General features: G+C 71.5%; 62 protein-coding genes (2 of these 62 running past the window's edge). 28 read left to right on the forward strand and 34 right to left on the reverse strand.

Features of this window, described 5'->3' with window-relative positions; translation table 11 throughout:
- Together QI633_RS13630 and QI633_RS13635 are read right to left on the reverse strand one after the other, a co-directional pair.
- Nucleotides 1-712, reverse strand: the 5' portion of a protein-coding gene (locus QI633_RS13630) for an LLM class flavin-dependent oxidoreductase (protein WP_282429306.1). The gene continues 443 nt to the left of window position 1, outside the view; 712 of the gene's 1,155 nt are visible here — the first part of the coding sequence; it begins with the start codon at nt 710-712; its stop codon lies beyond the left edge, outside the window.
- 88 nt (nt 713-800) lie between these two features.
- Nucleotides 801-1,514, reverse strand: a complete 714-nt coding sequence (locus QI633_RS13635) for a PP2C family protein-serine/threonine phosphatase (protein WP_282426086.1) — start codon at nt 1,512-1,514, stop codon at nt 801-803.
- 56 nt (nt 1,515-1,570) lie between these two features.
- Here QI633_RS13635 and QI633_RS13640 point away from each other — a divergent pair, with 56 nt between their 5' ends.
- Nucleotides 1,571-2,536 carry an alpha/beta hydrolase gene (locus tag QI633_RS13640; RefSeq protein ID WP_282426087.1) on the forward strand — a complete coding sequence of 322 codons (966 nt, stop codon included), beginning with the start codon at nt 1,571-1,573 and terminating at the stop codon, nt 2,534-2,536.
- On the opposite strand, the gene QI633_RS13645 is transcribed toward QI633_RS13640, so the two are convergent.
- On the reverse strand, nt 2,521-2,946 hold the full coding sequence (locus tag QI633_RS13645) for a DUF4190 domain-containing protein (RefSeq protein WP_141798693.1): 426 nt from the start codon (nt 2,944-2,946) through the stop codon (nt 2,521-2,523). The genes QI633_RS13640 and QI633_RS13645 overlap by 16 nt on opposite strands.
- A gap of 48 nt (nt 2,947-2,994) precedes the next feature.
- Here QI633_RS13645 and QI633_RS13650 point away from each other — a divergent pair, with 48 nt between their 5' ends.
- The gene (locus tag QI633_RS13650; RefSeq protein WP_141798692.1) at nt 2,995-3,387 is read left to right on the forward strand and encodes a hypothetical protein; all 393 of its coding nucleotides are present in this window, start codon (nt 2,995-2,997) and stop codon (nt 3,385-3,387) included.
- 48 nt (nt 3,388-3,435) lie between these two features.
- On the opposite strand, the gene QI633_RS13655 is transcribed toward QI633_RS13650, so the two are convergent.
- The 4 genes from QI633_RS13655 to QI633_RS13670 are packed head-to-tail and all read right to left on the reverse strand — an operon-like array spanning nt 3,436 to nt 6,576.
- Nucleotides 3,436-4,224, reverse strand: coding sequence for a sulfite exporter TauE/SafE family protein (locus QI633_RS13655; protein WP_282426088.1), 789 nt, complete (start codon nt 4,222-4,224; stop codon nt 3,436-3,438).
- On the reverse strand, nt 4,221-5,279 hold the full coding sequence (locus QI633_RS13660) for an SPFH domain-containing protein (RefSeq protein ID WP_141798690.1): 1,059 nt from the start codon (nt 5,277-5,279) through the stop codon (nt 4,221-4,223). Before QI633_RS13660 ends, QI633_RS13655 begins: the two co-directional genes overlap by 4 nt.
- Nucleotides 5,276-5,749, reverse strand: coding sequence for an NfeD family protein (locus QI633_RS13665; protein WP_282426089.1), 474 nt, complete (start codon nt 5,747-5,749; stop codon nt 5,276-5,278). Before QI633_RS13665 ends, QI633_RS13660 begins: the two co-directional genes overlap by 4 nt.
- Before the next feature lie 29 nt (nt 5,750-5,778).
- On the reverse strand, nt 5,779-6,576 hold the full coding sequence (locus tag QI633_RS13670; RefSeq protein ID WP_141798688.1) for an ABC transporter ATP-binding protein: 798 nt from the start codon (nt 6,574-6,576) through the stop codon (nt 5,779-5,781).
- A gap of 41 nt (nt 6,577-6,617) precedes the next feature.
- Between QI633_RS13670 and QI633_RS13675 the strand changes: the two genes are divergently transcribed.
- Together QI633_RS13675 and serB are read left to right on the forward strand one after the other, a co-directional pair.
- Nucleotides 6,618-7,334: a hypothetical protein gene (locus QI633_RS13675; RefSeq protein WP_282426090.1), complete on the forward strand. Its 717-nt coding sequence runs from the start codon at nt 6,618-6,620 to the stop codon at nt 7,332-7,334.
- A 34-nt stretch (nt 7,335-7,368) separates the two neighbouring features.
- Nucleotides 7,369-8,589, forward strand: a complete 1,221-nt coding sequence (serB, locus tag QI633_RS13680; RefSeq protein ID WP_282426091.1) for a phosphoserine phosphatase SerB — start codon at nt 7,369-7,371, stop codon at nt 8,587-8,589.
- A gap of 340 nt (nt 8,590-8,929) precedes the next feature.
- On the opposite strand, the gene QI633_RS13685 is transcribed toward serB, so the two are convergent.
- Nucleotides 8,930-9,439: a histidine phosphatase family protein gene (locus QI633_RS13685; RefSeq protein ID WP_282426092.1), complete on the reverse strand. Its 510-nt coding sequence runs from the start codon at nt 9,437-9,439 to the stop codon at nt 8,930-8,932.
- A gap of 18 nt (nt 9,440-9,457) precedes the next feature.
- Here QI633_RS13685 and QI633_RS13690 point away from each other — a divergent pair, with 18 nt between their 5' ends.
- Nucleotides 9,458-10,132, forward strand: coding sequence for a TIGR02206 family membrane protein (locus QI633_RS13690; RefSeq protein ID WP_282426093.1), 675 nt, complete (start codon nt 9,458-9,460; stop codon nt 10,130-10,132).
- Between the two features lie 4 nt (nt 10,133-10,136).
- On the opposite strand, the gene fabI is transcribed toward QI633_RS13690, so the two are convergent.
- From fabI to QI633_RS13705, 3 genes are all read right to left on the reverse strand, one after another.
- Nucleotides 10,137-10,919, reverse strand: a complete 783-nt coding sequence (gene fabI / locus QI633_RS13695) for an enoyl-ACP reductase FabI (RefSeq protein WP_141798684.1) — start codon at nt 10,917-10,919, stop codon at nt 10,137-10,139.
- A 2-nt stretch (nt 10,920-10,921) separates the two neighbouring features.
- Entirely contained in the window at nt 10,922-11,632 is a 711-nt protein-coding gene (gene fabG, locus QI633_RS13700) for a 3-oxoacyl-ACP reductase FabG (protein WP_141798683.1), read from the reverse strand.
- A 110-nt stretch (nt 11,633-11,742) separates the two neighbouring features.
- Nucleotides 11,743-11,958, reverse strand: coding sequence for a dodecin (locus QI633_RS13705; RefSeq protein WP_141798682.1), 216 nt, complete (start codon nt 11,956-11,958; stop codon nt 11,743-11,745).
- Between the two features lie 42 nt (nt 11,959-12,000).
- Between QI633_RS13705 and QI633_RS13710 the strand changes: the two genes are divergently transcribed.
- Complete coding sequence (locus tag QI633_RS13710) at nt 12,001-12,294, forward strand: DUF3099 domain-containing protein (RefSeq protein WP_141798681.1); 294 nt, start codon at nt 12,001-12,003, stop codon at nt 12,292-12,294.
- Nucleotides 12,284-12,472 carry an acetone carboxylase gene (locus QI633_RS13715; protein ID WP_282426094.1) on the forward strand — a complete coding sequence of 63 codons (189 nt, stop codon included), beginning with the start codon at nt 12,284-12,286 and terminating at the stop codon, nt 12,470-12,472. The genes QI633_RS13710 and QI633_RS13715 overlap by 11 nt, the downstream gene beginning before the upstream one ends.
- Before the next feature lie 545 nt (nt 12,473-13,017).
- Here the strand turns inward: QI633_RS13715 and QI633_RS13720 are convergent.
- Entirely contained in the window at nt 13,018-13,200 is a 183-nt protein-coding gene (locus QI633_RS13720) for a hypothetical protein (RefSeq protein ID WP_282426095.1), read from the reverse strand.
- 2 nt (nt 13,201-13,202) lie between these two features.
- Here QI633_RS13720 and QI633_RS13725 point away from each other — a divergent pair, with 2 nt between their 5' ends.
- The gene (locus tag QI633_RS13725) at nt 13,203-13,553 is read left to right on the forward strand and encodes a DUF559 domain-containing protein (protein WP_282426096.1); all 351 of its coding nucleotides are present in this window, start codon (nt 13,203-13,205) and stop codon (nt 13,551-13,553) included.
- A 62-nt stretch (nt 13,554-13,615) separates the two neighbouring features.
- Here the strand turns inward: QI633_RS13725 and moaA are convergent, their stop codons facing one another.
- The gene (gene moaA, locus QI633_RS13730; protein ID WP_282426097.1) at nt 13,616-14,608 is read right to left on the reverse strand and encodes a GTP 3',8-cyclase MoaA; all 993 of its coding nucleotides are present in this window, start codon (nt 14,606-14,608) and stop codon (nt 13,616-13,618) included.
- A 77-nt stretch (nt 14,609-14,685) separates the two neighbouring features.
- Between moaA and QI633_RS13735 the strand changes: the two genes are divergently transcribed.
- Complete coding sequence (locus QI633_RS13735; protein WP_282426098.1) at nt 14,686-15,606, forward strand: SURF1 family protein; 921 nt, start codon at nt 14,686-14,688, stop codon at nt 15,604-15,606.
- On the opposite strand, the gene QI633_RS13740 is transcribed toward QI633_RS13735, so the two are convergent.
- Genes QI633_RS13740 through glpK form a run of 3 tightly spaced genes read right to left on the reverse strand, consistent with a single transcriptional unit; the run spans nt 15,492 to nt 19,530 of the window.
- Nucleotides 15,492-16,253, reverse strand: a complete 762-nt coding sequence (locus tag QI633_RS13740) for an SDR family oxidoreductase (RefSeq protein WP_282426099.1) — start codon at nt 16,251-16,253, stop codon at nt 15,492-15,494. The two genes, QI633_RS13735 and QI633_RS13740, sit on opposite strands and share 115 nt — an antisense overlap.
- Complete coding sequence (locus tag QI633_RS13745) at nt 16,253-18,010, reverse strand: glycerol-3-phosphate dehydrogenase/oxidase (protein WP_282426100.1); 1,758 nt, start codon at nt 18,008-18,010, stop codon at nt 16,253-16,255. The genes QI633_RS13740 and QI633_RS13745 overlap by 1 nt, the downstream gene beginning before the upstream one ends.
- Entirely contained in the window at nt 18,007-19,530 is a 1,524-nt protein-coding gene (glpK, locus tag QI633_RS13750) for a glycerol kinase GlpK (protein WP_282426101.1), read from the reverse strand. The genes QI633_RS13745 and glpK overlap by 4 nt, the downstream gene beginning before the upstream one ends.
- An 86-nt stretch (nt 19,531-19,616) precedes the next feature.
- Between glpK and QI633_RS13755 the strand changes: the two genes are divergently transcribed.
- The 4 genes from QI633_RS13755 to QI633_RS13770 all read left to right on the forward strand — a co-directional run bounded on the left by QI633_RS13755 (nt 19,617) and on the right by QI633_RS13770 (nt 24,789).
- Complete coding sequence (locus tag QI633_RS13755) at nt 19,617-20,330, forward strand: SDR family oxidoreductase (RefSeq protein ID WP_282426102.1); 714 nt, start codon at nt 19,617-19,619, stop codon at nt 20,328-20,330.
- A gap of 3 nt (nt 20,331-20,333) precedes the next feature.
- Nucleotides 20,334-21,419, forward strand: coding sequence for an S-adenosylmethionine:tRNA ribosyltransferase-isomerase (locus QI633_RS13760; protein WP_141798673.1), 1,086 nt, complete (start codon nt 20,334-20,336; stop codon nt 21,417-21,419).
- 71 nt (nt 21,420-21,490) lie between these two features.
- A complete protein-coding gene (locus QI633_RS13765) occupies nt 21,491-22,243 on the forward strand; it encodes an ABC transporter ATP-binding protein (protein WP_141798672.1) in 753 nt (250 codons plus the stop codon).
- A complete protein-coding gene (locus QI633_RS13770; protein WP_282426103.1) occupies nt 22,231-24,789 on the forward strand; it encodes an FtsX-like permease family protein in 2,559 nt (852 codons plus the stop codon). Before QI633_RS13765 ends, QI633_RS13770 begins: the two co-directional genes overlap by 13 nt.
- Nucleotides 24,790-24,926: 137 nt before the next feature.
- Here the strand turns inward: QI633_RS13770 and QI633_RS13775 are convergent, their stop codons facing one another.
- Nucleotides 24,927-25,511, reverse strand: a complete 585-nt coding sequence (locus QI633_RS13775) for a DUF6036 family nucleotidyltransferase (RefSeq protein ID WP_282426104.1) — start codon at nt 25,509-25,511, stop codon at nt 24,927-24,929.
- A gap of 251 nt (nt 25,512-25,762) precedes the next feature.
- On the opposite strand from QI633_RS13775, the gene QI633_RS13780 reads away from it, so the two are divergent.
- Nucleotides 25,763-26,980, forward strand: coding sequence for an IS110 family transposase (locus tag QI633_RS13780; RefSeq protein ID WP_282426105.1), 1,218 nt, complete (start codon nt 25,763-25,765; stop codon nt 26,978-26,980).
- A gap of 17 nt (nt 26,981-26,997) precedes the next feature.
- Here the strand turns inward: QI633_RS13780 and QI633_RS13785 are convergent, their stop codons facing one another.
- Nucleotides 26,998-27,585, reverse strand: coding sequence for a helix-turn-helix transcriptional regulator (locus tag QI633_RS13785; protein ID WP_282426106.1), 588 nt, complete (start codon nt 27,583-27,585; stop codon nt 26,998-27,000).
- A gap of 46 nt (nt 27,586-27,631) precedes the next feature.
- Nucleotides 27,632-29,230, reverse strand: coding sequence for an ABC-F family ATP-binding cassette domain-containing protein (locus tag QI633_RS13790; RefSeq protein WP_282426107.1), 1,599 nt, complete (start codon nt 29,228-29,230; stop codon nt 27,632-27,634).
- Between the two features lie 68 nt (nt 29,231-29,298).
- Between QI633_RS13790 and QI633_RS13795 the strand changes: the two genes are divergently transcribed.
- Nucleotides 29,299-30,264 carry a neutral zinc metallopeptidase gene (locus QI633_RS13795; protein ID WP_282426108.1) on the forward strand — a complete coding sequence of 322 codons (966 nt, stop codon included), beginning with the start codon at nt 29,299-29,301 and terminating at the stop codon, nt 30,262-30,264.
- Nucleotides 30,265-30,275: 11 nt separating this feature from the next.
- Here the strand turns inward: QI633_RS13795 and QI633_RS13800 are convergent, their stop codons facing one another.
- The 3 genes from QI633_RS13800 to QI633_RS13810 are packed head-to-tail and all read right to left on the reverse strand — an operon-like array spanning nt 30,276 to nt 33,644.
- The gene (locus QI633_RS13800; protein ID WP_282426109.1) at nt 30,276-31,181 is read right to left on the reverse strand and encodes a phosphotransferase; all 906 of its coding nucleotides are present in this window, start codon (nt 31,179-31,181) and stop codon (nt 30,276-30,278) included.
- 10 nt (nt 31,182-31,191) lie between these two features.
- Nucleotides 31,192-32,742, reverse strand: coding sequence for an ABC transporter permease (locus QI633_RS13805; protein ID WP_282426110.1), 1,551 nt, complete (start codon nt 32,740-32,742; stop codon nt 31,192-31,194).
- Nucleotides 32,739-33,644 carry an ABC transporter ATP-binding protein gene (locus QI633_RS13810; protein ID WP_282426111.1) on the reverse strand — a complete coding sequence of 302 codons (906 nt, stop codon included), beginning with the start codon at nt 33,642-33,644 and terminating at the stop codon, nt 32,739-32,741. The genes QI633_RS13805 and QI633_RS13810 overlap by 4 nt, the downstream gene beginning before the upstream one ends.
- Before the next feature lie 54 nt (nt 33,645-33,698).
- Here QI633_RS13810 and QI633_RS13815 point away from each other — a divergent pair, with 54 nt between their 5' ends.
- The gene (locus QI633_RS13815) at nt 33,699-34,172 is read left to right on the forward strand and encodes a MarR family transcriptional regulator (protein WP_282426112.1); all 474 of its coding nucleotides are present in this window, start codon (nt 33,699-33,701) and stop codon (nt 34,170-34,172) included.
- Nucleotides 34,173-34,368: 196 nt separating this feature from the next.
- Nucleotides 34,369-34,824, forward strand: coding sequence for a GNAT family N-acetyltransferase (locus tag QI633_RS13820; protein ID WP_282426113.1), 456 nt, complete (start codon nt 34,369-34,371; stop codon nt 34,822-34,824).
- Here QI633_RS13820 and QI633_RS13825 read toward each other — a convergent pair.
- Nucleotides 34,808-35,446, reverse strand: a complete 639-nt coding sequence (locus QI633_RS13825) for an acVLRF1 family peptidyl-tRNA hydrolase (protein WP_282426114.1) — start codon at nt 35,444-35,446, stop codon at nt 34,808-34,810. The two genes, QI633_RS13820 and QI633_RS13825, sit on opposite strands and share 17 nt — an antisense overlap.
- A gap of 61 nt (nt 35,447-35,507) precedes the next feature.
- On the opposite strand from QI633_RS13825, the gene QI633_RS13830 reads away from it, so the two are divergent.
- Both QI633_RS13830 and QI633_RS13835 read left to right on the forward strand, forming a co-directional pair.
- Nucleotides 35,508-36,020, forward strand: coding sequence for an SRPBCC family protein (locus tag QI633_RS13830; RefSeq protein WP_222117818.1), 513 nt, complete (start codon nt 35,508-35,510; stop codon nt 36,018-36,020).
- 51 nt (nt 36,021-36,071) lie between these two features.
- Complete coding sequence (locus tag QI633_RS13835) at nt 36,072-36,575, forward strand: hypothetical protein (protein WP_282426115.1); 504 nt, start codon at nt 36,072-36,074, stop codon at nt 36,573-36,575.
- Nucleotides 36,576-36,579: 4 nt separating this feature from the next.
- Here QI633_RS13835 and QI633_RS13840 read toward each other — a convergent pair whose 3' ends face one another.
- The 10 genes from QI633_RS13840 to QI633_RS13885 all read right to left on the reverse strand — a co-directional run bounded on the left by QI633_RS13840 (nt 36,580) and on the right by QI633_RS13885 (nt 43,997).
- Entirely contained in the window at nt 36,580-36,960 is a 381-nt protein-coding gene (locus QI633_RS13840; protein ID WP_282426116.1) for a metal-sulfur cluster assembly factor, read from the reverse strand.
- Nucleotides 36,957-37,424 carry a Fe-S cluster assembly sulfur transfer protein SufU gene (gene sufU / locus QI633_RS13845; protein ID WP_141798659.1) on the reverse strand — a complete coding sequence of 156 codons (468 nt, stop codon included), beginning with the start codon at nt 37,422-37,424 and terminating at the stop codon, nt 36,957-36,959. Before sufU ends, QI633_RS13840 begins: the two co-directional genes overlap by 4 nt.
- A gap of 2 nt (nt 37,425-37,426) precedes the next feature.
- On the reverse strand, nt 37,427-38,698 hold the full coding sequence (locus tag QI633_RS13850; RefSeq protein WP_282426117.1) for a cysteine desulfurase: 1,272 nt from the start codon (nt 38,696-38,698) through the stop codon (nt 37,427-37,429).
- A gap of 2 nt (nt 38,699-38,700) precedes the next feature.
- Nucleotides 38,701-39,468, reverse strand: coding sequence for a Fe-S cluster assembly ATPase SufC (sufC, locus tag QI633_RS13855; protein ID WP_282426118.1), 768 nt, complete (start codon nt 39,466-39,468; stop codon nt 38,701-38,703).
- Nucleotides 39,465-39,800: a non-heme iron oxygenase ferredoxin subunit gene (locus QI633_RS13860; RefSeq protein ID WP_141798656.1), complete on the reverse strand. Its 336-nt coding sequence runs from the start codon at nt 39,798-39,800 to the stop codon at nt 39,465-39,467. The genes sufC and QI633_RS13860 overlap by 4 nt, the downstream gene beginning before the upstream one ends.
- The gene (gene sufD, locus QI633_RS13865) at nt 39,797-40,966 is read right to left on the reverse strand and encodes a Fe-S cluster assembly protein SufD (protein ID WP_141798655.1); all 1,170 of its coding nucleotides are present in this window, start codon (nt 40,964-40,966) and stop codon (nt 39,797-39,799) included. The genes QI633_RS13860 and sufD overlap by 4 nt, the downstream gene beginning before the upstream one ends.
- On the reverse strand, nt 40,966-42,384 hold the full coding sequence (gene sufB / locus QI633_RS13870) for a Fe-S cluster assembly protein SufB (protein WP_141798654.1): 1,419 nt from the start codon (nt 42,382-42,384) through the stop codon (nt 40,966-40,968). Before sufB ends, sufD begins: the two co-directional genes overlap by 1 nt.
- A complete protein-coding gene (locus QI633_RS13875; protein ID WP_141798653.1) occupies nt 42,381-43,040 on the reverse strand; it encodes a metalloregulator ArsR/SmtB family transcription factor in 660 nt (219 codons plus the stop codon). The genes sufB and QI633_RS13875 overlap by 4 nt, the downstream gene beginning before the upstream one ends.
- Nucleotides 43,041-43,219: 179 nt before the next feature.
- A complete protein-coding gene (locus tag QI633_RS13880; RefSeq protein ID WP_141798652.1) occupies nt 43,220-43,639 on the reverse strand; it encodes a hypothetical protein in 420 nt (139 codons plus the stop codon).
- Nucleotides 43,632-43,997: a hypothetical protein gene (locus tag QI633_RS13885; RefSeq protein WP_282426119.1), complete on the reverse strand. Its 366-nt coding sequence runs from the start codon at nt 43,995-43,997 to the stop codon at nt 43,632-43,634. The genes QI633_RS13880 and QI633_RS13885 overlap by 8 nt, the downstream gene beginning before the upstream one ends.
- A 34-nt stretch (nt 43,998-44,031) precedes the next feature.
- Here QI633_RS13885 and QI633_RS13890 point away from each other — a divergent pair, with 34 nt between their 5' ends.
- The 6 genes from QI633_RS13890 (at nt 44,032) to QI633_RS13915 (ending at nt 49,727) form a co-directional block, all read left to right on the forward strand.
- On the forward strand, nt 44,032-44,496 hold the full coding sequence (locus QI633_RS13890) for an Lrp/AsnC family transcriptional regulator (RefSeq protein WP_282426120.1): 465 nt from the start codon (nt 44,032-44,034) through the stop codon (nt 44,494-44,496).
- Between the two features lie 117 nt (nt 44,497-44,613).
- A complete protein-coding gene (locus QI633_RS13895) occupies nt 44,614-45,432 on the forward strand; it encodes a carbon-nitrogen hydrolase family protein (RefSeq protein ID WP_282426121.1) in 819 nt (272 codons plus the stop codon).
- Nucleotides 45,429-47,120, forward strand: coding sequence for an NAD(P)/FAD-dependent oxidoreductase (locus QI633_RS13900; RefSeq protein ID WP_282426122.1), 1,692 nt, complete (start codon nt 45,429-45,431; stop codon nt 47,118-47,120). The genes QI633_RS13895 and QI633_RS13900 overlap by 4 nt, the downstream gene beginning before the upstream one ends.
- A gap of 23 nt (nt 47,121-47,143) precedes the next feature.
- On the forward strand, nt 47,144-48,082 hold the full coding sequence (locus tag QI633_RS13905; RefSeq protein WP_282426123.1) for an ABC transporter ATP-binding protein: 939 nt from the start codon (nt 47,144-47,146) through the stop codon (nt 48,080-48,082).
- Entirely contained in the window at nt 48,079-48,846 is a 768-nt protein-coding gene (locus tag QI633_RS13910; protein WP_282426124.1) for an ABC transporter permease, read from the forward strand. Before QI633_RS13905 ends, QI633_RS13910 begins: the two co-directional genes overlap by 4 nt.
- Before the next feature lie 2 nt (nt 48,847-48,848).
- A complete protein-coding gene (locus QI633_RS13915) occupies nt 48,849-49,727 on the forward strand; it encodes a COX15/CtaA family protein (RefSeq protein WP_282426125.1) in 879 nt (292 codons plus the stop codon).
- A gap of 14 nt (nt 49,728-49,741) precedes the next feature.
- On the opposite strand, the gene QI633_RS13920 is transcribed toward QI633_RS13915, so the two are convergent.
- Nucleotides 49,742-50,656 (reverse strand): heme o synthase, encoded by a 915-nt coding sequence (locus QI633_RS13920; protein WP_282429307.1) that lies wholly within the window; start codon nt 50,654-50,656, stop codon nt 49,742-49,744.
- A gap of 159 nt (nt 50,657-50,815) precedes the next feature.
- Between QI633_RS13920 and tkt the strand changes: the two genes are divergently transcribed.
- The 3 genes in view from tkt to pgi are tightly spaced (at most 43 nt apart) and all read left to right on the forward strand, a layout consistent with a single transcriptional unit that may run on beyond the window.
- On the forward strand, nt 50,816-52,927 hold the full coding sequence (gene tkt, locus QI633_RS13925) for a transketolase (protein ID WP_282426126.1): 2,112 nt from the start codon (nt 50,816-50,818) through the stop codon (nt 52,925-52,927).
- A 43-nt stretch (nt 52,928-52,970) separates the two neighbouring features.
- Complete coding sequence (gene tal / locus QI633_RS13930; RefSeq protein ID WP_282426127.1) at nt 52,971-54,089, forward strand: transaldolase; 1,119 nt, start codon at nt 52,971-52,973, stop codon at nt 54,087-54,089.
- Nucleotides 54,090-54,094: 5 nt separating this feature from the next.
- Nucleotides 54,095-54,548 carry the start of a glucose-6-phosphate isomerase gene (gene pgi / locus QI633_RS13935; protein WP_282426128.1) on the forward strand. The gene runs 1,193 nt beyond the window's last position, so only the first 454 of its 1,647 coding nucleotides appear in the window; its start codon is at nt 54,095-54,097; its stop codon lies beyond the right edge, outside the window.

Below are 54,548 nucleotides of genomic sequence, written 5' to 3' on the forward strand. Positions count from 1 at the left end.
GCCCGCCGAGGCCGACGATCGCCTGCTCGGCCGTGCCGTGGCCGTAGTGCGCGAAGCGCTCGCGGTACAGCGCGACCATCTGCTCGGTGTGCGACTTCGGCCAGAAGATGTGGTTGTGGAAGAAGCCGTCACCGTAGTACGCCGCCTGCTCGGCGATCTCGGGGCTGCGGATCGAGCCGTGCCACACGAACGGCGCGACGCCGTCGAGCGGGCGCGGGGTCGAGGTGTAGCCCTGCAGCGGGGTCCGGAAGCGGCCCTCCCAGTCGACGTCGGACTCGGTCCACAGCCGGCGCAGCAGCGCGTAGTTCTCGATCGCCAGGTTGATGCCCTGCCGGATGTCCTTCCCGAACCAGGGGTAGACCGGGCCGGTGTTGCCGCGGCCCATCATCAGGTCGACGCGGCCGTCGGTGAGGTGCTGGATCTTGGCGTAGTCCTCGGCGATCAGCACCGGGTCGGTGGTCGTGATCAGCGTCGTGGCGGTCGACAGGATGATGTTCTCGGTCTGCGCGCCGATGTAGGCGAGCGTCGCGGTCGGGTTGGACGCGATGAACGGCGGGTTGTGGTGCTCTCCGGTCGCGAAGACGTCGAGGCCGATCTCCTCGGCCTTCTTCGCGATGGCGACGGTGGCCTTGATCCGCTCGTACTCCGACGGCGTCTGCCCGGTGGTCGGGTCCGTGGTGACGTCGCCGACGGTGAAGATGCCGATCTGCATGCCCATGGTTTCGCGCTCCTGGTGGATGGTGGTCAGTCACCCGGCTCAACAGATGACATGTCAACTATATTCCATCCGGGCCCCGGCGTCAGCGCCGGGCCAGCACCAGCACCGCCCGGTCGTCGTCGCCGCGCTCGACCAGGTCCACGATCCGCTGTGCCGCGCCCTCCCAGCCGCCGAGGTACGACGTGCGGGCGGTCTCCTGCAGCCAGGCGATCCCTTCGTCGATATCCGCCGAGCGCGACTCGACCACGCCGTCGGTGTAGAACATCAGCGCGTCCCCTGTCCCGAGGACGCCGACGCTCTCGACGATCTCCGGCAGCTCGCTGACACCGAGCGCGGTCCCGCGGGCGTTGTCGATGCGCCACTGCTGCTCGTTCGCCGACCAGACGAGGGCGGGCGGGTGCCCCGCGCTGCGGATCAGGTAGTGCCCGGTGGCCAGGTCGAGGTCGAGCTGGACCGCGGTCGCGATCGCCTCGTCCGAGGGCTGGCGCAGCAGGTAGGCGTTCGCGTCCAGCAGCAGCTCCTCGCCCGGTACCACCGGGATCAGGCTCTCCAGCGCCCCGGCGAACTGCAGGGCTGCCGGCACCGCCGCCTCGCCACCGCCGCACACGTCGACCAGGACCGTCCGCAGCCGCCCGGCAGCGACCTGCAGGTCGGCCACGATGAAGTCGCCGCCGTACGCGTGGCCGTGGGCGGCCAGCATCGCCGACTGGTGCCGCCAGCCGTCCGGGAGCGCGGGCATCCGGCCGCGGGCGAGCAACCGCTCGCGCAACCGGGCCCAGCTGACGCCCTCCTCCATTCGGCACAGCGTAGGAGACGGACCCCCGCCGTCGACCTCTTCCCTAGACTTTCGCCGTGACCGACACGAGGGACGTCGACATCCTGGGTGAGCCGTGGACGGCGGAGACCATCGCGCTCGAGGACGACTTCGAGGGCGAGGTCGTCGCGACCCTGGTCAGCCGCCCGGCCGCGGAGCCTGACGGTCCGGCCACCCTGCACGTGCACGGGTTCTCCGACTACTTCTTCCACACCGAGTACGGCGAGTGGTGGCTCGAGCACGGGCACGCGATGTACGCGCTCGACCTGCGCAAGTACGGGAGATCCCTGCGACCGCACCAGTCGGCGACCTACGTCGCGGACCTGACCGACTACTTCGCCGAGCTGGACGCCGCCTGGGAGCGGATCACCGTGCGCGACGGGCACCGGCAGGTCGTGCTGTCGGGCCACTCCACCGGCGGGCTGGTCGTGGCGTTGTGGGCCGACGAGCGCCGGCCGCCCGAGCTGGCCGGCCTGCTGCTCAACTCGCCGTGGCTCGACCTGCAGGGCAAGGCCTGGCTGCGCTCCCCCGTCGCGAACCGGATGATCGAGGAGGCCGGCCGGCGGCGCCCGATGCGGGAGCTGCCGCGCGACGTCAGCGGCTACTACGGCCGCAGCCTGCACCGCGACCACGAGGGCGAGTGGGACTTCGACCTCACCTGGAAGCCGGTCGAGTCCTTCCCGGTGCGCTTCGGCTGGCTGCGCGCCGTGCGGCAGGGCCACGCCCGCCTCCAGGCCGGGCTCGACGTACCCGCGCCGGTGCTGGTGCTCTCCTCCGACCGCACCGGTCAGCCGGCCGGGATGGACGAGGACGTCTTCTCCACCGACATCGTGCTCGACGTCGAGCAGATCCGGCGCTGGTCGGTCGCCGTCGGCCGGCACGTCACCTACGCCGCCGTGCCCGGCGCGGTGCACGACGTGGTGCTCTCGCGCAGCGGGCCGCGGGCGCGGGCGTACGACGAGATCGAGCGCTGGCTGCGCGCCTACGTTCAGCTGCAGCGGTAGACGCCGTCGGAGTGGGTGTAGCAGTCGTCGACACTGCTCTCGGCCCACACCCCGAGCACGATCACCGCGGCGACGCCGAGCAGGAAGAGCGCGAAGCCGATCCAGCCGATGATGATGCCGGCCGTCGCCAGGCCCCCGCCCTGGTCGTTGCGCTGCCGGATCTGGCCCTTGGCGATGTGGCCGAGGATCGCGCCGACGATGCCGGTCGCCCCGAGGCAGGCGGTGAGCGAGATGATGCTGACGACGAGCGAGGCGATGGCCAGGCCGTTGGTGGTCGGGGTCGGCGGGTAGCCGTAGGGCGCCACCGGCTGGCCGTACGGCTGCGCCGGCTGCCCGTAGGGCTGGCCGTACTGACCCGAGGGCTGGCCGTAGGGCTGGTACGGGTCGTTCTCGGGCGGCGGAGTCGTCATGGCGGAAGGATCCCACGCGCCCACGAGCCGGGCCACTAGGGTCTCCCCATGGCCGCATTCCAGCTCGACCCCGTGACCGGACTCTCCCTGGGTCGCATCGCCATCGGCGTCGGCGCACTCGCCGCGCCCTCGACCACCGCCCGCGTGCTCGGCCTCGACCCGGCCGCGAACCCGCAGCTCGACTACATGGGCCGGATGTTCGGTGCCCGCGAGATCGCTCTCGGCGCGGTGACGCTGGTGTCCCGGGGTGCGCTGCGCCGCAACCTCACCGCCGTCGGCATCGCCGTCGACGGAGCCGACCTCGCCAACGGCGTGATCGAGCTCGGTCAGAAGAACGTCTCCAAGCTGGCCAGCGGGATGCTGATCGGCGCGGCGGCCGGTGCGGTCGGCTCGGGCGTGCTCGCCCTGGTCCGCGGCCGCGGCCGGGCCAAGGCCGCCTGACCGGGCTCACCCGGACCGGCTCACCAGCCCAGGCTCACCAGCCCAGGCTCACCACAGCAGGTTGGCCACGGCCACCAGGCCGACGACCACGATCACGGCACGCAGCACGATCGGCGGCAGCCTGCGGCCGATCGCGGAGCCGAGCACGCCGCCGCAGACCGCGCCGACGCCGACGAGCAGCACGAGCAGCCAGTCGACCTTCGCCTCGCTGCCGAACAGGCCGAGCTCGGCCACGCCGACGAACACCAGCCCCGCGACACCGTTGACGACGGCGACGAGCACGTTCTTGACACCGTTGAGGCGTTGCAGCGACTCGGAGATGCCGATCCCGAGCACCCCCATCAGCAGCACGCCCTGCGCCGCGCCGAAGTAGCCGCCGTACACGCCGGTGCCGAACACGGCCAGCGGCACCCACCAGGACCGCTCGACGGCGCCCGCCTCGCGGTGCTCGGCACGGGCGGCGACCGCCTTCGACAGCCGCGGTTGCACGACGACGAGGACGATGCCGAGCAGGATCAGCACCGGTACGGCGGCCTTGAACGCCCCCGGCGGCAGCACCAGCAGCAGCACGGCGCCGAGCACGCCGCCCGCGGTCGAGAACGCCAGCAGGCGCAGGATCCGGTCGCGCTGCCCGACCAGCTCGCGGCGGTAGCCCACGGCGCCCGCGATCGAGCCGGGCACCAGGCCCAGGCTGTTGGACATGTTGGCGGTGACCGGCGGGACGCCGAGGGCGAGCAGGGTCGGGAAGGTGATCAGCGTGCCCGAGCCGACCACGGCGTTGATCGTGCCGGCGCCGACCCCGGCGAGCAGGACCGCCGCGACCTCGAGGAGGGTCACTCCGCGGAGGGGTCCTTCTGGCCCGGGTGGGCCGCGCTCTCGGCCTCGGCGATCGCCTCCTGGACGGCGGCGCTGGTGCCGGTGTCGGGCAGCTCGAGCTCGGTCGGGCCCATGTCGACCCGCTTCGCCGGGCCCGGCGTGGACTTCGGGATGCCGGCGATCTCGTGGATCGAGGAGCCGAGACCCTCGAGGGCCTTGGTGATCTCCGAGGGGATCACCCACACCTTGTTGGCGTCGCCCTCGGCGATCTTCGGCATCATCTGGAGGTACTGGTAGGCCAGCAGCGACTGGTCCGGGCGCCCGTCGTGGATCGCCTGGAAGACGGTCTGGATGGCCTGGCCCTCACCCTGGGCGCGCAGGATCTGCGCCTCGCGCTCGGCCTGGGCCCGCAGGATCTGGGACTCCCGCTCGCCCTCGGCGTTGAGGATCGCGGACTGCTTGTTGCCCTCGGCCGTGAGGATGGCGGACTGACGAGCACCCTCGGCGGTCAGGACGAGGGCGCGCTTGTCGCGCTCGGCGCGCATCTGCTTCTCCATCGCGTCCTTGATCGACGGTGGCGGCTCGATGCCCTTGATCTCCACGCGCTTGACCTTGATGCCCCACCGCCCGGTCGTCTCGTCGAGCACGGCGGACAGCCCGCTGTTGATGGACTCGCGGCTGGTGAGGGTCTGCTCGAGATCCATGCCGCCGACGACGTTGCGCAGCGTGGTCATGGTGAGCTGCTCGATGGCCTGGATGTAGTTGGAGATCTCGTACGTCGCCGCGATCGGGTCGGTCACCTGGAAGTAGATGACGGTGTCGATGTCGACGGTGAGGTTGTCCTCGGTGATCGCCGACTGCGGCGGGAAGCTCACGACCTGCTCGCGCAGGTCGATGACGTAGTGCACCTTGTCGACGAACGGCAGCACGAAGTTGAGGCCGGCCGGCAGGGTCTCCTTGTACTTGCCGAAGCGCTCCACGATGCCGGTGTAGGCCTGCGGGATCACCCGGATCGACTTCGCGACCACGGTGATCACCAGCAGGAGCAGCAGGGCGAGCAGGACCAAGACGATCATCGGGGCTCCTCGATCTGGGGGTCGGACACGGGACGGACGTGGGCGGTGGCGCCGACGATGGAGACGACCTCCACCGCCTCACCGACGGCGAGGCTGCCCCCCGGGGGCTCGGCGACGGCGAGCCAGGACTCGCCGCCGATCTTCACCCTGCCGGGCCGGTGCTCGGCGACCGGCTCCGTGACGATCCCCCGGCTGCCGACCAGGCTGGCCGGCCCGAGCACGAGGTCCGGGCCGCCGTGCAGCCGGCGTACCAGCTGCGGCCGGACCCCGGCGAGCAGGGCCACGGCGGCGGCCGAGGCGACCAGGACGGTGACGACGACGTTGTCGGTGACCAGTGCGGTCACTGATCCGGCGACGGCTCCACCGGCGAGCATCAGCAGGAACAGGTCCAGGCTGAGCAGCTCGGCCAGGGCCAGTGCGATCCCGACGCCCAGCCAGGTCTCCCACAGGTGGTCCCGCAGCCAGTCCATGCCACGACTCTAGTTGAGAGCCCTCTACGTCACCCGCGGTGGTGCTGCTTGCGGCGGGCCGCGTAGCGCCCGTCGTGGTTCTCGAGCACCAGGGGCATGCCGAAGGTGGCCGAGAGCGCCTCGGCCGTCATCGTCTCCTCGATCGGGCCCTCCGCGACCACCTGGCCGCCGCGGAGCATGAGGACGTGGGTGAACCCCGGCGGGATCTCCTCGACGTGGTGCGAGACCAGCACCGTCGCGGGCGAGAGCGGGTCGTAGGCGAGGACCGAGAGGGTGGACACGAGGTCCTCGCGGCCGCCGAGGTCGAGGCCGGCCGCCGGCTCGTCGAGCAGCAGCAGCTCGGGGTCGGTCATCAGGGCCCGGGCGATCTGGACCCGTTTGCGCTCCCCCTCGCTGAGGGTGCCGTAGGTGCGGTCGGCGAGCCCGGCGACGCCGACCTCGCGCAGCAGCGCGTCGGCGCGGTCGTGGTCGACGGCGTCGTACGCCTCGTTCCAGCGGCCCAGCACGGCGTACGACGCGGTGAGCACCAGGTCGCGCACGGTCTCGTTGCGCGGGATCTGCTCGGCGACGGCGGCGCTCGAGACGCCGATCCGGGGGCGCAGCTCGAAGATGTCGACGGTGCCGAGCAGCTCGCCCAGCAGGCCCACGGCGCCCGCGGTCGGGTGCAGCTGGGCCGCGGCGATCTGCATCAGGGTGGTCTTCCCCGCGCCGTTCGCGCCGAGCACGACCCACCGCTCGCCCTCACGGACCACCCAGCTGACGCGGTCGAGCAGGGTCGCCCGGCCACGACGCACGGACACCTCGGCGAGCTCCAGCACGGCGGACATGCGAGCCACCTTAACGAGTCCGCGGGCAGTAGGGTCGCCGGGTGAGCGCACTCCCCGTCTCGGCCCGGCTGGCGTGGTGGGGAACCGCCTGGCTGCGCGGACGGGTCGGCCCCGACGAGGTCCTCGACGCGGTCCACGGCTACGACGTGACCCACGTCGTGAGCACCCCCGACGGACCGTCCTCGCTGCTGCTCGAGCTCGCCGCCGCCCGCAACGCCGGGGCCGACGGGGTCGCTGCAGCGTTCCCGGCACCGGGCGATCCGGCCGGGCTGCGTGGGCCGCGGGAGCTCACGACAGCGGCCGTCGAGGCCGGCGAGGTGGTGCTCCTGCCCGGCACGGGCCTGGTCCCGCGCCAGGTCGGGCGCGCCGTCGAGTGGACCGTGCTGCCCGCCGAGCGCCGGCCGCCGCCCGACCTCGGCGACGCCGACCGGCAGCTGCGCGCGGTCCTCCTCACGGCGGCCAACCTGCTCGCCGATCTCGACGTCGCCCGGTGGCAGCCGCTGGTCGCCGACGAGCTGCACGACCTGCGCACCGCCGTACCCCTGCCGGCTCCGGCAGGCACTCCGCCCCGCTGCGTAGATCTCGCCGGCCGGGCGCTGCACCTCGAGGCGGTCGTGGAGCTCGCGCTGCGCGACGACGGTGGGGCGCTGTCGGCGGGCGAGGCGGGCATCCGCCGAACCGCGCTCGAGCCGCTGGAGCGCGCCGCCCGGCACGCGCTGACGGCGGCCTGCTCGCCCGACGGCTGGCCACCGGCGTGAGCCGGGGCCGCGCAGCGGTAGCCTGCACCCCGCGATGAGCCCTCACGATGCAGCGGACGACACCCTCCTGATCACCGTCACCGGAGCCGACCGGCCCGGCGTCACCTCCACGGTCCTGGAGAGCCTCGCCGCCTCCGGCGTGAGCGTCGTCGACCTCGAGCAGATCCTGATGCGCGGCCGGCTCGTCCTCGGCGTCCTGGTGACCGCGCCGCGCGACCGCAAGAAGCTGCGCCGGCAGCTGGAGGCGACGGTCGAGGCGCTCGGCATGACGGTCGAGGTCGAGAAGGGCTCGGGCGACAACCGCACCCGCCACCAGGACCGGGCACACGTCACCGTCATCGGTGCGCCGCTCAAGGCCTCGGCCATGGCCGCCATCGCCGGCCGGATCGCCGACTGCGGCGGCAACATCGACCGGATCGAGCGGATGGCGCGCTACCCCGTCACCGCGCTCGAGCTCGACGTCTCCGGCGCGCGGCCCGACCGGCTGCGCCAGCTGCTGGCCGTCGACGCGGCCGCCCACCGCATCGACGTGGCCGTCCAGCCCGCCAACCTGCTGCGCCACGGCGTGCGGCTGATCGTGATGGACGTCGACTCGACCCTGATCCAGGGCGAGGTGATCGAGATGCTCGCCGAGCACGCCGGCTTCGGCGCGGAGGTCGCCGACGTCACCGAACGGGCGATGCGCGGCGAGCTCGACTTCGAGCAGTCGCTGCGAGCCCGGGTGAAGCTGCTCGCCGGTCTCGACGAGTCCGTCCTCGACGCCGTGTACGACGCCATCGTCGTCAACCCCGGCGCCCGCACCATGGTGCGCACCCTGCGCCGCCTCGGCTACCGCTTCGCCATCGTCTCCGGCGGCTTCAGCCAGATCACCGACCGCCTCGCCGAGGACCTCGGCATCCACCGGGCCCGCGCCAACACCCTCGAGATCGTCGACGGCAAGCTCACCGGCGAGGTCGTCGGCGAGGTCGTGGACCGGGCCGGGAAGGCCACCGCGCTGCGGGAGTTCGCCGCCGACCTCGGCATACCCGAGGACGCCACCATCGCCATCGGCGACGGCGCCAACGACCTCGACATGCTCGCCGCCGCGGGCCTGGGCATCGCCTACAACGCCCGCCCTGTCGTCCGGGAGGCCGCGGACACGGCCCTCAACGTGCCGTACCTCGACGCGATCATGTACCTGCTCGGCATCACCCGCGAGGAGATCGAGGCGGCCGACGCGGCGGCGGGCATCGTCACGCCGGCACCGCCGGTGTGATTTTGGCCGTCGCTTCGCTCCGGCATGTCGGCCGCCCTTTTGCGCGTCGCCTTCCTCCGCTGCGCTCGCTGGCGCTCGCTCCGCTCCGTCCAGGCAACGCGGGGCGCCCGACGAAAGACACTCAGCCGAGTGTGGTGCACACACGCGTGGCATCCGTCTGGAGCTCGTCGCGCCGCCCGCCGTTTCTGCACGGAGGAGCGAGCGAGGAACGAGCGAGCGGGGGAGGAAGAAACGGCGCCAAAGGCGGCGCGACATGCGAGCGAAGCGAGCCAAACCAACACCGTGAGTCCCTCACGAGACGCACCGACCCCGCGCCGAGGGCCGGATCACGCCGCCTTGCTCAGCCCCGCCCCACCTGGAACGCGAGCAACCGGCACCCGACCGGCACCACGTCGTCCCACGTGCCGTCGACGGCGAAGACCGCGGCCGCACTCGTCGGGAAGCTGCCCAGCTCGATCGCGCCCGACGCCTGGCCCTCACCGTCGTCGAGGAGCTGCACCAGCATGGCCATCGTCGGGTTGTGGCCGACCACGATCACCGTCGACGCGTCGTCGGGGGTGCTGTGCACCAGCTCCAGGACGCCGGCCTCGTCGGTGCCGTAGAGGGCGCCGTCGATCTGGGGGGTGAGGTCCCAGCCGGCGCCGCTGGCCAGGACGTCCCAGGTCTCGCGGGTGCGGGCGGCGTACGACACGTAGGCGACGTCCGGCTCGACCCCGGCGCCGGCCAGCCACTCCCCCAGGGCTCGGCCGTCATCTCGGCCCCGCTCGCTCAGCACGCGTTCGACGTCGGAGGCGGCGAACTGCTCGGCCTTGGCGTGTCGGACGACGACGAGCAGCCGTTGCTTCTCCACCCGGGCATCGTAGTCCCCGTGACGCCCTACGGAATCACCCATCTGGTGCCGCTGGCGGTGTTCGCCGTGGGGCTGGTGGTGGCCGTGCTGCGGGGACGGCGCGATGCGTCGTACGACGGACCGAGCCGGTTCAGCCGGACCCTCGCGGTGCTCATTCCCCTGGCCACGGTGCCGCTGCAGCTGGTCGACCTCCTGGTGAACTTCGACCTCGACGTGACGCTGCCGCTGCACCTGTGCGACCTGGCGTGGATCGCGGCAACGTGGGCGCTGTGGACGCACCGGCCGCTGGCGGTGACGCTCACCTACTTCTGGGGCCTGACCCTGACCATCCAGGGGGTCGTCACGCCCTCGCTCAACGAGGACTTCCCGCACCCGAGGTACTTCGCGTTCTGGGCGCTGCACCTGCTGATCGTGTGGTCGGCGGTCTACCTGGTGGTGGGGCTGCGCAAGGCGCCCCTGTGGCGTGACTACCGCGCAGCGGTCGCGGTGACGCTGGGGTGGGCCGTGGCGACGTACGCCTTCAACGTGGTGGCCGATACGAACTACGGCTACCTGGTGCGCAAGCCGGGCACGTCGATCCTCGACCTCCTCGGCCCGTGGCCGTGGTACGTGCTCGAGGAGGTCGGAATCGTCGTCGTGGTGTGGGCGCTGCTCACCGTCGCTGCGCAACGGTGGGCGCGTCGTACCGGATAGGTCGTCAGGCGCCCATCGCGTGGAAGCCGCCGTCGACGTGGACGATCTCGCCGGTCGTGGCCGGGAAGAGGTCCGACAGCAGCGCGCAGACGGCCTTGGCGGTCGGCTCCTGGTCGGTGTTGTCCCAGCCGAGCGGCGACTTGGTCGACCACATCGACTCGAGGTCCTCGAAGCCCGGGATCGCCTTGGCCGCGAGGGTGCGCAGCGGGCCGGCGGAGACCAGGTTGACCCGGATGCCGTCGCCGCCGAGGTCGCGGGCGAGGTAGCGGGCGCACGACTCCAGGCCCGCCTTCGCGACGCCCATCCAGTCGTAGACCGGCCACGCGACGCTGGCGTCGAAGGTGAGCCCGACGACCGAGCCGCCCTCGCTCATCAGCGGGCGGCAGGCGACGGCGAGGGACTTGAGGGAGTACGCCGAGACCTGGACGGCCTGGGCTACGTCCTCCCACGGGCCCTCGAGGAACTTGCCGCCGAGCAGCGTCTCGGGGTTGCCGTAGGCGATCGAGTGGACGACGCCGTCGAGCTTGGCGTCCGGGCCGAGCGCCTCGCGGACCGCGTCCGGGAGGGCGGCCAGGTGCTCGGCGTCGGTGACGTCGAGCTCGATGACGGCGGGCAGCTCGGGGAGCCGCTTGACGATGCGGCGGGTGATCCGCAGCGCCTGGCCGAAGTTGGAGACGAGCACGGTCGCGCCCTGCTCCTGAGCGAACTTCGCGACCGCGAAGCCGATCGAGGTGTCGAGGGTGACACCCGCGACGAGGATGTTCTTGCCTGCGAGGATTCCGGTCATTGTCAGTGCCCCATTCCCAGTCCGCCGTCCACGGGGATCACCGCGCCGGTCACGTACGCCGCCTCGGGGCTGGCAAGGAACAGCACCGCCCCGGCGATCTCGGTCGGGTCGGCGTACCGACCCAGCGGGACCTGGTTGCGGATCCCTTCCTTCTGCTCGTCGGTCAGCACCGCGGTCATGTCGGTGTCGACGTACCCGGGCGCCACGACGTTCGCCGTGATCGAGCGCGGCCCGAGCTCACGCGCCAGCGAGCGCGCCATGCCGACCAGGCCGGCCTTGGAGGCGGCGTAGTTGACCTGGCCCGGCGAGCCGAGCAGGCCCACCACGCTGGAGATGAAGATGATCCGGCCCTTCTTCTGCCGCAGCATGCCCTTGGCGGCGCGCTTGGCCAGGCGGAAGGAGGCCGTGAGGTTCGTGTCGATGACCGAGGACCAGTCGTCCTCGGACATGCGCAGCAGGAGCGTGTCCTTGGTGATGCCGGCGTTGGCGACCAGCACCTCGATCGGGCCGTGCGCCTCCTCGGCGGCGGCGAAGGCCGCCTCGACCGCAGCGGCGTCGGTGATGTCGGCCTTGAGCTCGAGCGCGCCCTCGGGAGCACCTCCGCTCCGGGTGGTGACGGCGACCTTGTCGCCCGCGGCGATGAAGGCCTCGGCGATCGCGCGGCCGATGCCGCGGTTGCCTCCGGTGACGAGGACGGAACGTGGTTGGCTCACGCTCTGTGACGCTAGTGCCGCGGGCCTGCCGACCTCACGGGCGGCAGGCACCAAGTTCGGTCCGGTCCCTTGTAGGACCCCTACAAGGTCGCCCGTCGGCTACTCCTCGGCTACTCGTCGTCCTCGAGCCGGAACCCGATCTTCATGGTCACCTGGAAGTGCTCGACGGCGCCGTCCTTGATCTGGCCGCGCACCTGGGTGACCTCGAACCAGTCGAGGTGGCGCAGGGTCTGGCTGGCGCGCTCGATGCCGTTGCGGACGGCCTGGTCGATGCCGTCGGGGGACGTGCCGACGATCTCGCTGACGCGGTAGGTGCGGTTCGACATGCCGCCAGCCTACTCAGCGGCGTACCGGCGTAGGCTGAGGCCATGGACGCCATCCGGATCACCACGGCCGGCTCCAGCGCGCAGGAGGACCTTGCGCGGCGGCAGAGGAAGTACGTCATCGCGATGACGATCCGGACCCTGTGCTTCATAGGTGCGGCGATCAGCGGCGCCGCCGGCATCCACTGGCTGTGGCCGATCCTGATCGCGGGCGCGATCATCCTGCCCTACGTCGCCGTGGTGATGGCCAACGCGGAGGACAGCCGGAGCAGCGAGCTGCCGCTCACCGGCGGTGGCGACGCGCAGCGCCAGCTCGAGCAGGGTGGGCATGGAGCCTGACCTCTGCTCGGCCAAGGGCTGTCGTGAGCCGGCCATGTGGCAGCTGCTGTGGAACAACCCCAAGCTGCACACGCCCGATCGCCGCAAGATCTGGCTCGCCTGTGACGGCCACCGCGAGTCGCTCGAGGCGTTCCTCGGCGCGCGTGGGTTCCTGAAGGAGACCGTCCCCCACCGTTGAGTTGCCGCATCCTCCCCGTTGAGTTGCCGCATCCTCGCCCTTGAGTTGCCGATAGCGCCGTTCTTCATCCACAGGGGGACCCGTCGCCAGCCCCATCCACAGGCCGCGGGTGGGACGTTCCGTACAGCCTCCGGATCAGCAACCGTCGTCGGATGGTCATCGACGACTTCCCGACTGAACCAATCCACCTCGACGAGGCGGCCGAGCACGGCCTGACCCGACGACAGATCTGGCGTGGCGTTGCGATGGGTCTCCTCGTCCGCGTCGGGTCCGGCACCTATCGCCGGGTCGACATCCCCGACTCGGTCGCCCTGCGCGTGCACGCGCTGCGCTGCCACGTCGCCGCAGGTCAGATCGTGGTCGACCGAACCGCTGCGTGGATCCACGGGGTCGACGTCCACACGATCGAGGAGAAGGACGTGACACCGGCTGTGGAGACGTGCTCGCTGCGTGGTCGTCACGCCACGCGTCGACGCGAGCTCAACGGCCGGCAGCGTGACGTCGTGCCGAGCGACATCGTCGAGGTCGATGGCCTGCGGGTCACCTCACCCATCCGGACCGCCCTCGACCTGGGTTGCCACCTCCACCGTCGTGACGCGTTCGCCGCGATGTGCCTGCTCGCTCGCCTGAACGGATTCACCAACGCAGATCTGCAGCGTGAGTCGGCGAGGTTCCGTCGCCGCAGGGGCGTGGTCCAGTGCCGGCCGCTCGTCGCCCTCGTAGATCACGCGTGGAGTCGCACCGCGAGGCGTGGGTACTGCTCGAGATCCTGGACGAGGGCCTGCCGAAGCCCGAGCCCCAGTGGTGGATCGAGATCGACGGCGTGCCGACCTACCGGCTCGACTTCGCCTACCCGTCCGCACGCGTGTGCGTCGAGTACGACGGTGAGGAGTTCCACGACCTGCTGGAGGAGCAGCGCGAGTACGACGACGAACGCCGCCGTTGGCTGCGCGAGCACGGCTGGACCGTGATCGTCGTCAAGCGCGGTGACTTCACCGGCACCGCCCGCACACGCTGGATCCGCCGGCTCGAGGCCGCGCTGGCGCCGTCGTACAACAACCGCCGTTGGACCAAATGGTGACTCGACCGGAGGGGCAACTCAACGAGGAGAAAGTGGCAACTCAACGGTGAGGATGGGGAAACTCAACCACCGATCGCGGACATGGGGCGGTCGGGCTGGAGGAACGTCGGGTCGTCGATGCCGTGGCCGGGGAGCTTGCCCCACATCGCCGTGCGCCACCGCGCGGCCAGCTCCTCGTCGCTCGCGCCGGCCCGCATGGCCAGGCGCAGGTCGGACTCGGAGCGGGCGAACAGGCAGTTGCGGACCTGGCCGTCGGCGGTGAGCCGGACCCGGTCGCAGTCGCCGCAGAACGGGCGGGTGACCGAGGCGATGACACCGACGGTCGCGGGGCCGTCGTCGACCAGGAACAGCTCGGCGGGGGCGCTCCCCCGCGGCTCGGACGCCGGCGAGAGCCGGAACGCGGAGGACAGCGAGGCGAGGATCTCGTCGGCGGTCACCATGGAGTCCCGGTCCCAGCCGTGCTGGGCGTCGAGGGGCATCTGCTCGATGAAGCGGAGCTGGTAGCCACGCTCGAGGCACCAGGCCAGCAGCTCGGGGGCCTGGTCGTCGTTGACGCCGCGCAGCAGCACCGCGTTGACCTTCACCGGCCCCAGGCCCGCGGCCTCGGCGGCGGCGAGGCCCTCGACCACGTCGGCGAACCGGTCGCGCCGGGTGATCTCGTGGAAGGTGTCGCTGCGGATCGTGTCGAGACTGACGTTGGCCCGGTCGAGGCCGGCGTCGGCCAGCGCCTGCGCCGTCTTCGCGAGGCCGAGGGCGTTGGTGGTGATCGACATCTCGACACCGGCGTCGAGGGCGCGCACCTGGCGCACGATGTCGACCAGGCCACGGCGTACCAGCGGCTCGCCGCCGGTGAACCGGACCTCGTCGACGCCGAGCTCCCTGACCGCGACGCCGATCAGCCGGACGACCTCGTCGTCGGTGAGCTGCTCGTCGGTCGGCATCCAGTCGAGGCCCTCGGGCGGCATGCAGTAGGTGCAGCGCAGGTTGCAGCGGTCGGTGAGCGAGACCCGCAGGTCCGTCGCGGTCCGTCCGTGCTGGTCGATGAGTGGCTGCACACCCCCAGTCTAGGCGGGGCCCCGGTTGGCTCCCGGCTGGTGCCGGGTCGCGCCGACCCGATGGCTACCGTTGTCCCGTGTTCTCCTGGCTGTCCTCGTGGCGATTCCTGCTCAGTCGCCGCTGGGTGCTGTTCTTCCTCGCGATCATCCTGGTGGGCTGGGCCACCTGGTGGCTCGGCGAGTGGCAGTTCGGGCGCCTCGACGACCGCAAGGAGCAGAACGCGATCGTGCGCGCCAACGAGGTGCGCGACCCGGCCGACGTCGCCGAGGTCCTCGCCCCCGGGCGCAAGGTCGCCGAGGAGGACGAGTGGCGCCTGGTCACCGCGACCGGGGAGTACGTGCGCGACGACACCGTCGTGGTCCGCTACCGCACCCGCAACGGCTACCCGGGGGTCGAGGTCGTGGTCCCCCTCGTCACCGCCGACGGTACGACGCTCCTGGTCGACCGCGGCTGGTTCGGCACCGACAACCCCGTGATCAAGGGCGCCGAGCTCCCCGCACCCCCGTCCGGCGAGGTCACCGTGACCGGCTGGGTCCGCGCCGACGGCACCGGCGGCAGCACCGCGGTCGACGACCACTCCACCCGCGCGATCGCCAGCGGCCCGATCGGCAGGGCCATCGACCGCACGGTCTTCACCGGCTTCGTCGCGCTCAAGTCCGAGGACCCGAAGCCCGCCAAGGAGCTCGCCGCCGTCGAGCTGCCCGACCTCGGCGAGGGACCGCACTTCTTCTACGGCCTGCAGTGGTGGTTCTTCGGCGTGCTCGCCGTCGGCGGCTTCGGCTACCTCGCCTGGGACGAGCGCAAGCTCGGGCCGCGCGGCGAGCGGGTCGGCACCAAGCGCCGCTCCGGCGGCCCGTTCTCCCGCAGGCCCCAGCCCCAGCCTCAGAGCGAGCGGAGCATCCCGCCGTCGACGGGCAGCATCACCCCGGAGACGTACGACGCCCCCGGCGACAGCACGAAGGCCGCCACCCGCCCGAACTCCTCGGGCCGGCCGTAGCGCCGCAGCGGGATCTGCTGCGAGGCGCGCTCACGAGAGGCGTCGGCGTCGCCGCTGGCGGCGTCCAGCTCGGCGACCCGCTCGGTCGCGAGCCGGCCCGGCAGCAGGCCGTTGACCCGGATGCCGCGCGGGCCGAGCTCGTCGGCGAGGGTCTTCGCGGCCATCGCCAGCCCCGGCCGCAGCCCGTTGGAGATGGCCAGGTCGAGGATCGGCTGGCGCACGCTGCTGGACAGCACGAACGCGATCGAGCCGCCCTCGCCGAGCACGGCCCCGACCTCGCGAGCCAGGCGGACCGCGCCGAGGAACACCGAGCCGAAGGAATCGGTCCACTGCTCGTCGCTCATCTGGGTGATCAGCCCGGCCGGCGGGCCGCCGACGCTGATCAGTACGCCGTCGATGCGGCCCCAGGCGTCGTGGGCGGCCGCGATCAGCCGGGTGGGCGTCCCCGGGTCGGCGTTGTCGGCGACGACGCCGAGCGCGCAGGTGGGCCCGCCCAGCGCCGCGACGGTCGCCTCCACGGAGTCGGCGTGCCGCCCCGAGACGACCACCCGGGCGCCGTCGGCGACCAGCGCCTCGGCCGTCGCGCGGCCCAGGCCGCGGGTACCACCGGTGACCAGGTAGACCCGGTCCGTCAGCTGCAGGTCCATCAGGAGCTCTCCATGGTCTCGATCGACTCGGCCACCCGCGACACCGGTACGACGTCGGGCGCACCCTTGCGTGCCGCGTCGGCCGTGTGGTCGTCGGGCTGCCGCTGGCTCTCGCGCTCCGCCTCCACCCGCTTGAGGTAGTGCTGCAGCTCGCGGGTGTGCTGGTCGGAGTCCCAGTGCAGGTGGCCCCGCACCAGGTCGGCGACGTACGGCGCCGCCGCGGCGCCCCGGTCGAAGGTCTCGAACGACACCCGCAGCCGCCGGGTCAGGATGTCGTCGAGGTGCCGGGCACCTTCGTGGGTGACGGCGTACACCGCCTCGGCCATCAGGTAGTCCTCGGCGCCCGGCAGCGGCTCGCCGAGGTCGGGCTCGGCGGCGATCAGGTCGAGGACCTCGAGGACCAGGGAGCCGTAGCGCTCCAGCAGGTGCTCGATCCGGTTGATCGCCAGCCCCGACTGGGTGGCCAGCGCCCGGCGCTGGTTCCACAGCGCCTGGTAGCCGTCGGCGCCGACGAGCGGCACCGTCTCGGTCACGCACTCCCCCGCCTTGCGGCCCAGCACCGTCTCCAGCCCGTGCACCGCCTCGTCGACCGCATCGGCGGCCATCACCCGGTACGTCGTGTACTTGCCTCCCGCGACCACCACCAGCCCCGGCACGCTGTGGGCGACCGCGTGCTCGCGGGAGAGCTTGGACGTCGCCTCCGACTCGCCGGCGAGGAGCGGGCGCAGGCCGGCGTACACGCCCTCGACGTCGTCGCGGGTCAGTGGCACCTCCAGCACCCGGTTGACGTGCTCGAGCAGGTAGTCGATGTCGCTGCTGCTGGCCGCCGGGTGGTCCTTGGACAGCTCCCAGTCGGTGTCGGTGGTGCCGATGATCCAGTGCCGCTTCCACGGGATCACGAAGAGCACGGACTTCTCGGTGCGCAGGATCAGGCCGCTCTCGCCGCGGATCCGGTCGCGCGGCACGACCAGGTGGATGCCCTTGCTGGCCCGCACCTTGAACTGTCCCCGCTCGCGCGCCATCGCCTGTGTCTCGTCGGTCCACACGCCGGTCGCGTTGATGACCTGGGAGGCACGGATCTCGAAGCGGTGGCCGGTCTCGAGGTCGACCACCTCCGCCCCGACGACCCGCTCGCTCTCCTTGACCAGCCCGATGACACGGGTGCGGGAGGCGACCGCGGCGCCGTACGTCGCGGCCGTGCGCGCCAGGAACATCGTGTGCCGGGCGTCGTCGACCTGCGCGTCGTAGTAGCGGATCGCGCCCACCAGCGCGTCCTTGCGCAGCGAGGGGAACGCCTTGCGCGCGCCGCGGCGGGTGAGGTGCTTGTGGACCGGCATCCCCTCGCCGTAGCCGCTGGCCTTGGACATCGCGTCGTACATCGCGACCCCGGTGCCGGCGTACCAGCGCTCCCAGCCCAGCCCGGTGAGCGGGTAGAGGAAGGGCACCGGGCGCACCAGGTGGGGGGCGAGGCGCTGCATCAGCAGGCCGCGCTCCTTGAGGGCCTCGGCGACCAGGCGGAAGTCGAGCATCTCCAGGTAGCGCAGGCCGCCGTGGACCAGCTTCGAGCTGCGGCTCGACGTACCGGACGCGAAGTCGCGGGCCTCGACCAGGCCGACGGACAGGCCCCGGGTGGCGGCGTCGAGCGCCGCACCGGAGCCGACGACACCGCCGCCGATGACCAGGACGTCGAGCTGCTGGCTCGCCAGCCGCTTCAGAGCCGCGGTGCGGGCGCGGGGCGAGAGGGCCGCGGGCTTCACCGGTCCGCCACCTCCACCCAGTCGAGCGTGCGTTGCACGGCCTTCTGCCACTGCGCGTAGCCGGCGTCACGGCGTTCGGAGTCCCACTGGGGCTCCCAGCGGGTGTCCTCGCGCCAGTTCTGCCGGAGCTCGTCGGTGTCGCGCCAGTAGCCGACCGAGAGGCCGGCTGCGTACGCCGCACCCAGGGCCGTCGTCTCGGGTACCACCGGCCGGGACACGGGTACGCCGAGCACGTCGGCCTGGATCTGCATGCACAGGCTGTTGAGGGTGACCCCGCCGTCCACCTTGAGCACCTCCAGCTCGACGCCGGAGTCGGCCGACATCGCCTCGATCACGTCGCGCGACTGGTAGCAGATCGCCTCCAGCGTGGCGCGCGCGACGTGGGCGTTGGTGTTGAACCGCGACAGTCCGACGATCGCGCCGCGGGCATCCGAGCGCCAGTACGGCGCGAACAGGCCTGAGAACGCTGGCACGAAGTAGACCCCGCCGTTGTCCTCGACCTGGCGGGCCAGCGACTCGGACTCGGCGGCGCCGCTGATGATGCCGAGCTGGTCGCGCAGCCACTGCACGGCCGACCCGGTGACGGCGATCGAGCCCTCCAGCGCGTACACGCAGGCCTCGGAACCGAGCTGGTAGGCCGGCGTGGTCAGCAGTCCGGACTTCGACCGCACGATCTCGGTGCCGGTGTTGAGCAGCATGAAGTTGCCCGTGCCGTAGGTGTTCTTGGCCTCGCCGGGCGCGAAGCAGACCTGCCCGACCGTCGCCGCCTGCTGGTCGCCGAGGATGCCCGTGATCGGCACCTCGCCACCGAAGGGGCCGTTGGCCCGTGTGACGCCGTACGGCGTGGTCGCCGACGACTCCCGGATCTCGGGCAGCATCGCGCGCGGGACCCCGAAGAAGCCGAGCAGCTCGTCGTCCCAGTCGAGGGTCTCGAGGTCCATCAGCATGGTGCGGCCGGCGTTGGTGACGTCGGTGACGTGCACGCCGCCGTCGGGGCCGCCCGTGAGGTTCCACAGCACCCAGGTGTCCGGCGTGCCGAACAGGGCGTCGCCGCGCTCCGCCGCCTCCCGCGCGCCGGGCACGTTCTCGAGGATCCACTGCAGCTTGCCGCCGGAGAAGTACGTCGCCGGGGGCAGCCCGGCGCGGTGCCGGATCACGTCGCCACGACCGTCGCGGTCCAGGGCGGCGGCGATCGCGTCGGTGCGGGTGTCCTGCCACACGATCGCGCTGGACAGCGGGCGTCCGGTGCGGCGGTCCCACACGATCGTGGTCTCGCGCTGGTTGGTGATGCCGACGGCGGCCAGGTCCTCGGCGCCCAGCCGTGCCTTCGCGAGCGCGGTCTGGACGACCGCGGAGGCCCGCTCCCAGATCTCGATCGGGTTGTGCTCGACCCAGCCGGCCCGCGGCAGGATCTGGGAGTGCTCGAGCTGGTGGCGGACGACCTCGGTGCCGGCGTGGTCGAACACCATGAACCGGGTGCTCGTCGTGCCCTGGTCGATCGCCCCCACAAAGCTCGCCATGGGGCAACTCTGGCACATCGCCCTTGACCTCAAGTGAACTTCAGGTTCGACGATGGTGGCTCGACCCACCGAGCAAGGGAGTTCCCATGACCCACGTCGCACTGGTCACCGGCGGCAGCCGGGGCCTCGGCCGGGCGCTGGCCGACAGTCTCGTCGCGGTCGGCTGGCACGTGATCACCGACGGACGCGACGCCGACGCGCTGGCGACCGCGGCCCGCCCCTGGGCCGGCAGCGCCACGGCGATCCCCGGCGACCTGACCGACGCTGCACACCGGGACCGGCTGGTCGCGGCCGTGCGCTCCCGCGGACGGCTCGACCTGCTGGTCCACAACGCCGGGGTCCTCGGGCCGGCGTCCGGGACCACCCGGCGGCGCGCGCTCGCCGAGGTCGGGCCGGAGGACCTGCAGCACGTCTGGCGGCACAACGTCGGCGCGCCGATCGTGGTCACCGGCCTCCTCGTCGGCGAGCTCGCCGCCTCGCGCGGCACGTTGCTGTCGATCTCCTCGGACGCCGCACTGGAGCACTACGAGGGATGGGGCCTGTACGGCGCCTCCAAGGCCGCGCTGGACCACCTCACGATGACCTTCGCCGCCGAGAACCCGGAGATCCGTGCCTACGCGGTCGATCCCGGCGACATGCGCACCCGGATGCACCAGGAGTGGTTCCCCGGCGAGGACATCTCCGACCGGCCGCTGCCGGAGACCGTCGTCCCCCACCTGCTGGCGCTCCTCGAGCAGCGGCCGCCGTCCGGCCGGTACCGGGCCGCCGACATCACGGTGCCCGTCGCGGCAGGGGGCTGAGCCGTGCGCCTACTCGACGAGAGCCCTGCCGTCCGGTTCGAGGCTCCGCGCACGACGTACGCCGGCGCCCCGGCCGAGCGTCGCGGCCTCGCCCGTGACGGGGTCCGCCTGCTCGTCGCCGACGGCGCCACCGGCGTCACGCACACGCGCTTCGACCGCATCGGCGACCACCTGTCCGCCGGCGACCTGCTCGTGGTCAACGACTCGGCCACGGTCGCCGGCGCCCTGGACGGCCGCTCCGAGCGGCACGGGGACGTCGTGGTCCATCTCGCGATGCCGCTCGACGACGACACCTGGGTGGTGGAGGTGCGTCGGGCGCCCGACGCCGACCGCAGCATCCTCGACGCCCAGGCGGGCGACACGATCAGCATCGCCGCTGGGAGGACCGTCCTCCGGCTGCAGGAGCCGTACCCGCCGGCCGGGTCCTCGCCGACCGGCGTCGGCAACCGGCTGTGGCGGGCCGTGCCGACCGGTGCCCCGCTGGCGCGCACCGCCCACCGCTACGGGCGCGCGATCGCGTATGGCTACCTGGACGACCGCTACCCGCTCTCCGACTACCAGACCGTCTTCGCGCGAGTGCCGGGCAGCGCCGAGATGGCCTCCGCCGCGCGGCCCTTCACCGCCGACCTGGTGACCCGGCTGGTCGCCCGTGGAGTCCTGCTCGCCCCGGTGACCCTGCACACCGGCCTGTCCTCGCAGGAGGCCGGGGAGTCGCCCCAGGCCGAGCGGTTCGTCGTACCCGCGGCCACGGCGGACCTGGTCAACCTGGTCCGCTCGCGCGGGCGCCGGGTCGTCGCCGTCGGCACCTCCGCGACACGGGCGCTGGAGTCGGCCGTGGTCGCCGGCTCGCCGACGACCGTGGCCGCGACGGCAGGCTGGACGACCCGGGTGGTCACGCCCGGCCGGCCGCCGGCAGTCGTCGACGGCCTGGTCACCGGCTGGCACGACCCGGGCGCCTCCCACCTGCTGCTGGTCGAGGCCGTCGCGGGGGCCGCTCTTGCCCAGCAGGCCTACGCCGCCGCCACCCACGGCGGCTACCTGTGGCACGAGTTCGGCGACTCCTGCCTGCTGCTGCCCGCCCGCCCCTGATCCGCAGGCTCAGGGGCGTCTGGGGGTGTTTCCTGATGATGGCGCGCGGCTGCATCGGGCAAGGTGGTGTCATGACGGCCGACACCCCTCTCGCCTCCCCGGCCGCGGTCGCGGCTCGTGCGATCGACCTCCACAAGCGCTACGGCTCGGGTGACTCCGAGGTGCGCGCGCTCGACGGGGTCTCCCTCGACATCGGCGCCCATGAGTTCACCGCGATCATGGGGCCCTCCGGCTCGGGCAAGTCGACGCTGATGCACTGCCTGGCCGCCCTCGACACCCCCACCTCCGGCGAGGTCCAGATCGGCGATGTCACCCTGTCCCGGTTGCGTGACAAGGCCCTCACCGCGCTGCGCCGCGAGAAGGTCGGCTTCGTCTTCCAGGCCTTCAACCTGGTGCCCACCCTCACCGCGCGCGAGAACATCCTGCTCCCCCTCAGCCTGGCCGGCCGCAAGCCGGACCAGGACTGGTTCGACACGGTCGTCGACACGATCGGGCTGCGCGACCGCCTCGGACACCGGCCCTCCCAGATGTCCGGTGGCCAGCAGCAGCGGGTCGCCTGCGCGCGGGCGCTGGTCAGCAAGCCGGCGATCGTGTTCGCCGACGAGCCGACCGGCAACCTCGACAGCACCTCGGGAGCGGAGGTGCTCGGCTTCCTGCGCCGCAGCGTCGACGAGTTCGACCAGACGATCGTGATGGTCACCCACGACCCGGTCGCGGCGTCGTACTGCGACCGCGTCGTGTTCCTCGCCGACGGCCGGGTCGTCGACGAGCTCCGCGAGCCCGACCGCGAGGCGATCCTGGAGAAGATGACGTGCTTCGCCTGACCCTGCGCAACCTGTTCGCCCGCAAGGTGCGGCTCGTGATGAGCGGGCTCTCGATCATCCTCGGCGTGGCGTTCCTGTCCGGCGTGCTGGTGTTCAGCAACGGGCTCTCGACGACCTTCGACGGGATCATCCACGGCTCGACACCCGACGGCGTCGTCCGGGCGGCCGACACGGCGTCCTTCGACGGCGGGGTCTCCGGTCAGACCCTCAAGGCCCTCACGCCCGACGACGTGGCCCGGCTGAAGGCGCTGCCGCAGGTCGCGCGGGCCGACGGCGACGTCGCCGGGTTCGGCATGAGCCTGCTCGCCAGCGACGGCACCCTCGTCGGGGGCACCGGTGCCCCGACGCTCGCGTTCAACCACACCGACGGCCCCAACATGGACGGGGAGCGAGCGCTGCTGCTCACCTCCGGTCGCTGGCCGGGCGGGCCGGGCGAGATCGTGCTCGACGAGGCCGCCGCGAAGGCGGGCGACTACGAGGTCGGCGACCAGGTCAAGCTGCTCGCACCGTTCGGGACCCTGGAGCGCACCGCCGAGCTGGTCGGCACAGCGGAGTTCAACGGCGGCGGTACTGCGGGCGCGACCCTGCTGGTCTTCACGACCCAGGAGGCGCAGGCGCTGTTCCTGGGCGGCAAGGACGTCTACAACCAGATCAGCCTCACCGCGGCCGCCGGGGTGTCGCAGGAGCAGCTCGCGGCCGCGGCCTCGGCGGTGCTGCCCGACGGCTTCGAGGCGGTCACCGGTGACAAGGTGGCCGAGGAGTCGCAGGACGCGGTCGGCTCGTTCCTCGGCATCATCAGCACCTTCCTGCTGGTGTTCGCGATCATCGCCGTGATCGTGGGCGGCTTCATCATCGTCAACACCTTCTCGATCCTCGTGGCCCAGCGCACTCGCGAGCTCGCCCTGCTCCGTGCGCTCGGTGCCGGCCGGGGCCAGGTCACCCGCTCGGTGCTGCTGGAGGCGTTCGTGCTGGCCGTGGTGGCCACGACCGCCGGCATCGCGCTCGGTCTCCTGCTCGCCCGAGGCCTGGCCGCCATGTTCCGCTCCCTCGGTCTCGACATCGCCGGCGCTGCGCTCGACCTCACCCCGCGCGCGGTGGTCACCAGCTATGTTGTCGGCGTCGGCGTGACGATGGCGGCGGCCTACCTGCCCGCCCGGCGCGGCGCGAAGGTGGCGCCCGTGGCGGCGATGCGGGCCGACGCCGTGCCGGAGCGGGGATCGCTGCGTCGTCGCACCCTCATCGGTGTGGTGCTGCTCGTGATCGGCGCCGGCTTCGCGGCGGTCGGCGTCGCCGGCGCTCCCGGCTCGGACGCCGCATGGATCGGCGTGGGCGCGGTGATCTGGATCCTCACCGTCGCCGCGATCAGCCCGGTCGTCGGCAAGCCGGTGCTCGCCCTGTGCCGTTCGCTGTTCGGCGCGGTCTTCGGCACCACCGGACGCCTCGCCGGCGAGAACGCGCTGCGCGACCCGCGCCGTACCGGTGCCACCGCGTCCGCCCTCATGATCGGCCTGGCCCTCGTCTCCACCATCGGCGTCCTCGCCGCCTCGCTCAACGCGTCGGTCGACGACGTGGTCGACGAGCAGTTCACCGCCGACCTGCTGGTGCAGAACTCGAACTTCCTGCCGTTCTCCACGACGATCGGCGACGAGGTCGCGAAGGTGCCGGGCGTCGCCGTCGTCAGCCGCCAGCAGTGGACGGCGGCTCACGTGGCCTCGGGACCACGCGACGGCGAGACGGTGAGCGTGGCCGGCAACGACGCGGAGTTCGCGCGGATCTACCACCAGGACGTGGTCTCCGGCGTCGCGTCGCCCACCGGCGCCGAGGCAGTGCTCTTCCGCTCGCTGGCCCGCTCGCTCGGCCTGAAGGTCGGCGACCGGCTCGACCTCGGCTTCCAGGGCGGGACCACGCTGCACCTGAAGGTCGCGGGCATCGTCGAGTCCGCCGACACCACCTCCGAGGTCACGGTCCCGCTCGACCAACTGGTGGCGGCCGGCGTGCTGCGGCAGGACTCGACCCTCAGCGTCCTCATCGAGCCCGGCGCCGACAAGGCGAAGGTCCGCGACGCCGTCGACGCCGCCGCGGCCTCGGCCCCGATCGTCGGCGTCTTCGACAAGGAGGGCTTCGCCGACCAGATCCGCGACCAGGTCAACCAGCTGCTCTACATCATCTACGGGCTGCTGACCCTGGCCATCGTGATCGCCGTCATCGGCATCATCAACACCCTCGGCCTCAGCGTCATCGAGCGCACCCGCGAGATCGGCCTGCTCCGTGCGGTCGGCATGAGCCGCGCCAAGCTGCGCCGGATGATCACCCTGGAGTCGGTCGCCATCGCCGTCCTCGGCGCCGTGCTCGGCATGGCCCTCGGCCTGTTGATCGGCATCCTGCTCCAGCGTTCGCTCTCCGAGGACCTCAGCAGCCTCGGCCTGCCCCTCGGCCAGCTGCTCGGGTTCCTCGTCGTGGCGATCGTGGTGGGCGTGCTGGCTGCCGTCATCCCCGCCGTCCGGGCGAGCCGGCTGGACGTGCTGGACGCGATCGCGAGTGAGTGATCAGGCCGGCGAGTTGTTGCGGTTTGGTCCCAAACCGCAGCAATTCGGCCCTTTGACCTGCGGTTCCTGCCCAATCGAGGAGCCAGAGGCGGACGTACGGAGACCTGCTCGCCTCGCTGGAGTAGCGGAGCTCGCCGTCAGTCGCTGGAGTCCCGGAAGTGCCGAACGATTCGGACGGCGCTGTTCGCCAGAGCGTCGACCTCCGCGTCGAGGTCGTCCGACCGGCGCAGCCCCAATGCCATCTCGAGTGTCTCTGCATCGACGTACGCCTCGCGGAGAAGCGCGGCGAAGACGTCGGCATCCGGATCCACGAGCCCCAGCACCGCCGCGAGAGTGGCGATGTCGGCGTAGTCGCGTTCGCGCATCGCCACCATCTTCATCGCCAGCAAGTGCTCGGGCGGGGCGTAGTCGATCGACAGGCCGGGCGACTTCGGCACCGACGTCGACCTGCGCGGCGGAACCCACGGCGCAGCTCCCGGGTTGAGCCAGCGCGGGGGCAGTCCATGGAGGTGGGCAATCGCCGCTGCCTCGTCGTACACGGCGGCGTCCGTGGCGATGGCATCGACGTCGACCGTCACCCGGCGCTCCACGACGGTCAGGGCGATAGCAGCTCCGCCGACGACATAGATGCCGGCGGCGATCCCTCTCTCGGCGAGGCGTTCGTCGAGCTCAGCCAGCAGCCTCTCGAGCTGCTCACGGCCGAGCTCGACGAGCGCGCTCATTGGTGCACCATCCCTTCGGTAGCGGTGATGGATGGTGCGGGATGAGGCTTCCTGACGAACCGCCGGCCGGTGGCTGACCGCCCAGCGCGCTTGTCCCTCGAGGACCAGCGTGAGATCTGCGGCAGCCGCCGGGCCGGGAAGCCACAACCGGCGCTAGGGATATGCGGGTTGGACCGCCACGCAATGAGCATCCGGCACGGCTTCTCGACACCGACGGTGCCACATCCATCATCACCGGAAGGACCGGACGAATGTCCACACATCAAGGCCGGCTGTTCGCTGGCATCGACTGGGCCACCAAGACCCACGCAGTCTGCGTGGTCGACGATCAAGGCGCCATCAAGGTGCGTTTCGAGATCCCCAACACCAACAAGACCTTCACCGGGCTGGTCAAGCGCCTGAGCAAGCTCGATGTCGAAGGAGTCGCCATCGAACGCTGCGACGGGCCCTTGGTCGAGGCGTTCCTCGACGCAGGGCTGCGCGTCGTGGTCATCACCCCACGCCAGGTCAAAGGCCTGCGCAGCCGCTACACCGGCTCCGGCGCCAAGTCCGACGCCGGTGATGCCTACCTGCTGGCAGACGTGCTGCGCACCGACGGCCACCGCCTCACCCCGCTGACCCAAGACAGTGAAGCCACCCAGGTACTGCGATCCCTCTCGCGCACCCGCAAGCAGCTGGTCGAGTCCCGCGTCGGACTGGTCAACCAGCTCCATGCCCAGCTGGAACGCTGCTTCCCCGCAGCGATCGGACTGTTCTCGCGACTCGACAGCGACGTCACCATCGCCTTCCTGCGTCGCTACCCCACCCAGCATGCGGCCAGCCGGCTCACTCCGGCCCGGTTCGCTGCGTTCCTGCGCCGCATCGCCTATTGCGGCCGCAAGCCCGTTGACGAGCTCTACGCCCGCATCGCCGACGCCCCATCCGCAGGCCTGTCCGCGACCGAAGCCGAAGGACGAGCCGTGTGCGTGCTGGCCCTGCTGCGCACCATCGAGACCACCCGCCACGAGGAACGCGAACTCGAGGCCGAGATCATCGAACGCCTCGACGCCCACGCCGACGCGCACATCTTCACGTCCCTGCCCAAAGCCGGACACGGCGTCCGCGCAGCCCTGCTGCTGTCCGAGATCGGCGACGTCCGCGCCCGGTTCCCCGACGAGGAATCCCTCGCCGCCCTGGCCGGCGTCGCGCCCGTCACCAAGGCCAGCGGCAAGCTCCACACCGTCGGGTTCCGCTGGGCCGCGGACAAGAAGCTCCGCAACGCACTCATCGACTTCGCCGACGACTCCCGCAACGCGAGCCCATGGGCCGCGAAGATCTACGCCGACGCCATCGCCCGCGGCAAACGCCACCCCCACGCCGTGCGCATCCTGGCCCGCGCATGGGTCCGCGTGATCTGGCGCTGCTGGCAAGACCACACCGCCTACAACCCCGAACTCCACGGAGGCGCCATGCAACTTCAAGCCGCCTGAGGTTGACCTAGGGAATCTCATGCCGTCGCCAAGTCGCGCTCGGCGACATAGATCCCGCGCGCCGAAAGCCAGCCAGGGGTGGCATCCCGGATCTCGGCGTCATCGAGCAGGAGGTTCGGCTTGATCCATTCCTCGTCGGCGCGCAGGTCCGTCCATGCAGGAGCCGTGCGGTCGGCGGCCATGAACTCGTGGGCGACGAAGGCGCCCAGCAGTGCGTCCCAGCGATCGGTGGTCCTAGCGCTCGGCCGGGCTTCCCATGCGTCGGCGGGTGCACCCGGCGTCGCGAGCAACTCACGAACCTGGTCCCGAGCCTGGACCGCGATCTTGAAGGCCCAGGCCTCGTCACCCTCGTCGACCGCGTCCTTCAACGCTCGCTGGGCGAGGTCCGGCGTGAGCCACCCCTGATCACGCGCCTCTCCGAGTGCGGCACCGATGCGGCACGCCCGGACGAACAGCGCTGCCGACGGGCTTGCAGTCCCCTTCAGGTAGGAGGACAGGCGGGAGTGCGAGGTCCCCAGGGCAGCAGCGAACCCACGCAGGCTGAGACCGCTGCTCTTCATGGCCTCACTCAGCCGGCGGGCGACTTCGCGGGTGTCGACGTCCATCACGCCTCCTTCACGACAATGGTACCCGATCAGGTACCACCGGCGGTCACGCCAGCGCGACCAGGTCGGCGTAGTCCGGGCTCCACAGGTCCTCGACGCCGTCGGGGAGGATGAGCACGCGGTCCGGCTCGAGCGCGTGGACGGCACCCTCGTCGTGGGTGACCAGCACGATCGCGCCCTCATAGCGGCGGATCGCGTTGAGCACCTCCTCGCGCGAGGCGGGGTCGAGGTTGTTGGTGGGCTCGTCGAGCAGCAGCACGTTGGCGGCCGAGACGACCAGCGAGGCGAGCGCCAGGCGGGTCTTCTCGCCGCCGGAGAGCACGCCGGCAGGCTTGTGCACGTCGTCACCGGAGAACAGGAACGAGCCGAGGACCGAGCGGGCCTCGGTGTCGGTGAGCTGGGGCGCGGAGGACTGCATGTTCTCCAGCACGGTTCGGGACACGTCGAGCGTCTCGTGCTCCTGGGCGTAGTAGCCGACCTTGAGGCCGTGGCCGGCGACGACCTCGCCGGTGTCGGGCTTGTCGACGCCGGCGAGGATGCGCAGCATCGTGGTCTTGCCGGCGCCGTTGAGGCCCAGGATGACCACGCGGGAGCCCTTGTCGATGGCCAGGTCGACGGCGGTGAAGATCTCGAGGGCGCCGTACGACTTGGACAGGTCGTGCGCGGAGAGCGGGGTCTTGCCGCAGGCGGCGGGCGTCGGGAACTTGATCGCGGCGACCTTGTCGGACTGCCGCTCCCCCTCGACCCCGTCGAGGAGCTTCTCGGCCCGCTTGAGCATCTGCTGCGCGGCACTCGCCTTGGTGGCCTTGGCACGCATCTTGTTGGCCTGGTCGGTGAGCGTCTTCGCCTTGTTCTGGGCGTTCATCAGCTCACGCTTGCGGCGCGCCTCGTCGGTCTCTCGCTGGGTCAGGTAGTTCTTCCAGCCCATGTTGTAGACGTCGATGACCGAGCGGTTGGCGTCGAGGTGGAAGACCTTGTTGACGGTCTCCTCGAGCAGGTCGTTGTCGTGGCTGATCACGATGAAGCCGCCCTTGTAGGACTTCATCCAGTCCCGCAGCCAGGTGATCGAGTCGGCGTCGAGGTGGTTGGTCGGCTCGTCGAGGACGAGCACCTCGGCGCTCGAGAACAGGATCCGGGCCAGCTCGACGCGACGCCGCTGGCCGCCGGACAGGGTCCCGAGCGGCTGGTCCATCAGCCGGTCCGGGATGCCGAGGCTCTGGGCGATCTGGAGTGCCTCGGTCTCGGCGGCGTACCCGCCACCGGCGTCGAGCTCGTCCTGCGCCCGCTGGAACTTCCGGAACGCCCGGTCCCGCTCGTTCGGGTCGTCGGAGGCCATCGCGACCTCGGCGGCCCGCATCCGTCGTACGGCGTCGTCGAGGCCGCGTGCGGACAGGATCCGGTCACGCACGATGACCTCGGGGTCGCCCACGCGCGGATCCTGCGGGAGGTAGCCGAGCTCGCCGCTGTTCGTGACGGAGCCGCCCGCGGGCAGCGCGTCGCCGGCGAGCACCTTCGTGAGGGTGGTCTTGCCGGCGCCGTTGCGGCCGACGAGGCCGACCTTGTCGCCGGGGCCGACGCGGAAGCTGACGTTCTCCATGAGGAGTCGCGCACCCACGCGTACCTCGAGCTGGTGCACGGTGATCATGAGGAGGCCATTCTCCCACGGCGGTTCGGCGCCCCCTAAATGCCGGCGGTGTCCTCTAGGGTGCTGACGTGGTGCGATTCAATCCGAAGGCCCGCCTCGACCAGTCCCGAGTGCGTGACGCCGGTTCCGGCGGTGGCGGCGGCATGGGCGGCGGTCTCGGTGGCGGCGGCATGCGCATCCCCATCCCGAGCGGCAAGGGCGGCATCGGTGGCCTGATCGGAGTGATCCTGGTCGTGGTGGTGACCCTCCTGCTCGGCGGCAACCCGCTCAGCGGCGGTGGCGGCACCGGCGGGCTCGGCAACGTCTACTCGCCCTCGCGCCTGAGCGACCAGCAGCAGGGCACTGACCGCTACGCCGACTGCAAGACCGGCGAGGACGCCAACAACAGCCAGGACTGTGCCCGGGTCGCGATCGAGAACTCGATCACCGCCTACTGGGACAGCGAGCTCGGCGGCAAGTTCCGCCCGGAGAAGGCGATGGTCACCTTCACCGGCTCGGTCGACACCGGGTGTGGCGCGGCGTCGTCGGCGGTCGGCCCGTTCTACTGCCCGACCGACGAGACGATCTACCTCGACACCACCTTCTTCGACGACGTGCTCGAGGGTCAGCTCGGCGGTCCGGACGGCAGCTTCGTGGAGTTCTACGTGCTCGCCCACGAGTACGGCCACCACATCTCCAACCTGCTCGGCTACATGGGCCAGGTGCGCAGCCAGCAGACCGGGCCGCAGAGCGACGGCGTACGCCTCGAGCTGCAGGCCGACTGCTACGCCGGCATGTGGGCCAAGCACGCGACCACCACCGAGGACGCGTCGGGCGAGAAGCTGATCCTCGACCTCACCCAGGACGACATCAACCAGGCCATCGAGGCCGCGAAGTCCGTCGGCGACGACTACATCCAGAAGCGCTCGGGCGGCCGGGTCAACGAGGAGGCGTGGACCCACGGCTCCTCCGCGCAGCGCCAGAAGTGGTTCATGGTCGGCTTCCAAGAGGGCACCCTCGACGCCTGCGACACGTTCGCGGCCCCCAAGGTCTGAGCCAGCGGGTCCTACAGCGCCAGCAGGGACTCCATGTGCCCGAACGTGCGTTGCAGCGCGCGCAGGTGCGGGGCCACGGCCGGGTGGCGGTACTTGCCGGCGAGCGCGCCCTCCCCACCCGCGACCCGGGCCAGCGCCCACTCGGCGCGGTTGAGCGCGGTGTAGACGGACACGACCTGGGCGCCGAGGACCACGGCGTCGCGCTCCGCGATCCCGTCGGGCAGGCCGAGCAGGTAGGCGTCCAGGAGGGGCTCGAACTCCTCGCGCGAGGAGAGTGACAGGTAGCCCAGGTCGCCGCCGACCGGACCGTGGCCGAGGGTCCCCCAGTCGATGGCGAGCGCGTCGTCGCCGGACCGGCCGGGGACGTTGAGCGCCGTCGGGTCGCCGTGCTGCGGGACCTGCGGCAGGTCGTCGAGCAGCGCGAGCATCCGCTCGCGGTGGGTCCACAGGTGCTCGGCGACGTCAGCGACCGTCGTCCGGGCCAGGGTCGTCCAGCCGCCGCTCCTGGAGACGCGGGCCAGGCGGTCGCGGAGCAGGGAGGTCGCGAGGAATGCCGGGTGGCCGAGGTCGGCGCCTGAGAACCGGCCGAGCGACAGCGCGAGGAACAGCCCGCTCGACGCCGCGTCCTCGACCCAGTCCCGCACGATGGTGACGCCCTCGTCGTCCTCCTCGACCGAGGCGCCGGCCGAGCGCAGCCCGGGCGTGCCGGCGGTGAGGCCGGCGACCAGGACGTCGGCCTCGCGGCGCCAGTACCCGGCGTGGGTGCGCTCCGAGAGGACGGCCGGGTCGCCCGGAACCGGCGCGCCGAGCCGCTTGACCACCACGGGCCGCCCGCCGAGCGCGGTCCGCCACACGCCGACGGTGGACGTCCCCGTGCCTCCGGGGAGAGCCACCCAGTCGGGCTCGGGCTGCCACATGCGGCTGAAACTAGCCGATGTCACGCTCGCGGAACCGCCACCACGCCACGACCAGCAACGCGGCGGTCACCGCGCTGAGCCCACCGGCACTCCCCCAGCTCCATGCGTCGGAGGGCAGCGACGGCACGTGGGAGTACGGCGAGAGCCCGGTCAGCCACCCCGGCAGGTCCAGCAGGTCCCCGAGCAGGCTGAGGGTCAGGAAGGCCGCCGGCCAGGCCCAGACCAGGGCCGACCACCGCAGCCCAAGCGCCAGCGAGAGCACGGCGAGCGCGCCGACCACCCAGGCCGCGGGCACCCACGCGAGGGCCGCGAGGACCAGGCTGCCGATGCCGGGACCGTCCGCGGCGACGTACCCGATCCACAGGCCGACGCCGGTCACGACGAGCAGCCACGCGGTACCGACGAGCGCGAGCACCGCGGACGCGGCGAACCACCCGCTGCGACTGGTCGCGGTCGCGAGCACGAGCTCGGCGCGACCGTCCTCCTCGTCGCGGCCGGCGTGGCTCACCACGGTCACCGCGAAGTAGGTGAGCACGACGGCGACGATGGACAGGATCGCCGCGACCAGCGCCCCGCCGAGCTCGTCGATGATCGACTGGGCGACCTCGGAGTCCAGCAGGTCGCCGATGCCGGGGGCGATCATGCCGAACACGACGCCGAGCACGCCGGCCGCGACCGACCAGAGCAGGAGGGTGGTGGCGTGCACCTTGAGCGCCAGGGTGAGCGCGTCGGCCAGCCGGGGCGAGCCGGTCCGCGGACCGGGGCGGGTCGGCACCAGCCCGGAGCCGAGGTCGCGGCGGGCGCGCAGCACGAAGGCGGCCGCGGCCAGGACGCCGGCGACGAGGAGGTAGCAGGGCAGCAGCCACCACCGGACCTCGCCGTAGGCGCGCACCTGCGTGTTCCAGCCCAGCGGCGAGAGCCAGCTGAGCCACTCCGGGCCGGTGTCGCCGGCGGCACGCAGCACGAACAGGATCCCCACCACCCCGGCCGCGTACGCCGCGCAGGTGCGTGCACTGGCGGAGAGCTGGGCGGTCACGGCGGCGATGCCGGAGGCCACCAGGGCGGTGCCGGCCCAGAGCGCGCCGAAGGCCACCGACCCGGCGGCGCCGAGCCCGGACACGGTGTTGCCGAGAGCGGTGAGCACACCCAGCACGAGGGCCAGGAGCACGGCCTCGAGAAGCGTGGCGACCAGCGAGGCGTGGCGGCCGACCGCGGTGCCGCCGATCAGCTCGGTGCGGCCGGTCTCCTCCTCGACCCGGGTGTGCCGGCGCACGACCACGATGAACAGCACGGCCACGAACACGGCGTACAGCACCGTCATCTTGGTCATGGCCAGCTCGCCCTCGCTGGTGACGTCGAGGATCGGGCCGTAGAGCGCGACGATCGCGGGGCTGGCGTTGATCGCCTCGGCGGCCCGGACCCGGTCGGCCTGGTCGGCGTACAGGCCCGGGGTCGCGGCCGCGGACGCGACGCTCATCAGCACGAGTACGGCGAGTGCCACCGGCGCGAGGATCCGGTCCTGGCGCAGGCCCAGGCGCAGCAGGAGCGGCCAGCCGGTCACCGGCCCGCTCCGACGCGGTCCCGGTAGGCGTCGAGGAAGAGCTCCTCGAGGCTGGGCGGGGTGCTCGTCAGCGCCGTGACACCGGCGGCGGTGAGTGCAGACAGCACGCTGGGCAGGCCGACGGGGTCGACGGTGCAGCTGACCTGACCGTCGGCGACCGCGAGGTCGTGGACGCCGGGTACGGCGGACAGGTCCGGCGCCGTACCGCTGAGCGAGGCGACGATCCTCGACCTGCTGAGGTGGCGCAGGTCGCTGATCCGCCCGCTCTCGACGACCTCGCCCTCGCGGATGATGGTGACCCGGTCGGCGAGCCGGTCGACCTCGCTGAGGATGTGGCTGGACAGCAGCACCGTCGCACCGCGGCCCGTCTGCTCGGCGACGCACTCGTTGAACACCTGCTCCATGAGCGGGTCGAGGCCGGAGGTCGGCTCGTCGAGGATGAGCAGGTCCGGGTCGGTGGCGAAGGCGGCCACGAGCGCGACCTTCTGCCGGTTGCCCTTGGAGTAGGCGCGACCACGCTTGGTCGGGTCGAGGGAGAACCGCTCGATCAGCTCCTCGCGCCGCGATGTCGCCGGGTCGGCGCCGCGCATCCGGATGAGCAGGTCGACGATCTCGCCGCCGCTGAGGTTGGGCCACAGGCTCACGTCGCCGGGCACGTAGGCCAGCCGGCGGTGCAGGTCCGCGGCATCGCGCCACGGATCGCCGCCGAGGATGGTGACCTCGCCGCCGTCCTTGCGTAGGAGGCCGAGGAGCACCCGGATGGTCGTGGACTTCCCGGCTCCGTTGGGACCGAGGAATCCGTGCACCTCGCCGGCCTCGACGACCAGGTCGAGGCCGTCGAGTGCGCGGAAGGAGCCGAACGTCTTCACGAGGCCGTGCACCTCGATGAGGGGACTCGTCATGACTCCATCATGCACCTGTTTCAGCAATTTCTGAATGTTGTATAGGATCTGGGCATGGCGACCGAGACCTCCCGCGACTCCTTCGTGGAGCGGATGGGCGGTGCGCTCACCAGCGCCGGCCTGGCCCGGCTCCCCTCGCGGGTCTTCGCGGCCCTCCTCGTCGACGACGACGGCCGGATGACCGCCGCCGAGCTCGCGGCCGGCCTCGGCATCAGCCCGGCCGGCGTCTCCGGCGCCGTGCGCTACCTCGACGGCATCGGCATGATCCGCCGCGAGCGCGAGCGCGGGTCCCGCCGCGACGTGTTCGTGGTCGACGACGACGCCTGGCACGGGATGATCGGCCGGCTCGACCAGTTCTACGCGCCGCTCATCGCCGCCCTCGACCGCGGCCTCGCCGACCTCGCCGACGGCGACCCCGCCCGGCGGCGGCTGCGCCTCTCACGCGAGTTCCTGGCCTTCGTGCTCGCCGAGATGTCCGAACTCGACCAGCGGTGGGCCCTACGACGTACCGAGCTCGGCCTCGACTGACGCCTGGCTCGTTGAGTTGCCGCTTTCTCACCGTTGAGTTGCCACAAACTCACCCTTGAGTTGCCACCCCGCGGAGGGTCGTTGTCCCGAGATGGCAACTCAACCGCGAGAAAGCGGCAACTCAACGCCTAGCGCGGGCAACTCAACGAGGGGGGCGACGACTGTTCGACGCCCCGGCGTACGGGAGGATCGGAGCATGCAGATCGCGACCGACGACCCCCGCCGGAGCGACGTGCTCGGGCTGCTCGAGGAGCACCTCGCCGACATGTACGCGACCTCGCCCGCCGAGAGCGTGCACGCCCTCGACTCGGACGCCCTGGCGGCGCCGTCGATCACGTTCTGGACCGCCCGCGAGGACGACGTCCTCCTGGGCTGCGTCGCCCTCAAGCAGCTCAGCGACGGGCACGCCGAGCTCAAGTCGATGCGTACCGCGACCGCGGCCCGCCGCCGCGGCGTGGCCGGGCGGCTGCTCGACCACGTGCTGGCCGAGGCCCGCGAGCGCGGACACGCCCGGATCAGCCTGGAGACCGGCACCGAGGACTACTTCGCCCCGGCCCGCGCGCTCTACCTGACCCGCGGGTTCACCGAGTGCGGGCCGTTCGAGGGCTACGCCCTCGACCCGAACAGCGTCTTCCTCACCCTCGATCTGTGAGGCGAGCCGCCCCGCCGGCGTTCTCCACGACCACCACCAGCGACTGCGCGTCGCGCAGCGCCTGCTCGAGCACCGCTCGTCGCGGATCGGGTACGGCGAGCCACGGCCCCACCACGGCGACGGACCGCAACCGCGGGTCACGGAGCACCTCGTCCACCGCGCCCCGGTCGCCGCCGGCCACGATCTCGCTCGCCCCGGCCAGCACCGCCACGGCATGCTCGGCGGCCGCCTCGTAGGCGACCCGGGCCTGGTTGGCGCGCCGACGGGCGAACCGCTGCTGGGACTGGCCGCCGGCCTTGGTCCGGCCCTGGACGTGGCGTTGGCCGACCTTGCTGGCGACGACCTCGCCGGCCTCGAGGCGTGCAACGGCGAAACCGCCCTTGCGGACCAGCAGCACACCCCAGACCGGCGGCTGCTCGGTGTGGTCGGCGAAATCGGCGAGGTCGTCGGGCCGGCCGTCGTACGCCCGGGAGAAGGGCAACCGGGCGGTGAAGGTCGACCCGTCCTCCGCGACGCCGCGCATGCCGCCGTCGACGACGGTCAGGGCCGTGCCGCCGTGCGAGGACATGAAGTTCTCCAGCCACCGCGGCCAGCGGGCGGACGGGACGAGGACCTCGGGCACAGCGCGACCCTAGTGCGCATCCCGTCGCCGGCAGCAACAAGAACGTGTTCTACTTCTCTTCATGTCGGAGCCCACCATGCACCCCTGCGAGCGGGTCGGGATCGAGTACGTCGACACCGCGCCGCACCGCTACGCCAACAGCGTCGACCTCGCGATCACCCCGCAGCAGCTGTTCGAGGTCTTCGCCGACGCCGACGCATGGCCGCACTGGGCGAAGGTGATCCGGCACGTCGAGTGGACCTCGCCGCTCCCGCCGGGGGTCGGCAGCACCCGTGTCGTGTCGATGCTCGGCGGCCTCGAGGGCGCCGAGGAGTTCCTGGCCTGGGAGCCCGGCCGGCGGATGGTCTTCCGGTTCAACGAGGCCTCGGAGAGGTCGATCCGCGCCTTCGCCGAGCGGTACGACGTCGAGCCGACCCCGCAGGGCTGCCGGCTCACCTGGACCCTGGCGCTCGACGTGACCGGGCCCGGCAAGCACTTCATGCCGGTCAGCGGGCTGGTCTCGAACCTGTCGTTCCGGTGGTTCCTGCGGAACCTGCGCCGCTACACCGACCGCCGGTTCGCGACGGTTTCGTAAATTCATCCGCGATCGACCGCGGCGAACGCGCGCGCGACATAGCGTCGCAGCGTGCTCCCGCTCCCCCGTCGCACGCTCGTGCTCGCGCTGGCCGTCCTGGCCGCGCTGCTCGGCGCACCCGCGGCGGCGTCGGCTGACGACGGCCTGCCCGGCCTGCCCGGCCTGACGGTCGGCACGGCAGTGCGCACCGTCGACCCAGCGGTGCAGGAGTACTGCTGGACCTATCCGGACGTCGTCACCGAGCAGGGCGAGATCGGGTCCAGCACCTGCGGCAACCACAGCCGGCGCCCGGCGCCCACGCTGCGGCACGACGGCGCCCTCCGGCTGACCTTCGCCGGGTCCGGGTGGCGCTGGAGTGCGCGCTACGAGAGCACCCGCCCGGCGAGCCCGGCGTGCCGGGAGACCCGGCGGGTGCGTCGTCTCGGCGAGCACGACTACCGGGTCCGGCGCCCCGCGTACCACGGGACCTACCGGGTGACGCTGACCGGACGCGGACCCGAGGGTCGGATCGTCGCGGCGTTCGTCTGGCGCTACGGCACGGGCCGCTGCTCCTGACCGATCAGACGTTGAAGCCCAGTGCGCGCAGCTGCTCGCGGCCGTCGGGGGTGATCTTGTCGGGACCCCACGGCGGCATCCAGACCCAGTTGATGGCGACGTCGTTGACCAGGCCCTCCAGCGCGGAGTTGGTCTGGTCGGTGATGACGTCGGTCAGCGGGCAGGCCGCGGAGGTGAGCGTCATGTCGAGGACGAGGTTGGTGTTCTCGTCGACGTGCATGCCGTAGACCAGGCCGAGGTCGACGACGTTGATGCCGAGCTCGGGGTCGACGACGTCCTTCATCGCCTCCTCGATGTCGGCCAGCGCCACGTTGGTCGAGGCGTTGGTCGAGCCGCCGGCCTCGGGGACCTCGGGCAGGTCGCTGTTGTCGATGGACTCGGTCATGAGTTGTCTCCGTCTCCTGCGACGACCTGGGCCGTCGCGTCCTTCCACGCCATCCACGACAGCAGGGCACACTTCACGCGGGCCGGGAACTTCGCCACACCGGCGAACGCGATCCCGTCCTCGAGCACGTCCTCGTCGGGCTCCACCGCGCCCTTGCCCTGCATCAGGGTCAGGAACTCCTGGTGGATCGCCATCGCCTCGTCGACGCTCTTGCCCACGACCAGGTCGTGGAGCACCGAGGCCGAGGCCTGCGAGATCGAGCAGCCGAGGGCGTCGTACGACACGTCGTCGACGACCCCGTCGGCCAGGTGGACCCGCAGGGTCACCTCGTCGCCACAGGTCGGGTTGACGTGGTGCACCTCGGCCGTGTGGTCGGCGTGCTCACGAAGCCCCTTGCCGTGGGGGTTCTTGTAGTGGTCCAGGATGATCTCCTGGTACAGGGCGTCCAGATCCTGCGCTGTCATCCTCAGTCCAACTTGAAGTAGGAGCGGGTGTATTCCAGCGCCTCGACCAGGGCGTCGATCTCGCGCGGCTCCGTGTAGAGGTACGACGACATCCGCGTCGAGGCCTGCACACCGAAGCGGGCGTGGGCCGGCTTGGCGCAGTGGTGGCCGGCGCGTACGGCGACGCCGCGGCTGTCGAGCACCTGCGCGATGTCGTGCGGGTGCACGCCGTCGAGCTCGAAGGAGATCGCACCGCCGCGCTGGGCGGCGTCGAGCGGGCCGAGCACGGTCAGGCCCTTGACCGACTGCAGGCCCTCGAGGGCGTAGCCGGTGATCGCCTGCTCGTGGGCGTGGATCGCGTCGAGCCCGATGTGGCCGAGGTAGTCGACCGCGGCGCCGAGACCGATCGCCTCGACGATGGGCGGGGTGCCGGCCTCGAACTTGTGCGGGATGCCGGCGTACGTCGAGCCCTCCATCCGCACGGTCTCGATCATCTCGCCGCCACCGAGGAACGGCGGCAGCTCGTCGAGCACCGCACGCGAGCCCCAGAGCACGCCGATGCCGGTCGGTCCGACGACCTTGTGGCCGGTGAAGGCGACCAGGTCGGGGCGCTCCTCGACCGGCATCGCGGCCAGGTCGATCGGCAGCTGCGGCGCGGCCTGCGACGCGTCGACGACGACGATGGCGCCGACCGCGTGCGCGCGGCGGGTGAGCTCGGCGACCGGGTTGATCGTGCCCAGCATGTTGGACACCCAGGTGAACGAGACGACCTTGGTGTGCTCGTTGATCAGCTCGTCGATGCCCGACAGGTCGAGCTGTCCGTCGTCGGTGAGCCCGAACCAGCGCAGCGTCGCGCCGGTGCGCTGGGTGAGCAGCTGCCACGGCACGATGTTGGAGTGGTGCTCCATCTCGGTGATGACCACCTCGTCGCCCGCACCGACCTGCCGCGGGCCCGTCCAGGCCAGCGTGTTGGCGGCCAGGTTGAGCGCCTCGGAGGCGTTCTTGGTGAAGATCACCTCGTCGCGGTCGGGCGCACCGATGAACGCCGCCACCTTGTCGCGCGCGGCCTCGAAGGCCTCGGTCGACTCCGCGCCGAGCTGGTGCATGGCGCGGGCGATGTTGGCGTTGTGGCGCTCGAGGTGGTCGACCATCGTGTCGATGACCACCTGCGGCTTCTGCGAGGTGTTGGCGCTGTCGAGGTAGACCAGCGGCAGCCCGCCCGCGAGCGTGCGCTCGAGGATCGGGAAGTCCTTGCGGATGACCGCCAGCTCCGGGAGGAGCCCCTCCAGGGTCATGGTCAGACCCCGGCTGCCTGGATGCCGACGTACTTCTCGTAGCCGTTGGCCTCGAGCTCGTCGGCCAGCTCCGGTCCGCCCGACTCGGCGATCCGGCCGTCGACGAAGACGTGCACGACGTCCGGCTTCACGTACCGCAGGATCCGCGTGTAGTGCGTGATCAGCAGCAGGCCCTTGCCCTCGCGGCCGGCGTAGTCGTTGATGCCGTCGGAGACGACCTTGAGCGCGTCGATGTCGAGGCCGGAGTCGATCTCGTCGAGGATCGCGAACTTCGGGTCGAGCAGGTCGAGCTGGGCGATCTCGGCGCGCTTCTTCTCACCACCGGAGAAGCCCTCGTTGACCGAGCGGCTGGAGAACGCGGTGTCGAGCTTCATCCGGTCGAGGGCGCCGTTGACGTCCTTGACCCAGGTGCGCAGCTTGGGCGCCTCGCCGTCGACGGCGGTCTTGGCGGTGCGCAGGAAGTTCGACATGGAGACGCCGGGGACCTCGACGGGGTACTGCATCGCCAGGAACAGGCCGGCGCGGGCGCGCTCGTCGACGGTCATCTCGAGCACGTTCTCGCCGTCGAGGAGCACCTCACCGCCGGTGATCGTGTACTTCGGGTGGCCCGCGATGGAGTACGCCGTGGTCGACTTGCCCGAGCCGTTGGGGCCCATGATCGCGTGGGTCTCGCCGTCCTTGACGGTCAGCGTGACGCCCTTGAGGATCTCCTTGGCGCCGTCCTCGGTGTCCACGGACACCTGCAGGTTCTTGATCTCGAGGGTGCTCATGCGGGGGTGACTCCGTTCAGGGTCGTGGTGACGTCGACGTAGATGTCGCCGTCACGCACTTCGACAGGGAAGGTGGCGACCGGTTCGGTCGCCGGGAGGCTGGTGGGCTTGCCGGTGCGCAGGTCGAAGGTCGACCCGTGCAGCCAGCACTCGATGGTGCAGTCGGCGACCTCGCCCTCGCTCAGCTGGACGGCCGCGTGCGAGCACAGGTCCTGCAGGGCGAAGACCTCGTCGCCGTCGCGGGCGATGGCGACGTCGTAGCGGTCGACGGTGACCGCGAGGGCCTCGTCGGCCGGTACGTCGGCCAGCGAGCAGGCGCGTTCGAAGCTCACTGCCCGACCTCGCGCAGCACGTTCTTGGCGAGCTCGGCCTCGACGGTGGTGAGGAGCTTCTCCTCGATCTCCGGGACGTCGATCTTGCGGATCAGGTCGTTGAAGAACCCGTGCACCACCAGGCGCTGCGCCTCCTTCTCGGAGATGCCGCGCGAGCGCAGGTAGAACAGCTGCTCGTCGTCGAAGCGGGCTGTCGCGGAGGCGTGCCCCGCACCCTCGATCTCGCCGGTCTCGATCTCCAGGTTGGGGACCGAGTCGGCCTGGCAGCCGTCGGAGAGGACCAGGTTGCGGTTCTCCTCGTAAGTCTCGATGCCCTCGGCGACCTTGCGGATCAGCACGTTGCCGATCCACACGGTGTGCGCCTTCTCGCCCTGCAGCGCGCCCTTGTAGACCACGTTGGACTTGGTCCGCGGCGCGGTGTGGTCGACGAACAGGCGGTGCTCGATGTGCTGGCCGGCGTCGGCGAAGTAGAGGCCGAGGCCCTCGTAGGAGCCACCCGGTCCGGCGTAGTCGGCGGTGCTGTCGCTGCGCACCACGTCGCCACCGAAGGTGACGGCGACGTGCTTGAGAGCGGCGTCGCGACCGATCCGGGCACGCTGGCTGACGACGTGGACCGCGTCGTCCTCCCAGTCCTGCACCGTGACGAACGTCAGGTCGGCGCCGTCCTCGACGACGACCTCGATGTTCTCAGCCCAGGTCGCGGACCCGGAGTAGACGACCACCACGGTGGCCTTGCTGAACCGTCCGGCGCGCACCAGCAGGTGCGCGGCCGTGGCGTGGTCGGTGCCCGTTCCGGTGAGCCGGATCGTCGAGGCGCCCTCGACGACGGCCTCCTCGGGGATCTCGACCTCGTAGACCGAGCTCGCGGCCTCCCAGACGCGGGCGGAGATCCGGTCGAGCGGGACGAAGCCGGACGAGCCGCGCCGCGAGTCTGCAGCGGCGACGGTGCGGGCGGTCACGCCGTCGGCGAGGTCGGCCTCGACCTTGAACGACGAGCCGTCCAGCGCGGCGTCCGTGTGGACCCCGCGCAGCCGCTTGAGCGGCGTGAACCGCCAGATCTCCTCACGACCGGTCGGCACCTCGTGGGCGTCGACGTCGAAGGATCCTTCGGGGTGGAGGTGGCTCTCGACCTTCTCGAGAGCACCTTCGAGAACTTCGGCAGTCATCAGCCGACGGCACCTTCCATCTGCAGCTCGATCAGTCGGTTCAGCTCGAGGGCGTACTCCATGGGGAGCTCCTTGGCGATCGGCTCGACGAAGCCGCGCACGATCATCGCCATCGCCTCGTCCTGCTCCATGCCACGCGACATGAGGTAGAACAGCTGGTCGTCGGAGACCTTCGAGACGGACGCCTCGTGGCCCATCGACACGTCGTCCTCGCGGATGTCGACGTACGGGTAGGTGTCGGAGCGGCTGATCTGGTCGACCAGCAGCGCGTCGCACAGCACGTTGGACTTCGACCCGTAGGCGCCCTCGTTGACCTGGATCAGGCCGCGGTAGGACGTACGACCGCCACCGCGGGCGACCGACTTGCTGAGGATCGAGGAGGACGTGTGGGGCGCGGCGTGGACCATCTTCGCGCCGGCGTCCTGGTGCTGGCCCTCGCCGGCGAACGCGATCGACAGCGTCTCGCCCTTGGCGTGCTCGCCCATCAGGTAGACGGCGGGGTACTTCATGGTGACCTTGGAGCCGATGTTGCCGTCGACCCACTCCATCGTCGCGCCCGCCTCGCAGACCGCGCGCTTGGTGACGAGGTTGTAGACGTTGTTCGACCAGTTCTGGATCGTCGTGTAGCGGCAGCGGCCGCCCTTCTTGACGATGATCTCGACGACCGCGGAGTGCAGCGAGTCCGACGAGTAGATCGGCGCGGTGCAGCCCTCGACGTAGTGCACGTAGGCGTCCTCGTCGACGATGATCAGCGTCCGCTCGAACTGGCCCATGTTCTCGGTGTTGATCCGGAAGTAGGCCTGCAGCGGGATGTCGACGTGGACACCCTTGGGGACGTAGATGAAGGAGCCACCCGACCACACCGAGGTGTTGAGCGCGGAGAACTTGTTGTCACCGACGGGGATGACGGTGCCGAAGTACTCCTTGAAGAGCTCCTCGTGCTCCTTCAGCGCGGTGTCGGTGTCGAGGAAGAGGACGCCCTGCTCCTCCAGGTCCTCACGGATCTGGTGGTAGACGACCTCCGACTCGTACTGCGCGGCGACGCCGGCGACCAGGCGCTGCTTCTCCGCCTCCGGGATGCCGAGCTTGTCGTAGGTGTTCTTGATGTCCTCGGGCAGGTCCTCCCAGCTCTGGGCCTGCTTCTCGGTGGACCGCACGAAGTACTTGATGTTGTCGAAGTCGATCGCGCTGAGGTCGGAGCCCCAGGTCGGCATCGGCTTGCGGTCGAAGAGCTTGAGGCCCTTCAGGCGCAGGTCGAGCATCCAGCCCGGCTCGCTCTTCTTCGAGGAGATGTCCCGTACGACGTCCTCGTTGAGGCCGCGCTTCGCGTTGGCACCGACGTCGTTCTTGTCGGACCAGCCGAAGTCGTAGCGACCGATCCCCTTGAGCTCGGGGTTCAGCTCTTCGATCGAGGTCATGGCGTGACCTGCTCCTTCTGTGTTGAGGGGATGCACGTGGTGCACACCCCGTCGCCGTGGGCGATGGTGGCCAGGCGCTGGACGTGGGTGCCGAGGACCCGGCCGATGGCCTCGGTCTCGGCCTCGCACAGCTGGGGGAACTCGTGGGCGACGTGGGAGACCGGGCAGTGCTGCTGGCACAGTTGCTCCCCCACGACCGGCAGCTCGCGCACGGCGGCGGCGTACCCCTCGTCGGAGAACACCAGCGCCAGCACCTGCGCGGGCGACGCACCCGGGTTGGCGGCGGCGACGACCGGGAACTTCTCCTCGATGAACGACGCCCGCCGCTCGGCGAAGGCCCGGACGGCGTCGTCGCCGCCGGTCTCGGCCAGGAAGCGGAGCGCCTCGGTGGCCAGGTCGTCGTACTGCTGGTCGAAGGCGTCGCGGCCACGCTCGGTGAGCGCGAACACCTTGGCCGGGCGGCCCCGGCCGCGCGAGCCCACCGGACGGGGGTCGCGGGCGTCGACCGCGCCCTCGGCGAGCAGCTGGTCGAGGTGGCGCCGCACGGCCGCGGGCGTCAGCTCGAGGCGCTCGGCGAGCGCCGCCGCGGTGGACGGACCGTTGACCAGGATCGCCCGCGCGACGCGCTGCCGCGTCGGCTGGTCGGTCTCGGTCATGAATTCCACAACAGCAGTGTGCCGTTATTGATTCCGGCGGTTCAAGGAAGGTAAGGCTTACTCAGGCGTCTCTCACCCGCTGGGTCGGGGCCGGAATTGTTGCGGTTTGGTCCCAAACCGCAGGTTTTCGGCCCCGAATGTTGCGGTTTGGGACCAAACCGCAGCACTCCGACCGGCCACTAACTGCGCGCGGGACTCGTGTGACGCAACCAGGCCAGCCCGGCGAAGGGCAGCACGAGCGGCAGGAAGCCGTAGCCCTGGCCGAAGTGCGACCAGACGGTCTTGTCGGGGAACAGGTCCGTGGCGAGGTAGCTGAGCGTGCCGACAGAGAGCACGCCGAGCAGCTCGATGGTCACCGCGATCCCGGCCACCCGCCAGCCGGTGCTGCCGCCGAGGAGCAGGCAGGTGGTCGCGACCAGGTAGAGGACCGCGGCCACGAGCGAGAGGGAGTACGCCAGCGGTGCCTTGTCGGGCTCCATGCCGAGCTGGACCGCCGAGCGGCCGGTGGCGGCGACGGCGAACAGGCCGTAGACGAAGACGAGGGCGCGGCCCCAGCCCTGGGAGAGGGGATGTGACGGCTGTGCGGATCGGTCAGGCACCCGGACCACTCCACACGTCCCACAGCCGGGCCTCGAGACCCGCGACGGTCGCCACGCCGAGCAGCAGGATCGTCGTACCGACCCGGGAGCGCTCCGCGAGTGCGAAGAAGGCGGCGACGACCGGGACCAGCAGGTTGGTGACCAGGTAGCTGACGAACACCGCGCCCTCGATGTCGCGCTCGGTGCGGGCCAGGGCGACCACTCCCCCGACCAGCTGGACGAGCATCACGACCTCGACCACGGCCAGACCGACGAAGTGGGAGTCCTGCGCGGCCCGGTCGCGGACCAGGTCGACCACGAGGAGGACGGCGAGGGCGCCCGCGAGGACCAGCGCGACGCCGTACAGCCAGGGATTCACGGCGGTCAGCGTAGACCGGTGAGGTTCCGCAACAATGACCCGCATGCAGCTCGACCAGCTCGACCGCCTGATCGTCGGCGCCCTCTTGGAGGACGGCCGCGCCACGTTCGCGCAGATCGGGCACCGGGTCGGGCTGTCCGCGCCTGCCGTCAAGCGGCGGGTGGACCGCCTGGTGGCGTCCGGCGCGATCACCGGCTTCACCGTGCGGGTCGACCCGGCGGTGGTCGGCTGGTCGACCGAGGGCTACGTGTCGATCTACTGCCAGGGCTCGACGACGCCGGCGGAGATCCTGGCCGCGGTGGACCACGTGCCCGAGGTGGTCTCCGCGTCGACGGTCACCGGGGAGGCGGACGCGATCCTGCACATCCACGCCTCCGACATCCGGCACTTCGAGCAGGTGGTGGAGCGGATCGCCGGCGAGCCGTTCGTGGCCCGCACCAGGAGCGAGCTGGTGCTCTCGCCGCTGGTACGACGCGAGCAGGGCAGCCTTCCCGACTGAATCCCCGCCCGGTTGCACAACAGATCTCCGCACACAGCCAGACCAGCGCAACAGATCGTCGCAAGCGAGCAACGCGCACGCCTCGATCTTGTGCCACCGCGTTCCTAGTCTTGTCGGGTGACCGACACCCCCCGTGCCGACGCGCTGGTCGTCGCCGCCTGGCAGCCCGACGGGCCGCTGCTCGACGTACCCGCCGCCCTCGCTGCCCTCGACGCCACTGCCGCCGAGGCCGCCTTCGCGGGCGCCCGCCTGCTCGTGTGCCCCGAGCTGACCCTCACCGGCTACGACATCGCCCCGCAGGCCGCCGAGCTGGCCGAGCCCGCCGGCGGCCCGATGGCGGCCGCCGTCGCGGAGATCGCCCGCAAGCACGGCTTGGCGATCGCATGGAGCTGGCCCGAGCGCGACGGCGAGCAGGTCCACATCGCCGCCGAGCTCGTCGACCGCGACGGCACCGTGCTGGCCCGGCACCGCAAGGCGCACCTCTACGGTCCCGACGAGGCCGGCGCCTACGTCCCCGGCGACGGGACGCCTGCGGTCGGCGAGGTCGACGGGTACCGGGTCGGGCTCCTGGTCTGCTACGACGTCGAGTTCCCCGAGCAGGTGCGGATGGTGGCCCTCGCCGGTGCCGACCTCCTGGCCTGCCCGACCGCCCTGATGGCGCCGTACGACGCGGTCAGCACGCTGATCGTCCCGGCCCGTGCCTTCGAGAACCAGATGGCCGTGGCCTACGCGAACCGGGCCGGCTCCGAGAACGACCTGACCTACACCGGGCTGAGCTGCGTCGTCGGCCCCGACGGCGTCGACCTCGCCCGCGCGGACGACCGGGCCGGCCTCGTGGTCGGCACCCTCACCTCCGCCGCGCTCGACGACGCGCGCCGCGCCAACACCCACCTGGCCGACCGCCGGCCCGAGGTCTACGGAGGCCTGACCCGATGACGACCGGACAGACCACGCCCGACCCGGCCCACACCGTCCCGGCGCCGGTGACGATGCTCGGCCCCGACTTCCCGTTCGGGTACGACGAGCACCTGGCCCACCCCGACGGCCTCGGCTCGGTCCCCGCCGAGAACCACGGCCGCGAGGTCGCGATCATCGGTGGCGGCCTCTCGGGCATGGTCACCGCCTACGAGCTGATGCGCCTGGGCCTCAGGCCGGTCGTCTACGAGGCCGACCGGATCGGTGGGCGGCTGCGCTCGCAGCCGTTCGGCGGTCCGCACGGACCCGTCGCCGAGCTCGGCGGGATGCGCTTCCCACTCTCCTCGCGGGCCCTGTTCCACTACATCGACCACCTCGGTCTGCGCACCTCGCCGTTCCCGAACCCGCTGTCCGAGGCGACCCCGAGCACGGTCGTCGAGCTGGGCGGCGAGTCCTTCTACGCCCGCGGGTACGACGACCTGCCGGCCTTCCTCAAGGACGTCGCCGACGCGTGGCACGAAGCCCTCGGCGAGATCGGCTTCGCCGACGCCCAGCGCGCGATCGCCGGGCGCGACGTGCCCCGGCTCAAGGAGCTGTGGAACGAGCTGGTCCTCAGCCTCGACGAGGAGACCTTCTCCGGCTTCCTCGCCAACTCCAAGGCGTTCGGCTCGCGCAGCTTCCGGCACCGCGAGGTGTTCGGCCAGGTCGGCTTCGGCACCGGCGGCTGGGACACCGACTTCCCGAACTCGATGCTCGAGATCCTCCGGGTGATCTTCACCAACGCCGACGAGGACCACCAGATGATCCACGGCGGCGCCCAGCAGCTGCCCGTCGGGCTGTGGCAGGACACGCCGGAGTGCGCGCACTGGCCGGCCGGTACCTCGCTGGAGAGCCTGCACGGCGGCTCCCCGCTGCCCGGGGTGGCCCGGATCGCCCGTGACGGGTCCGACGACGGGCGGTTCGAGGTCACCGACCGCTGGGGCAGCACCCGCTCCTACGACGCCGTGGTGGTCACCTGCCAGGTCTGGCTGCTGTCCGCGCGGATCGACGTCGACGAGTCGCTCTTCTCCCCCGACCTGTGGATGGCGATGGAGCGCACCCACTACATGCAGTCGTCGAAGACGTTCGTGCGCGTGGACCGGCCGTTCTGGAAGGACGTCGACCCGGCCACCGGGCGCGACGTGATGAGCATGACGCTCACCGACCGGCTGAACCGGGCGACGTACCTCCTCGAGGACGACGGCGCCGCCTCGATCTGCCTGTCCTACACGTGGAACGACGACGCGCTGAAGTGGCTGGCGCTGCCGGTCGAGGAGCGGGTGCGGCTCCAGCTGCACTCGCTGCGCAAGATCTATCCCGACGTCGACATCGCCTCGCACATCGTCGGCGACCCGATCACCGTGTCGTGGGAGTCCGACCCCAACTTCATGGGCGCGTTCAAGGCCAACCTGCCCGGCCACTACCGCTACCAACGGCGGCTGTTCTCGCACTTCGTGCAGGACGACCTGCCCGCCCACCGGCGCGGCATCTTCCTCGCCGGCGACGACATCTCCTGGACCGCCGGCTGGGCCGAGGGCGCGGTCACCACCGCCCTCAACGCGGTGTGGGGTGTCGTGCGTCACTTCGGCGGAGGCAGCGCCCCGGGCAACCCCGGTCCGGGTGACAGGTTCGCCGACCTCGCACCCGTGGCCCTGCCGGACGGGCTCTGACCGGGCGTTCCTAGACTGTCGCCGTGCCTCACGCTGCTGACCTTGCTGTCGAGGTCGACGGACTGGTGATGAGGTACGGCGACACGGTCGCCGTCGACGGCCTGTCGCTCACTGTCGAGCGCGGCACCATCACCGCCGTCCTCGGTCCCAACGGGGCCGGAAAGACCACCACCCTGGAGACCTGCGAGGGCTACCGGCGCGCCCAGGGCGGCACCGTCCGGGTGCTCGGCCTGGACCCGGTGCGCCAGCGGGCCGAGCTGCTGCCGCGGATCGGCGTGATGCTGCAGTCCGGTGGCGCCTGGAGCGGCGCGCGGGCCGAGGAGATGCTCCAGCACTTCGCCCGCCTGCACGCCCGGCCCCAGGACGTGGGCCTGCTGATGGAGCGGCTGGCGCTGCACGAGTGCGGGCGCACGCCGTACCGACGACTCTCGGGTGGCCAGCAGCAGCGGCTGGGCCTGGCCCTCGCCCTGATCGGGCGTCCGGAGCTGGTGTTCGTCGACGAGCCGACCGCCGGCATGGACCCGCAGATCCGGCGAGCCGTGTGGGACCTGCTCGAGGAGCTGCGGGCCGACGGGGTGACCGTCGTGCTGACCACGCACTACCTGGAGGAGGCCGAGCGGCTGGCCGACCGGGTGCACATCTTGGACCGCGGGCGCCTCGTCGCCAGCGGCACCCCGCTCGAGCTGACCCGCGGCGGCACCGTCGCCACGATCCGGATCGTCGTCACCCAGCCCTTCCCTCCGGGTGCGCCCGAGGAGCTGGTCCGCGCGCTGGGCGACGGCACCGAGCTGACCGTGCTCGACCCGCTCAGCCTGCAGCTGTCGGGTCCGGCCGACAGCACCACGCTCGCCACCGTCGCCGCCTGGTGCGCCGCCCACGACGTGCTGCCCGAGTCGCTCTCGCTGGGCCAGCGCAACCTCGAGGACGTGTTCCTCGAGCTGACCGGCAGGGAGTCGCTGTGAGCACCTTCGCCCCGGCGCCCGGCGCCGCTCCCGTCGTCCGCCAGCTGGTCACGCAGGCGGGGATGGAGGCGCGGCTGATGCTGCGCAACGGCGAGCAGCTGCTGCTGGCCGTGGTGATCCCGGTGATCGTGCTGATCGGCTCGGTCCGCGGCGTCGAGCGGGTCGGCTTCGACCTCGACGGCCGCCCGATCGACGTACTGACCCCCGGTGTGCTCGCGCTGGCGATCATGTCCACCGCGTTCACCTCGCTGGCGATCGCGACCGGCTTCGAGCGCAGGTACGGCGTCCTCAAGCGCCTCGGCACCGCTCCCCTGTCCCGCGCCACGCTGCTCGGCGGCAAGGTGCTCGCGCTGCTGCTCGTCGAGGTCTTCCAGTTCGTCGTCATCGGCGGCGTCGGCCTGGCCCTGGGCTGGTCCGGTCCGTCGGGCGTCGGCGGCGCGCTCCTGCTCGGGGTCGCCGCGCTGTTCGGGACCGCCGCCTTCGCCTCGCTCGGCATGCTGCTGGCCGGCTCGTTGCGCGCCGAGGCGACCCTCGCCGCCGCGAACCTCGTCTACCTGCTGCTGCTCGCCGGCGGCGCCGTGATCCTGCCCGCCTCGCTGTACGGCGGGCTCGGCGACGTCGTGCGCTGGCTGCCCTCGGGGGCGCTCGGCGAGGCGGTCCGCGCTGCGTGCGACGGCTCGGTCGCCGTACGCGACCTCGTGGTGCTGCTCGCCTGGACCGTCCTCGGCTCCGCCCTGACCGCCCGAACCTTCAAGTGGGAGTGACCGTGAGCACCGCGACCCGACTGACCGACCTGCAGCGAGCGCTGGAGGCGCGGCTCGTGCCGCTGGCGTGGGCCAACCTGGTCGCGAACATCGGGATCGTCGTGACCGGCGGTGCCGTCCGGCTCACCGGCTCGGGCCTCGGCTGCCCGACGTGGCCGAAGTGCACCGAGGAGTCGTACACCACCCACCCGGCGCTCGGCATCAACGGCGTCATCGAGTTCGGCAACCGGCTGCTCACCTACGTCCTGCTGGCCATCGCCCTCGCCTTCGTGGTCGCCGTGTGGCAGCGCGCCGGTCGGGTGCGCACCCTCGGCCTGGTGATCCTCGCCGGCATCCCCGCCCAGGCGATCGTCGGCGGCATCACCGTGCTCACCGACCTCAACCCCTGGGTCGTGGCCGGCCACCTCCTGGTGTCGATGGCCATGGTCGGGGTGTGCGTGTGGGTGCTCGACGACCTGACCGGCCCCGCACGTGGGGCTGCCTCTGGTGTGGTGCGCCGGCTCGCGTGGGCCACCTTCGCCGTCGGCTGGGTGGTGCTCTGGCTCGGCACCGTGGTCACCGGCTCCGGGCCCCACTCCGGCGACCTGGAGTCCCGTCGTACCGGACTGGACCCGGAGGTGGTCTCCCACGTCCACGGCATCTCGGTCGGCGTGCTGGTCGTGCTGACCCTGTCGCTGCTGCTCGCCGCCCGTCGTCGGCACGACCGCTGGGTGGCCACCTTCGCCGCGGCCCTGCTCGGCGTCGAGCTCGCCCAGGGCCTGCTCGGGTACGTCCAGTTCTTCACCGACCTGCCCGAGATCCTCGTCGGCCTGCACATGCTGGGCGCCGCGCTCGTCGCCGCCGGCCTCGCCCGCGTGGTGGTGACCACCCGCCCTCGTTGAGCTCAGTCTCAGTCTCAGTGCAGGAGAGGGTCGATCGCGACGGCGACGAAGAGCAGCGAGAGGTACAGGTTCGACGAGTGGAACAGCCGCATCGGCTGGAGCACGCTCAGCTCGTCGGAGGTCCGGGCCCGGCGGTGCAGGCCGTGGGCCTGGGCCAGGAAGACCGCGCCGAGCACGGCAGCGGCGATCGGGTAGACCGGGCCGGTGTCCGCAACCGGCCACAGGACCAGCGAGGTCGCGACCATCACCCATGAGTAGACGACGATCTGGAAGGACACGACGCGCGCAGACTTCACGACCGGCAGCATCGGCACGTCGACCTGGGCGTAGTCCTCGCGGTAGCGCAGCGCGAGCGCCCACGTGTGCGGGGGCGTCCAGAAGAAGACCACGAGGAACAGCACGACGGGCACCCAGGACAGCTCGCCGGTGACGGCGGTCCAGCCGATCAGGGCCGGGAAGCAGCCGGCGATGCCGCCCCAGACGATGTTCTGGGTCGTCCGGCGCTTGAGCAGCATCGTGTAGACGAACACGTAGAACGCGTTGGCGGAGACCGACAGGATCGCCGAGAGGGGGTTGACCCACGCCCACAGGATCACCGTCGAGAGCACGCCGAGGACCACACCGAAGACGAGGGCGGCACCGGGCGAGACGATGTGGCGCGGCAGTGCCCGTCGCCGGGTACGACGCATCTGCTCGTCGATGTCGCGGTCGTAGACGCAGTTGAAGACCGAGGCCGACCCGGCCGAGAGCGTCCCGCCGATCACGGTAGCGACCACGAGCCCCAGCGCGGGGACGCCGCGGGCCGCGAAGAACATGACCGGCACGGTCGTCAGGAGCAGCAGCTCGATGACGCGCGGCTTGGTCAGTCCGACGTACGCCATCACCACGTCGCGCAAGGTCGCCTTCTGCGGTCCCTCGTCACCGGACATCAGCTCGGGGCTGGTCGGGTCGACGTGGGTCACGGCAATGTTCCTCGGAAAACCTTGCGAAGCAGTTACGGAAAGCGGTCCGAGTGTAGCCCGACCGGGTCGCGGGCCGGGCACCGAGCCGGTGTCGTGCTCACCACGCCGCTCGGTAGGCTCGGAGCCATGATCCCGGAGCTCGAGTGGACCGACCTCGACCGCAAGGCTGTTGACACCGCCCGCGTCCTCGCGATGGACGCCGTGCAGAAGGTCGGCAACGGCCACCCGGGTACGGCCATGAGCCTGGCTCCCGCTGCCTACCTGCTGTTCCAGAAGGTGATGCGGCACGACCCCGCCGACCCGGCCTGGATCGCCCGCGACCGGTTCGTCCTGTCCTGCGGCCACTCCTCGATCACGCTCTACACCCAGCTCTTCCTCGGCGGCTTCGGCCTCGAGCTCGGCGACCTCGAGGCCCTGCGCACCTGGGGCAGCAAGACCCCGGGCCACCCCGAGTACGGCCACACCGCCGGCGTCGAGGTCACCACCGGCCCGCTCGGCCAGGGCCTGGCCAACGCGGTCGGCATGGCGATGGCCGCCCGGCGCGAGAAGGGCCTGCTCGACCCGGAGGCCGGCGACGGCCCGTCCCTGTTCGACCACCACGTCTACGTCCTCGCCTCCGACGGCGACCTCGAGGAGGGCGTCAGCAGCGAGGCGTCCTCGATCGCCGGCACCCAGGAGCTCGGCAACCTCACCGTCGTCTACGACGCCAACCGGATCTCGATCGAGGGCGACACCCACATCGCGTTCAACGAGGACGTCGCGAAGCGCTACGAGGCCTACGGCTGGCACGTCCAGACGGTCGACTGGACAGGCAACGACCACAACGACCTGGCCCACTACGAGGAGGACGTGCCGGCGCTGTACGACGCCCTCAAGGTCGCCGACGAGGTCACCGACAAGCCGTCACTGATCGTCCTCAAGACCGTCATCGCGTGGCCCGCGCCCAACGCGCAGAACACCGAGGCCGCCCACGGCTCCGCGCTCGGCGCCGACGAGGTCGCGGCCACCAAGAAGGTGCTGGGCTTCGACCCGGAGAAGACCTTCGAGGTCCCCGCCGACGTGCTGGCCCACACCCGCGGGCTGATCGAGCGCGGGAAGGCCTGGCAGACCGCGTGGACCGCTGAGCGCGACGCCTGGGCCGAGGCGAACCCGGAGCAGGCCGCGCTGCTGCACCGGATGAAGGACCGCCGGCTTCCCGACGGCGTCGAGGAGGCGCTGCCGGTCTTCGAGGCCGACGCCAAGGGGGTGGCCACCCGCGCCGCGTCCGGCAAGGTCATCAACGCCATCGCCGGCGTCATGCCCGAGCTGTGGGGCGGCTCCGCCGACCTGGCCGGCTCCAACAACACCACGATCAAGGACGCCGCGTCGTTCCTGCCGCTGGACCGCGGCGTCGACGAGTGGCCGGCCGACCCGTACCAGGGCCGGGTGCTCCACTTCGGCATCCGCGAGCACGGCATGGGCGCGATCATGAACGGCATCGCCGTCCACGGCGGCACCCGCGTCTTCGGCGGCACCTTCCTCACCTTCTCCGACTACATGCGCGGCGCGGTCCGCGTGGGCGCGCTGATGGGCGCCCCGGTCGTGCACGTGTGGACGCACGACTCGATCGGACTCGGCGAGGACGGCCCGACCCACCAGCCGATCGAGCACCTCGCCGCCCTGCGCGCGATCCCCGGCCTCGACGTCGTCCGTCCGGCCGACGCCAACGAGACGGCCGCCGCCTGGCTGCAGGTGCTCCGCAACAGCGACCGTCCCGCCGGCCTGATCCTGAGCCGCCAGAACGTCCCGACCTTCCCGCGTGGCACCGAGGGCTACGCGACCACCGACGACGTGGCCAAGGGCGGCTACGTCCTGCTCGAGGCCGAGGGCGGCCAGCCCGACGTCGTCCTGATCGCGACCGGCTCCGAGGTGCAGTACGCCGTCGCGGCCCGCGCCCAGCTCGCGGCTGAGGGCATCCACGCCCGGGTGGTCTCGATGCCCTGCCTCGAGTGGTTCGACGCGCAGACCCAGGCCTACCGTGACAGCGTGATCCCGCCGACCGTCAAGGCGCGGGTGTCCGTCGAGGCCGGCATCAAGCAGGGCTGGCGCGAATACGTCGGCGACAAGGGCCGGATCGTCAGCATCGAGCACTACGGTGCGAGCGCGGACGCCGGAACCCTGTTCCGCGAGTTCGGGTTCACGCCCGAGGCTGTCGTCCAGGCCGCCCGCGAGAGCATCGCGGCGGCTGCCCGGGACTGAACCGGGCACCGCACCACAGAAGCCACCGCAGAAGGAGGAACCGATGACTGATCGACTCAAGGCCCTCGCTGACGCGGGGGTGTCCATCTGGCTCGACGACCTGTCGCGCGAGCGGATCGAGACCGGCAACCTCGCCGACCTCGTCCGCGAGCGCTCGGTCGTCGGCGTGACGACCAACCCGACGATCTTCGCCGGGGCGATCGCCAACGGTGAGCGGTACGACGCCCAGGTGCGTCAGCTCGTCGAGGGCGGCATGGGCGTGGACCAGGTGATCTTCGCGCTCACCACCGACGACGTCCGCAACGCGTGCGACGTGCTCGCGCCGGTGGCGGCCGGCCACCCGGCCGACGGCCGGGTCTCGATCGAGGTCGAGCCGACCCTGGCCAACGACACCGACGCCACCATCGCCTCCGCGAAGGCGCTGTGGGCCGCCGTCGACCGCCCGAACGCGCTGATCAAGATCCCGGCCACCCTCGAGGGCCTGCCGGCGATCACGGCGACCATCGCGGCCGGGATCAGCGTCAACGTCACTCTGATCTTCTCCGTCGAGCGCTACCGCGCCGTCATGGACGCCTACCTCGCCGGCCTCGAGCTGGCCCGCGACGCCGGCATCGACCTCGGCACGATCCAGTCGGTCGCGTCCTTCTTCGTCTCGCGAGTCGACACCGAGATCGACGCTCGCCTCGACAAGATCGGCACCGACGAGGCACTCGCCCTGCGGGGCCGGGCGGCCGTGGCCAACGCCCGGCTCGCCTACGCGGCGTTCGAGGAGGTCCTCGCCTCCGACCGCTGGCAGGCGCTGGCGGCGGCCGGCGCGAACCCGCAGCGCCCGCTGTGGGCCTCGACCGGCGTGAAGAACCCGGCGTACCCCGACACCCTCTACGTCACCGACCTCGTCGTGGCCGACACGGTCAACACGATGCCGGAGAAGACGCTGATGGCGTTCGCCGACCACGGTGACGTGACGGGCGACCAGGTCAGCGGCAAGGGTGCGGACGCCCAGGAGGTCTTCGACCGGCTGTCGGCTGCCGGGATCGACCTCGACGACGTGTTCCGGGTCCTCGAGACCGAGGGCGTCGACAAGTTCAAGGTCTCCTGGACCGAGCTGGTCGCCACCGTCGAGGCGCAGATGGCGGCGACTTCGGGCCGGGCCGGAGCCTGACCTCCGTGGGCGCGGCTCCCGTCGACCCGACCACGACCGAGGCCTGGGGCCGGCTCGCCGACCTCGCCTCGGACTTCCGGCCCGACCTGCGCCGGATGCTCGCCGACCCCGAGTGGGTGACGAGGTCCACCGTGCAGGCGGGCGACCTGCGCGTCGACCTGTCCAAGAACCTGGTCACCCCGGAGATCTGGAAGGCGCTCCAGGCGCTGGCCGGCGAGGTCGACCTCCCGACTCAGCGCGACGCGATGTTCCGCGGCGAGCACATCAACGTCACCGAGGACCGAGCGGTGCTCCACACCGCCCTGCGGCGCGCGGCGGGCTCCGACCTCGAGGTCGGCGGCGCCGACGTCGTGGAGCAGGTCCGGGCCGTGCTGCGCCGGGTCTACGCGTTCGCTGACGACGTCCGCTCCGGCGCCTGGCGCGGGTTCACCGGGCAGCCGATCCGCACGGTCGTCAACA

Origin of the sequence: Nocardioides sp. QY071 (assembly GCF_029961765.1) — a bacterium.
Classification (GTDB): Bacteria; Actinomycetota; Actinomycetes; order Propionibacteriales; family Nocardioidaceae; genus Nocardioides.

Bases quoted from the DNA above. Each gene is read 5' to 3' on its own strand.
- QI633_RS13815 (WP_282426112.1), top strand. From the start codon at position 33,699: ATGGCGACCGAGACCTCCCGCGACTCCTTCGTGGAGCGGATGGGCGGT.
- QI633_RS13660 (WP_141798690.1), bottom strand. From the start codon at position 5,279: ATGATCGTCTTGGTCCTGCTCGCCCTGCTGCTCCTGCTGGTGATCACC.
- QI633_RS13740 (WP_282426099.1), bottom strand. From the start codon at position 16,253: ATGGACCTGCAGCTGACGGACCGGGTCTACCTGGTCACCGGTGGTACC.
- sufU (WP_141798659.1), bottom strand. From the start codon at position 37,424: ATGACAGCGCAGGATCTGGACGCCCTGTACCAGGAGATCATCCTGGAC.
- QI633_RS13775 (WP_282426104.1), bottom strand. From the start codon at position 25,511: ATGAGCGCGCTCGTCGAGCTCGGCCGTGAGCAGCTCGAGAGGCTGCTG.
- QI633_RS13715 (WP_282426094.1), top strand. From the start codon at position 12,284: ATGGAGCCTGACCTCTGCTCGGCCAAGGGCTGTCGTGAGCCGGCCATG.
- QI633_RS13810 (WP_282426111.1), bottom strand. From the start codon at position 33,644: ATGACGAGTCCCCTCATCGAGGTGCACGGCCTCGTGAAGACGTTCGGC.
- QI633_RS13900 (WP_282426122.1), top strand. From the start codon at position 45,429: ATGACGACCGGACAGACCACGCCCGACCCGGCCCACACCGTCCCGGCG.
- QI633_RS13665 (WP_282426089.1), bottom strand. From the start codon at position 5,749: ATGGACTGGCTGCGGGACCACCTGTGGGAGACCTGGCTGGGCGTCGGG.
- QI633_RS13790 (WP_282426107.1), bottom strand. From the start codon at position 29,230: ATGATCACCGTGCACCAGCTCGAGGTACGCGTGGGTGCGCGACTCCTC.
- QI633_RS13820 (WP_282426113.1), top strand. From the start codon at position 34,369: ATGCAGATCGCGACCGACGACCCCCGCCGGAGCGACGTGCTCGGGCTG.
- QI633_RS13670 (WP_141798688.1), bottom strand. From the start codon at position 6,576: ATGTCCGCCGTGCTGGAGCTCGCCGAGGTGTCCGTGCGTCGTGGCCGG.
- QI633_RS13635 (WP_282426086.1), bottom strand. From the start codon at position 1,514: ATGGAGGAGGGCGTCAGCTGGGCCCGGTTGCGCGAGCGGTTGCTCGCC.
- QI633_RS13840 (WP_282426116.1), bottom strand. From the start codon at position 36,960: ATGACCGAGTCCATCGACAACAGCGACCTGCCCGAGGTCCCCGAGGCC.
- serB (WP_282426091.1), top strand. From the start codon at position 7,369: ATGAGCCCTCACGATGCAGCGGACGACACCCTCCTGATCACCGTCACC.
- QI633_RS13850 (WP_282426117.1), bottom strand. From the start codon at position 38,698: ATGACCCTGGAGGGGCTCCTCCCGGAGCTGGCGGTCATCCGCAAGGAC.
- sufD (WP_141798655.1), bottom strand. From the start codon at position 40,966: ATGACTGCCGAAGTTCTCGAAGGTGCTCTCGAGAAGGTCGAGAGCCAC.
- tal (WP_282426127.1), top strand. From the start codon at position 52,971: ATGACTGATCGACTCAAGGCCCTCGCTGACGCGGGGGTGTCCATCTGG.
- QI633_RS13650 (WP_141798692.1), top strand. From the start codon at position 2,995: ATGGCCGCATTCCAGCTCGACCCCGTGACCGGACTCTCCCTGGGTCGC.
- sufB (WP_141798654.1), bottom strand. From the start codon at position 42,384: ATGACCTCGATCGAAGAGCTGAACCCCGAGCTCAAGGGGATCGGTCGC.
- sufC (WP_282426118.1), bottom strand. From the start codon at position 39,468: ATGAGCACCCTCGAGATCAAGAACCTGCAGGTGTCCGTGGACACCGAG.
- QI633_RS13710 (WP_141798681.1), top strand. From the start codon at position 12,001: ATGGACGCCATCCGGATCACCACGGCCGGCTCCAGCGCGCAGGAGGAC.
- QI633_RS13890 (WP_282426120.1), top strand. From the start codon at position 44,032: ATGACCCGCATGCAGCTCGACCAGCTCGACCGCCTGATCGTCGGCGCC.
- QI633_RS13800 (WP_282426109.1), bottom strand. From the start codon at position 31,181: ATGTGGCAGCCCGAGCCCGACTGGGTGGCTCTCCCCGGAGGCACGGGG.
- QI633_RS13780 (WP_282426105.1), top strand. From the start codon at position 25,763: ATGTCCACACATCAAGGCCGGCTGTTCGCTGGCATCGACTGGGCCACC.
- QI633_RS13765 (WP_141798672.1), top strand. From the start codon at position 21,491: ATGACGGCCGACACCCCTCTCGCCTCCCCGGCCGCGGTCGCGGCTCGT.
- QI633_RS13920 (WP_282429307.1), bottom strand. From the start codon at position 50,656: ATGTCCGGTGACGAGGGACCGCAGAAGGCGACCTTGCGCGACGTGGTG.
- tkt (WP_282426126.1), top strand. From the start codon at position 50,816: ATGATCCCGGAGCTCGAGTGGACCGACCTCGACCGCAAGGCTGTTGAC.
- fabI (WP_141798684.1), bottom strand. From the start codon at position 10,919: ATGACCGGAATCCTCGCAGGCAAGAACATCCTCGTCGCGGGTGTCACC.
- QI633_RS13645 (WP_141798693.1), bottom strand. From the start codon at position 2,946: ATGACGACTCCGCCGCCCGAGAACGACCCGTACCAGCCCTACGGCCAG.
- QI633_RS13875 (WP_141798653.1), bottom strand. From the start codon at position 43,040: ATGACCGAGACCGACCAGCCGACGCGGCAGCGCGTCGCGCGGGCGATC.
- QI633_RS13755 (WP_282426102.1), top strand. From the start codon at position 19,617: ATGACCCACGTCGCACTGGTCACCGGCGGCAGCCGGGGCCTCGGCCGG.
- QI633_RS13705 (WP_141798682.1), bottom strand. From the start codon at position 11,958: ATGTCGAACCGCACCTACCGCGTCAGCGAGATCGTCGGCACGTCCCCC.
- glpK (WP_282426101.1), bottom strand. From the start codon at position 19,530: ATGGCGAGCTTTGTGGGGGCGATCGACCAGGGCACGACGAGCACCCGG.
- QI633_RS13785 (WP_282426106.1), bottom strand. From the start codon at position 27,585: ATGGACGTCGACACCCGCGAAGTCGCCCGCCGGCTGAGTGAGGCCATG.
- QI633_RS13830 (WP_222117818.1), top strand. From the start codon at position 35,508: ATGTCGGAGCCCACCATGCACCCCTGCGAGCGGGTCGGGATCGAGTAC.